Source organism: Anaerovibrio lipolyticus DSM 3074, from assembly GCF_900141865.1.
Lineage (GTDB): Bacteria > Bacillota > Negativicutes > Selenomonadales > Selenomonadaceae > Anaerovibrio > Anaerovibrio lipolyticus.
The window spans coordinates 1-57,671 of the sequence record NZ_FQYW01000016.1 but is presented as its reverse complement, the minus strand read 5'-3'; the positions used below and the strand labels follow the sequence as shown (position 1 = coordinate 57,671).

Genomic DNA, 57,671 nt, shown 5'->3' with positions numbered 1-57,671 from the left:
ACCTTCTCCCAAATACCAATATACTCAAGGGTATTTCTATTTCTAAGCCAATCTGTGATAAAGAAGTCTCCATCCTTTGCCTTAAGCATGCCCCTAAGCTACCTCCCACTACAGCAATGGCCAACAGTGTCTTTTCTGGCACTCTCCACCTATGCTGTATAGCACACAGCTTATCACAACCATAAACTACAATAGCAATAACATTAATGATGGCCAAATACGGTAAAAATATTTCATGTAAGTCCATACTATTCAATCCGCTCAAATCTATATTCCTGCTCAACATCTGGATACTTCTCCCGATCCACTTCACTCATAAACATATCCAGCGGTCTGGCATAAAACCCATTATTGCCATACATGGCCTGATACACTACCAGTTGTTCTTCAGTCTCGGTGTGCTGAGCAATGGCAACTATACGGTACAGCTTATTCTTAAAATGTCGCCAAATTTCGTCCTGACGTGGTAATTCTCTATCCATAATCCACCACTCTATTTTCTTACTATAAAGGTGCCACAATCTCTACAAACTGGAATTTGCGAAAGAACCTTTTGTGAACGTCATATACACCCGTCAGCGTGTTAACTATCCGAGTTTTTGAATGTCTAACCTTCTTCAATCATTCGCTTCTCATGTTCGGCATACCATTTTTTCGCATATCGTTCAGTCTTGTCCTCGCCCGGAACGAAGACTTTAGTGTACCCGTCTTTATCTCCCACAATGGATGAAGCAAATGCCGTTTCTGGACAGCCTGTGATGTTCCCTTCGTCATACTTCAAAATTATGTTCTCCGCGATTGAGTAGCAAAATACACTGGCATCGGAGTTATACAGACCATCCATTGAAAACGGATAGTCCTTAAATCGTATTTGGTTATACTTTGGATTCATGCCATGAACGAGAGCCTTTTCTGCATCAAGGCTTATCTGGTTAGATGTTACATCGAAATCCCCGGTGAGTGCTTTCATCCAGTCATTCTCTGAACTGAATCCCGTGAGCATCGTACACATATAGGAATCGATGGTAAACGGCATCAATATAAGTTCTTCACTTTTATCAAAACTGGGTGATATTACTTTCTCTTCTATAAGCATATCCTGTAAGGCATGATGTGCCTTAAACCGCTGTGTCAGCTTCTCCCCGACACACTCTCCTACATAAAGAACATCGTAGGTAATCGCTGAGGTAAAATCGTTCTGCATGTTAATTTGGAACATGTCATTACTACAATAATAAATCAGTTCATCAAAAGTAAATCCAATATTGGAAACAGCTTCACCCTTATCATTAAAAGCGAACAGCCATACTTTCTGCGCTTTCTCCAATCCTTCCGGTTCCGTTTTTATTCCTGCAAAGCCGTTCAAAGAATATTTTGAATTTGTCAATGCGGGGATGAAGATGCGGAAGGATGCTTTACCCACCTCAACGTCAAGGATTAAGCAAGATTTATCTGATATTTCCCTTCGCGGAACGAAAACTGGCACTTCTCGTTTACCTATAATATAGAGGGAAGCCTTGTCGAGGCTTTCTTTCTCTTTCCAGAGTTCAGAATCGAGTACAGGTGCTTTCTTTATACGGTTGAAATCTTTGATAGAGACAGGTGCGTGAGTTAAGTGTAAATTTGTTTCTAATATGTTGTTCATATTTTGTTCCCCCTCAAATCCCGATTTGCCACAGCATCAATGTGCATCATTTTTATTATATGTCAGTTCCACATCATATCCAAGCTGATCCATTATGCACTACTCTACATTCTAACATCATCTCAACATTCTAGCACTCCCGCATACCCAACTTATAAAAAAGGCTAGGTGCCATAAACATATCTATCCCACCCCAGTAATCATGCCTATTCCAAAGTAGGAATGTTTATCGTTTCAGAACAACATCGTCCCCACATTCCCAACTATGCCAATAGCAGTACCACATACTCTACCCTAATGCAAAAAATCAGCAGAGCAACATACCCAACTATCGTTTTGAGTATGCTGCTCTGCTGAAAATCACTAAAATGCCGTCTTTCTGGCACAGCATAATTCTTTATTTTTATATGTCACAAATATGCCATGAAGCCTTATACGACAAGGGTTTACGTCACTTTTGTTTTTTGTTAATTAGTGCTATGCTCTCAACGTGGCTGCTGGCCACAAACATATCCACTGGCTGGACTTTTTCAGCCTTATAACCAAGCTTGTCCAATATTTCCAGATCCCTTGCCAAGGTGGCTGGGTTGCAGGATACATAGACAATACGATTTGGCTGCATATTGGCGAAGGTCTTTAAAACCACTTCAGTACAGCCGGCTCTTGGCGGATCCACCACAATTACATCTGGGCGAATCCCCTGATTATAGAGTCTTGGCATTACCTTGGTGCAATCGCCCACAATAAACTCTGCGTTCTTTACATTATTTTCCCGGGCGTTTTTCTCTGCATCCTTAATGGCCGGACTTACAATTTCTACTCCATAAACCTTACGGGCCTTCTGGGCTAGATAAAGGCTGATAGTACCCGTACCGCAATAAGCATCAATTACTGTTTCTTTCCCAGTCAGCTGAGCAAACTCCAGTGCCTTGTCATAAAGTACCTCCGCCTGCTTGGTATTAACCTGGAAAAAGGAACGGGCAGAAACATTAAAGCTGAACTTCCCCAGCTTAGCCTTAATAGTTGGACGTCCCCACAACAGCTTAGTCTCCCGGCCCAATATAACATTATTTCTATAGGTCTGGATATTCTGCTGAAGGCTAACCATCTGAGGCAGACGGCTGCGAAGCATCTTGATAATCTCCTTTTCACGACTCAGCTGCTTGGTAGCAGTAACCAGCACCACCATAAGCTGTCCATTTTCCCCAGTACGGGCCACCACATGGCGCATTACACCAGTATGACGGTCCTCATCGTATACAGGAATATTCAGCTTATCTATTACCTCGCGTACTGCACTGATGGCCTCGTTATTGATTTTATCCTGAATCATACAGTCAGAGGAATCAATAATCTTATGAGTTCCCTGGGCAAAGCATCCAATAATAGTCTTGCCCTTTTCACGACCTACAGGAAATGCCACCTTATTGCGGTAATACCATGGCTCCTTGGCTCCAATGGTAGGCAACACAGGGAGATTCTTGAGATGGCCTATACGTTCCATGGCATCCTTCACCTGCTGATGCTTGGCCTTTAGCTGTCCTTCATAGGAAAGATGCTGCAGCTGGCAGCCACCGCACTCCTTGTAAATACCACAGGAAGGCACCACACGATCAGGACTTGGCTTTAACACCTTCACCAGCTTGCCTGTGGCATAGCTTTTCTTCACCTCAGTAATCTTTACAGTAAGCTCCTCCTCAGGAAGACCACCCACAACAAAAACAGTGAAGCCTTCAATACGGCCCACGCCTTCACCGCTGCTACCCAAGCTATTGATTTTTATATTGTATTGCTTTCCCTTTTCTACAGGAACCTTAGCCATTTATTTTCCTCCAAAACATAAAGAGGGCGTCACCCTCGAAATAATTGCATGGTATATTATACCACAAACATCCAAAGCTGACGCCACACCTTAATAATTACTTTTTAAGCTGACCTTACTTTTTGAACTGTACCTCAAAGAGAAGATCTGTTGGCTTATCAAGAAGCATTTTAGCTCCATTTTTCAAAAGCTCCTCATCCTTGCGGAATCCCCAACGGGCCCCTACAGGCAGGAAGCCGGCATTTACTGCTGTCTGCATATCCACGCCACTATCTCCTACATAAACAACTTTTTCAGGCTCCACACCAATTTCCTTGCAGATTTCCCGACAAGTGGATGGGTCTGGTTTTCTGGGATGACCAGGACGATCCCCCATAACTATTTTGAAAGTACCTGGCTCAAACAAAATACTAATAATTGTCTTTGCCGCATCCATTGGCTTGTTGGTGCAAACAGCCATAGGAACATTCTTTTCAATGAGCTTCAGCAGCAGCTCACGAACGCCTGTATAGGCACGGGTTTTATTCAGCACCTTACCGTTATAAATCTCTTTAAATTTTGCCAATGCCTTTTCATAAAAGGCTCTGTCCTCGGATTTGTCAATTGGCAATGCTCTTTCCACCAGCTTGCCAATGCCATTTCCTACAAAATATTTATAGGCCTCAACATCATGTTTTGGCAAATCGTATGCCGCAAGCATTTCATTACAGCTGTCTGCCAAATCATCTATTGAATTTATCAATGTTCCATCTAAATCGAATATTACTGCTTCGTAGCGCATAACTTTCTCCGCCTCTTTCTTCCATAAATAAATCTCGTACGGTTTGTAATATTCTATAAAAAAAAATAATATCCTGCAAATTTTTAAATTTTTTTGAAGACAGCTTAACTTAAGCTGTCCGCTTCCATCAATACCTTAAGAACAGCCTGCTCATTAGCTAATAATTCTTCATTTTTTCCGTTGTGGTGACGAAGCACAATGTCAGCTTCGTGAATCATCCCCATCTTCATCAGCTCACCGCAGCCTATTTCAGGATGATTATAATAACGGTACATTATTTCCTTAAAGTAGCTGTCACTGGAGCACTGGCTGTTATTTACAGACCATTCATGGAAAAATTTATCCAGCAAAACCCCGTAGGTCTTTCTGATACTGTTCATCCTTGGGCCACGGCCAATATCATGCAACAAGCAACAGCGCTTTAAAAAGTCCATGTCAATAGAATCGGCCAGCCCCTGCTTTTCAGCAATATCCACTGCAGTTTTCATAACATGAAGAGTATGACGCTGATCGGCTACCGTCATGTGATAAAAGGCCTGCTGAGCCTCAGGGGACAGCAGGTCATTTATTGTATTCTGTTCTTCCTTATTGGGGCCCTTTGCAAGAACCCCCTTAAAAAACTGAACTATTCTTTTTATCATTATCTCACGAATATCAATTGCTGATATCCCTTTCCTGCACGATATTCCTCGGCATCCTGTTCGGTGGACGGTCCCATGGCCATTTCACATGCTTCCCCGGCCATACGCAGCTTCTGAACTGCCTTTATAGCCTCCGGCTCCTTGCCCGGTGCAAACGCCACATACACATCACGCTGGGTCTGTGGTGCCTTCAATCCGTGACGCTCCAAGGCCAGCATTACCCGCTCTATGCCAAAGGCAAAGCCAGTGGCTGACATATCTGTGCCAAAATCCGTCAGCATATTGTCATAACGGCCGCCACCACACAATGGATAGCCAAGCCCCGGTGTATACGCTTCAAACACCATACCTGTATAATAGGTGAAATCACGGATTACACCCAAATCAAAGGTAATATACTCAGATACACCATAGGCTTCCAAAAGATTGCAAATCTCAGAAAGATTATCCAGTGCCTTCCGGGACTGCTCGTTGTTCACCATGGAATAAGCCTTCTTCAAAATTTCACGGTTACCGTGAAGAAGAGGAATCTCCTTAACCATTTTTCTGGCATCATCAGAAATATCTGCCTTATCAGCTATATTATTAAGACCTACAAGATCACGATTTTCAATGGCCGCACGGATATTGCCCATTTCCTTGGCACTTAAACCGCACTGCTTCATAAGTCCATTAATAAAATCCACCTGTCCAAGGCAGATAATAAAGTCATTGAGGCCCGTCTTTTTTAGGGCAGAAATGGCCAAAGCAATTATCTCTGCATCTGCAGTTGCCTTATCACTGCCCAACAGCTCAACCCCTGCCTGATGGAATTCACACTGGCGACCAGTCTGGGCCTGCTCGTAACGAAATACTGAGCTAATATATGACAGCTTTAATGGCAGCTTATCTTCCTTCATACGGGAAGCAGCTACTCTGGCAATAGGAGTAGTCATCTCGTAGCGCAGAGCCATGGTACGGTTATTCTTATCAAAGAGCTTAAACATATGAGGCTCCAAATTACTGCCATTGCCCATAGTAAGAGTGTCCAAAAATTCAACGGTTGGCGTCACTATTTCATCATAACCCCAAAGGTTGAATTCTTCAGCTATTGCTGCTTCAATGGCACGCTTACCGGCAGCCTCACGAGGTAAAAAGTCCCTTGTACCATAAGGGATTTCCAAAACCATTTCTCTATTTTCCATAGTCACTTCTCCTACGCCCAACTTGCTTTAATACTATTTCTTGTCCTTTAAGCGATCCAATACCAGTGAATAGCCATCTGCACCATAATTAAGGCAACGCTTTACCCTGCTGATGGTAGCTGTGCTGGCCCCGGTACGACTTACAATGTCATCATAGGTGTGATGATCCTGCAGCATACGAGCCACCTCCAGGCGCTGACTCATAGCCTTTATTTCACTGATAGTACAAATATCCTCAAAGAACTGATAGCACTCCTCCACAGTTTCCAATTTCAAAACTGCCCCGCAAAGCTGATCGTTCAAATCATCCCTTAACTTAGGATTTACCATAAAAACACCACCTGTTAATATACTATATGTTTATGACACTTTCGTACTTTTATTCTTTCACACTTTACTTCGTGAAAATATAGATATATTATACAGCAACTATCCAAATTTTGCCATAGAAATATAGAAAAAAACCGTAAACGTCAAAGTATAGTATTCCTCAACAGCAAATAAAAAGCAGCCCGTAGGCTGCGTCATAGTATAATGTCATTACTCTTCAATTGGCAGGTTCACATTCCATGGGAGATATTTTTCTAAAACATAATCGTCCTCTAAGGATTCTTCCTGGGAAATGTTTGTAAAGATGTATTCCGGATATTCTTTTGTATCGACTGTGTCGGCTATACCGGACTAATGTGATTTCCTCGTTATGCCAGATACATACTTTCGATAATGGCCCTGGCCAATTCAGTATCACTCATACCCTTCATTTTCTTAGGCGCAGATACATATGCCGGCATGCGTTTTTTTATAAATTGTGTGTCGATATTGCCTGTACGAAAATAATTATCACGAAGGATTTTGTTATGAAGTGGCAAAGTAGTTTTTACTCCCTCAATGTGGAATTCATGCAGAGCACGCTCCATAATTTTTATGGCATCGCCACGATTGCGTCCGTGAACAATAATTTTTGCAATCAACGAATCATAATAAGGCTCGATGTCCAGACCCGCTGTTACACCGGAGTCAAAGCGTACCCGTGGACCGCTCGGCTCATGGAGAAAGGTAATATGTCCAGGGGATGGCATAAAGTTTTTATCCGGATCCTCGGCGTTGATGCGGCATTCGATGGCGTGTCCCGTGAAAGTTACATCATCCTGTGTAAAATCCAAGGATTCACCAGCGGCGATACAAATTTGTGTGCGTACCAGGTCAATACCGGTTACTACTTCCGTAATACCATGCTCAACTTGGATACGGGGATTTATTTCCATGAAATAAAATTCATTGTCAGCTAAATCCAGTAAAAACTCTACCGTACCGATATTGGAGTAATGAACACTTTTTGCGGCCTTAACAGCCAATGCTCCAACGCGGTTGCGCATATCCTGGGTCAGTGCAATAGATGGTGATTCCTCCAGCAGCTTTTGATTGCGACGTTGCAGGGAGCATTCACGCTCCCCAAGATGCAGAACCTCCCCGTAGTTATCTGCCACCACCTGTACCTCAATATGGCGTGATCTTTCAATGAAATGCTCGAAATAATATTTTTCTTTCGTAATATCCACCAGTAGCTTCAAGATATTTTTCAGGTCTTCTTCATCACGGGCGACACACATTCCTTTGCCTCCACCACCTGAAACTGGCTTCAGAATAACCGGATAACCGACCTCCTTGGCACTCCTAATGGCTTCCTCGTTGCTGTTCAGCGGATTGCTGCCCTTGGCCATTGGAATACCCGACGGCATTATGGAGGCTCTTGCGATATCCTTATCCCCCACCAGACGAATGGTTTCCGGCATTGGCCCAATCCATGTAATACCGGCATCTGTTACCTGTTCTGCGAAATCTGCATCCTCCGACAAAAAGCCGTAACCGGGGTGAAGAGCATCAGCTTTTGTCTGAATTGCAGCGTTAAGGATTGCTTCTTTATTAAGATAGCTTTCCTGAGCATCCGCTGGTCCGATATTTACGGCTTTATCCGCCAATCTGACATGCAGGGCATCGGCATCAGCATCAGAGTATACAGCTATAGTTTCGATATCCAGCTCCTGACAGGCACGGATAATACGGACAGCTATTTCGCCACGATTGGCAATAAGAACACGCTTAAACATATGATTACCTCCTAACCTCTAAAAAAATAGAATATGCCCTCAATTCATCATACCAATAATTATACATCGGTTAATATACAAGTCAATAAAAAACATACCCGTTTTTATAAACAAAATAAAGTATACAAAATACTGTATAAAATACAGATACAGTATAGCGTTTTATTTCAATTATTAATGATTTTTATTTTTCAATGGTAAAACAGAGGATAAACGTAATGGTAAATTTATCATACGATTATTCTGAAAGCTATCCACTAAAAATGCAGGTTATCCGCATTGCCTGTTGATAACCTGCATTTGAGTTGATAGTATATTTAGGTATCTGTTATGTTCATAAAATGCTCTTTGTACTGAAGCTCCAGAATAGGCAGCACATAATCAAGATCCACCCTGTTTTCCATGGTTTCAAGGGCTGCCCGGCGGGCCTCCAGTAAAATATCTATATCCTGCAATACATCAGCAATCTTTAAATCCGGCAATCCGTGCTGCATTGAGCCGAAGAACTGTCCCGGCCCTCGGAGCTTTAAATCCTCCTCAGCCAATACGAAGCCATCAGAGGTGGTTTCCATAATCCGCATACGTTCCTTGGAAACCTCAGTTTTTCCATCTGTCACCAGCACGCAATAGGAGCTGTATTCACCACGGCCAATACGCCCACGAAGCTGATGAAGCTGGGCCAGACCAAATTGCTGGGCATTTTCAATGACCATCATACTGGCATTGGGCACATTCACACCTACCTCGATAACCGTTGTTGCCACCAATAGCTTAAGATGTCCCTCGTAGAACTCCTGCATAATAGCTTCCTTGTCCTTTTGCTTCAGCTTACCATGAACAAGTCCGCAGGGAATATCCCGAAAAATACCATGAGTCAGCTCATCATAAACTGCCTCAGCAGACAGGAGATTGCTTTCCTCACTGTCCTCAATAAGAGGGCATACAACATATCCCTGACGCCCCTTAGAAATTTCATCCCGCATAAATTTATAAATAAGCTCCCGCCTGTCCGGAGTGCGCACGAAGGTTCTCACTGGCTTTCTGCCAGGTGGAAGCTCCCGAATAAGTGACACATCCAAATCACCATATACCGTCAAAGTCATGGTACGTGGAATTGGGGTGGCCGTCATAACCAGCACATCCGGCATGAGTGTGCCCTTTTTCTCCAGCTCAGCCCGCTGATTGATACCAAAACGATGCTGCTCGTCCGTTACCACCAGACCCAGCTTCTTAAAGGACACCTGCTCCTGAATAAGGGCATGGGTACCGATAACAATATCTATTTGCTGAGCTGCCAGCTCCTCATAAATCTGCTCCCGCTGTTTTTTCGTGAGCTTTCCAGACAAAAGAGCCACCTTTACTCCAAGTGGCTCCAGCTGTTTTACGAAACCTTCATAATGCTGTCTGGCTAAAATTTCCGTAGGAGCCATAAGAGCTCCCTGATATCCATTTTCTACTGTCTTTACAAGGGCCAGCATGGCGATAACCGTCTTGCCGGAGCCCACATCACCCTGCACCAAACGACGCATAGGCACAGAGCTCTCCATGTCATTACAAATATCATTCCAGGCCCTTCGCTGATCCCCAGTAAGTTCAAAAGGCAGCGATCCCATAAGCTTATCCACCATTACGCTGTTGAGCCCATGCCTTATGCCCTGCTTTTTCTCCTGAGTCCGTTTTTTCAGCATCATAAGACCGCACTGTATAAGGTACAGCTCCTCAAATGCCAGACGATTCCTGGCCTGCTTAACCTTGGCAAAGCTGTCCGGGAAATGAATTCCCCAAAAGGCTTCTCCACGGGGCAAAAGCCTATAACGATTGGCAATATTTTCAGGAATAACCTCTGGAATTGTATCCACACTATTTAAAAGCTCTCTGATGGATTTTCTGAAGAATTTTTGATTAAGGGCCTCTGTAGAAGGATAAATAGGAAGTATTCCCAGCCCCTTGGTCTCATCCTCATCAGGGTCCATAATCTCAAAGGAAGAAAGCTGACTCATGGAGTACTGGCCCTGACCTCCAAAAGCGAATTCCACCTTTCCGGTAGCAAAAACCTTTTTACCTGGCTTTAGCTTCGCCTTCAAAAACCGCTGATTAAACCACGTAATCTGCACAAATCCAGTGCCATCACTAACCATGGCTGTCAGAATAAGCATATTTCGACGCCCGGCTCTTTTTTCCTGTAGAGAAGTTATAACGCCAGAAATAGTAGACTTTTCCCCTGGCTTCAGCTCCCCAATAGGGGTAATGCTGCTTTGATCCTCATAGCCACGGGGATAGTGGGTCAGCATATCAAAAATTTTGCTTATACCTAATTTTTTAAGGAGCTGAGCCTTCTTTGGTCCGATTCCCTTCAAATATTGAATATCCTGATCCAGCTCCATAAAAGTCCTCCACAACTACTGCACTTGCTTTTATTCTCCGCCACCACTATTCAGGAATACACCTATGGTTACGAAAATAACTACCATTATTGCAACAAGCCCCACAAACATTGCTCCCAGCTTCACCCAGTTAGTGGAATCTTTGAGGAACTCCTCGCTTTCATTTTTTAGCTCATCGATAACAGATACATCCTTTGGTGGCTTCTTTACTTCCTTCTCAGGAGCTCCTGCCTCCTTTGTCTCTTCCTCAGCAGGCTTTTCCTCCCCCTCAGGTGCCTCTTCCTTAATTATCTCAACTACCCTAAAAATCTCACCGGCGCCGGCCTCTACATCCCCTACATTGGCCTTGATTTCCGTGTCCTCTTCTTCATCATTTACAACGATAACAGGAGTAATAGTATTAAGTCCCTTTTCCTCAAAGGCCCCCAAATCGTATTCTGCCACAAGATCACCGGCCTGGACACGCTGGCCCTGCTTTACATGTAAAATGGTAGTCTTATCCGCCACCTCATGGGCCTCTAAGCCAACATGTACCAAAATATTAAGGCCAGTATTTGTCTGAAAGCCAATAGCATGCTTAGTGGCAGCCACTACGGAAACTATACCGCTAATAGGGCTGTACAGCATACCATCCTTTGGAATAATGGCCACACCATCACCCATCATTTTCTTGGAAAAGGTATCATCAGGCACCTCAATTAAATCAACGATTTTTCCTGTCATCGGTGCAAAAATAGAACTCTCTCTTGTATTCTGAGCCATAATAACTCAACCCCTTCTATCTGATTTTGCCCACATGTGCCGCATAGACCATGAATTCTTCTTCCCCATCAAGGCCTAATTCACGGTTCAGCTCTTCATCATTAAAATGACCTATAGCACAGCATCCTATCTCCTGGGTATAACATGCCAAATAAAGATTTTGGCACACATGACCAGCATCCAGATAAAGATACTGCAATGACCTTCCCCCAAAGGCATAGTCCATTCTGTCAAGAACTGCCACCCACATAAAGGTAACGGCACTTGCATCATACATATTTATTTTATTGAAGCCCTTTTGCAATCTTTCCTTGACACCATCTCCAATATCTACTGGCAGAAGTGCATGCTCAAAGGCCAAAAATCTGTACAAACCCTTTTCAAGTCCCTCAACCTTATCCATATAGAGATAAGTTTCAAAGGCGTTTCTGGCACCAGCCGAAGGCACAGTACGCTTGGTGGCACCAGCAGGAAGCACCATCTTAACCCCTTGGGTACACCACAGAAGGAATGACAACTCCTTCATAGTAAGAGGCCGCTCACTGTATTCACGAACAGTGGAACGAAGCTCCATCAGCTCCAAAAAGCTGACTTCCTTATCCTCCAGATAATCCGGCTCCGGCAAGGCTATCAGCTGAGCATCCTCAGGATATGGCTTCTGGGGTGTAGGCACCTCTTCATGGTTAATCTTTCTTGTATTAAGATTATTTTTAACCAAGGATGCCTCACGCAAAGCCTTAAATATATCCTTGTACATAAAAACGCCTGCCCTTCAAAGTATTACTACTATAATTATAACTCAAAGGACAGGCGTTTTAAATATATTATTAGCTTAATCTACAGGACGAATGCCAGTTTTACCCGTAAATTTATGATAATCACCGCCATTATGACGATTTACCAGCTCACAGAAAACCTCCTCAGGGTTGATATTGTGATATGCCATCAGTACAAGACAGTGATACCAGAGGTCACCCATCTCATAGATGATTTCATTTTTATCATTGTTCTTGGAGGCAATAATTGTCTCTACAGCCTCTTCACCCACCTTCTTAAGAATCTTGTCCTGACCCTTTTCAAAGAGATAGTTGGTGTAAGAGCCTTCCTTTGGATTCAGCTGGCGGTCCTTAATAACATCATAAAGCTCGTTCATGATGTTGGCCAGATAATACTTCTCAGGTTGCTCGACCACAGCCAGAGCCTTTTCATTTTTCAACAGCCTGCGTCCGCTAAAGCAGGAATATGTACCAGTATGGCAGGCACCAGTGCCCTTCTGATGAACGATAACCAAAAGGGTATCCCCATCACAATCATAATAAAGGTCCTTTACCTCCTGCACATTACCAGAGGTGGCTCCCTTATTCCATAATGCCTTGCGGCTGCGGCTCCAGAACCAGGTGGTTCTCGTTTCAATGGTTTTTTGGAGAGAGTCAGCATTCATGTATGCCATCATCAGCACCTGGCCATTTTCTTCCTGAATAATGGCTGGTACCAGGCCCTTTTCATCAAATTTAATCATTGAAATGTCAATCATAGTGTATCCCTCCATTTGTAGTTACCTCTGACAGGGGCCAAATAGCCACTGCCATTTATACTTGATATTTAAGGAACAAGTGCAGATTGACTGAAGCATTGAGCGATGGGCGTTAAGAAACTATTTTTTGCATTCTTACACAGCGAGAAAATGTCGTTGTTTGAGCGAAGCGAGTTCGACTTTTCTTGCTGTTAATTAAAACGCAAAACAATAGTTTTAGCCCAGAGTCTCTCGCTGAAGTCAACTGTGCTTGTTCCTTATATTTTAAAATCTCATTTCTATACCTCTATCCCGCAGGTATTCTTTCACCTGTCTGATAGTGAACTGTCCATAATGGAACACTGAGGCAGCCAATACTGCATCAGCCTTTCCAAGAGTCAGCACATCATAGAAATGCTCCAGCTTTCCTGCTCCGCCAGAAGCAATAACAGGAACATCAACAGCCTCAGAAACAGCCCTGGTAAGAGGAATATCATAGCCATCCTTGGTGCCGTCTGCATCCATGCTGGTAAGCAGAATTTCACCAGCCCCCAATTCAGTGCCCTTCTTAACCCAATCTATCACATCTATTCCCGTAGGAGTGCGTCCGCCGTTCACGAATACCTCCCACTTATCTTCCCCCGTCTTTTTGGCATCCACCGCCAGTACCACGCACTGACGCCCGAAAATTTCTGCGCCTTGACGGATGATATCGGGATTTTTAACCGCTGCAGAATTTACCGAGGTTTTATCTGCCCCGGCCTTAAGCATCTTCCGCATATCCTCAGGAGTTCGTATACCTCCACCTATAGTAAAGGGAATAAACACCTGGGAGGCACAGTCCCGAGCCACCTGTACTATGGTGTCCCGCTGTTCATTGGAAGCGGTAATATCCAAAAAAACCAGTTCATCGCAGCGTTCCTCATCATAACGGCGGGCCAGCTCTACGGGATCACCGGCGTCTCTAAGTCCCACAAAATTGGTGCCCTTAACGACACGGCCACCCTTTACATCAAGGCAGGGAATTATTCTCTTAGTATACATACTTATCACTCCTCTGCCCCGGATGCAACCTTGATAGCCTCAGATAAATCAAGGGAACCAGTATAAATGGACTTGCCAACTATAACCCCTTCTATGCCATCCCTTTCATAAGGAAGAAGTGCCTTGATATCATCAATTGATTTAACGCCACCAGAGGCCACCACCTTTATGCCGCTTTCTCTGGCCAACTTGGCAGTAGCTTCAACATTTACCCCCTCAAGGGTACCGTCACGGGAAATATCAGTGTAAATAATGGTTTTCACACCAGCCTTGGCCATTTCCTTGGCAAGGACACCAACCTCCACATTTCCGGAGACCTCCCAGCCATCTACAGCCACAATACCGTCCTTTGCATCAATGCCAACCACTACCCGCTCACCATATTTTGCACAGGCAGTCTGAACAAGAGCAGGATTCTTGGCGGCCACAGAGCCCAAAATAACCCGCTGAACCCCGGCAGCCAAAACCTCATCTATGTTTTCCATGGTGCGGATGCCACCGCCTAATTCCACGGGAATATTGACCCTGGCAATTATTTTCTTTACCACATCAAGGTTCATAGATTTGCCCGCTCTGGCACCATCCAAATCCACCAAATGCAAATACTGACCCCCAAGAGATTCCCATTTTGCAGCCATTTCCTCTGGCTCACCAAAAACCGTCTCCTGGGAAAAATCACCTTTATAGAGGCGTACAGCCTTGCCTCCACGAATATCTATAGCAGGAAAAATAAGCATACAATCTTCCTTCCACTAGCCCCTTAAAATTAACTCTCAATAAAGTTTTTGATAATCAGCAGCCCCACATCACCGGATTTCTCAGGATGGAACTGAGTGGCCATCACATTGTCCTTGGCCACTGCCGCCGTTAGCTTCTCACCGTATTCTGTGGTAGCAGCCACGATAGAGCTGTCCTCTGGCACTGCATGATAGCTATGAACAAAGTAAAAATATGGCACCTCTGGCTCATCTTTGAATAAGCATAAATCCTTCTGGGCAAATTCCACGGAATTCCAGCCCATATGAGGCACCTTCAGGCCAGGAGCATTAATGCGTTTTACCATGCCCTTAAAAACACCCAAGCCCTTGGCATTTGGAGATTCCTCGCTGCCCTCAAAAAGCACCTGAAGTCCAACGCAGATACCCAAAAGGGGCACACCAGCAGAGATTCTTTCCATAATAGTTGGAATAAGTCCGGAAGCCTCCAAATTTTTCATACATGCCCCAAATTCCCCGACCCCTGGCAAAACCATTTTTTCAGCACTTTCAATTTCTGCCTTGTCACTGGTCACCTTCACATCATCAGTAAACTGGGCAAAAGCCTTTTCCACACTAAAAAGGTTCCCCACCCCATAGTCAATAACAGCAATCATAAATTGACTCCTTTCAGCTTAGAGCATTCCCTTGGTAGAAGGAATCTCATCCGCAGCCTCCGGATCTATTTTTACAGCTGTTCTAAGGGCGTGGCCCAAGGCCTTGAATATGGCCTCCACCTTATGATGGGAATTGGTGCCATACATCACCTTTACATGAAGGGTAATTCCCGCATTAAAGGCAAAGGCCCGCAAAAATTCCTCTGTAAGCTCAGTATCATAGCCACCAATCATTGGAGCCATAGGGCCGCCGGCATCGTACACCAGAAATGGTCTGCCACTTATATCAAGGGATACCATTACCAGTGTTTCATCCATAGGCAAGTAGAAGGTTCCATAGCGATTAATGCCCTTCTTGTCCCCCAAAGCCTGTTTTACTGCCTCTCCCAAGGCAATACCAATATCCTCAACGGAATGATGACCATCCACATTAATATCCCCATTGCAGCCTACCACCAAATCCATGCGGCCATGGGCGGCAAAAAGATTCAGCATGTGGTCAAAAAAGCCAATTCCGGTATCAATATCGGATACACCTCTGCCGTCAAGGCTGATGGTTAAATCAATAGAAGTTTCCTTTGTTTCGCGGATAACCTTTCCTGTACGCATATTAATTCTGCTCCTCCACAAAGGCCTTTACAGCCTTAAATACAGCATCATTTTCATCACGGTTGCCCATGGATATTCTCAGGGCATTTTCCAAAAGAGGTGCCTTGCCAAAGCTCCTGATACCTATACCACGGCTTTCCAGATATTCATTCAAAGCCACTGCCTTATCATACTTAAGGAAGATAAAGTTGGTGTTGGAAGGGAATACCTTGAAGCCCTTTAAGGAACCATACTGCCCCTCCATACGCTTGCGCTCCGCAATGGCCATCTGAATTCTTGGTATAAACTCATCCCGCATCTGGAATACAGTATCTGCAGTAACCAAGGTCAGCACATTCATGTGATAAGGCATCATGGACTTACCAATCATATCTGTCAGCGGTGCTGCCGCCAGCATATAGCCACAGCGACAAGCCGCCAGTCCATAAGCCTTGGAGAAGGTTCTGGCTATAATCATATTTGGGTATTTCTTCATAAGGCCAATGGCAGTCTGGCCATTGAACTCAATATAGGCCTCATCCACCAAAAATGCACAGCTGGTATGGCTGGCAATATATTCAATATCCTCCAGGGAAGTAAAGCTGCCAGTTGGATTGTTTGGATTACAAATCACACACAGAGCGGCTTTATTGTCATTAACTACATTGACAAATTCCTTCACATCAAGACTATAATCCTTTTCACTCAAGCTTACAGGAACAGCCTCCGCCTCAGCAGCCTTTGCATAAATGTGATACATGGAAAATGATGGCTGTGGAAATACAATTTTTCTGCCACGGCCCCCGAAGCAATAGAAGATTTTCTCAATAATTTCGCTGGAGCCGTTACCTATAAGAACATTTTCTACACCAAGACCAAAATTCCTGCCAATTGCCTCCATAAGCATTTCCAAATCCTCATTTGGATAACGGTTGAAGGCCACACGGGAAAGGCGGCTCATCACCCGCTCCTCCACCAAAGGTGGCAGGTTCATACCACTTTCATTGGCATTTACCTTAATATTCCAGTCCCGCTCCACCACATCGTATGAAGGCATCTCTGCCAGTTTATTTCTATATTTTAGCTTTGCCATTTTTATAGCCTCCGTTTTATTTCTCAATTTTTCTTATGCGGATTGCATTTGCATGGGCCTGTAACCCCTCTGCCTCTGCCAGGCGAATAATATCATCACTGACACGGTTCAGCTCAGGCTGAGTATAGGAAATGAGGCTGGTACGCTTCATAAAGGTTTCCACATTCAATACAGAATAGTATCTGGCAGTACCACCTGTTGGCAATACGTGATTTGGTCCTGCAAAATAGTCCCCCAATGGCTCTGGCGAATAGGCCCCAAGGAATACGGCTCCTGCATGGCGCACATAAGGAAGAAGCTGGAATGGCTCCTTTGTAAGGATTTCCATGTGCTCCGGCGCGGATACATTGGCCAGCTCAATGGCCTGCATAATGTCCTCAGCCACAATAATAAGTCCGTTTTTATCAAGGGATGCTCTGGCAATCTCCTGACGGGGTAGCTGCTGCAGCTGCTTTTCAGCCTCAGTCGCCACCCTTTCAGCAAGTGTCTTACTGTCCGTAATCACGATGCTGGAGGCCAACATATCATGCTCTGCCTGGCTAAGCATATCAGCCGCAGTATAAGCTGGATCAGCAGTTTCATCTGCCACAATGAGAATCTCACTTGGACCTGCCAACATATCTATATCACAGTGACCATATACGGCCTTTTTTGCCAAGGTAACAAATATATTTCCAGGACCGGTGATTTTATCAACTCTTGGAATGGTTTCCGTACCAAAGGCCATAGCTGCAATGGCTTGTGCTCCACCTATCTTAAAGATTTTGGATACGCCAGCTTCCTTGGCTGCAACCAGCACATAAGGATTAATCTTGCCATCCTTTGGTGGCACCATCATAATGATTTCTCCCACACCAGCTACAGCAGCAGGAACAGCATTCATTATTACAGAGGAAGGATATGCGGCAGTGCCTCCAGGTACATAAATCCCAACCCTGTCCAAAGGAATTACAGACTGTCCCAAAAGGGAGCCCTGGCCACGGTAGGTCATCCAGGAGTTAGGCTTCTGCTCCTGATGATACTGGCGGACATTGGCTGCTGCCCGCTTCAAAGACTCCACAATTTCCGGATCAGCGGCTTTGTAAGCGGCCTCATATTCTTCCTCAGTAACCACAAATTCCTCTGCAGTAAATTCGGTACGGTCAATGAGCTTGGTGTATTTTATAACAGCCTTATCTCCTTCAGCCCTTACTTCGTTTACAATCATGTCAACGATTTCTGCAGCAGTCATATCACGGCCAAATAGCTTCTTATTTGCCTCACGAATTTTAGGATTAAGCTCCACCTGATCAAAGGCAGGCTTCTTAAGCATCCTTTCCACATTAATAAGTCCGGTGTCCTTTACATTTACTATCTGCATTACTATCCCCCCGAATTATTTGGCCATTTCCAATATCTTACGCAAATCCTCAGTCAGCTGATGAATGCGATCAAATTTCAATTTAAAGCTAACTCTATTACAAATGAGGCGGGCAGTGGCATCCATTATAAATGCAATTTCCTCCAGATTGTTTTCCCGGAGGGTGGTGCCTGTCTCAACTATATCCACAATACTCTCAGAAAGTCCTACTATAGGCCCCAGCTCGATGGAACCGTTCAATTTGATGAACTCCATCTGCATTCCCTTGCTGTTGAAAAACTTTTCCGCAATATGTGGGAACTTGGTGGCCACTCTGGTATGAGCATAATCTGATAGCTTAGCACGTTTATTATTCTTATCTACAGCCATCATTAAATGGCATTTGCCAAAGCCCAAATCCAAAAGCTCATAAACATCTTTGCCGGATTCCAGCAGTACATCCTTTCCAATAACCCCAATATCAGCAGCACCGTATTCCACATAGGTGGGAACATCAGCTGTTTTGCTGATAATAAACCGAATCTTTTTTTCTTCGTTGGTAATAATCAGCTTTCTGGATTTTTCGCTTAAATCCTCGGCGGTATATCCTATCTTGGCAAGAAGGTCCGCAGATAATCCGAAGAGCTTTCCCTTGGGAAGGGCTATAGTCAGGTATTCCATATTATTTGAAGTCATAAGCGTTCCTCCATTTGCCTAAAATGTTTTTATTCTTTATCTCATTAAAGTATTAACATGTTAATTATACTAACACATTACCTATTTACCGTCAATATATATTATAACGCTATTTATTATTATACAGCTATTTTTATCAAAGAAATAGAAAAAACCGCCTTCATTTTAGCGATTGGCGGTTCTTCAAATATTTCACTTAAGGTTTTATACTACGCGAATTCTCTTACTATCTCTCAACTACTTTATCTGATACTGTAAATTTCCTGTTGTATTTGTCATTTGCATTGGAATCAAGGTACTCTTTGGCTAAGTCCTCTTTATATTTTTCATACATTTTTCCATCATCATCCCTGGCTATAGGGGCTGAGCTAAGACCAAAACATTCCGGAATCATCAAGGTTTTATCTTTTTCAATAAAGACATATGTAAATTGATCCGGTCCATTAACTTTCAAGGTATTATCCTTTGCTGTTGCAGTATAAGTCTTTTTAACAGAATGTACCCAATGAGCAACTACATCCTCGTTTTTATCTCCAATAGAAGCTCTTATCTCCAAGGTATCCATATTTATTAAATACGATGATTCACCATTTTTTTCAATTTTCACCCTTACAACACTATTCCAACTTTCCTGTTCCCTAAAAAAATGTGCTGAATTTTCAACTATCCCCGACCATGTTCCTTCAAATTTATCTTTATTAACACCACATCCAAAGGTTAAAAAGCTTGCAAATAAAACTAATAAGAGAATTGATATAATATTTCGTTTATTCACTTTAGAATCCCTCCATAGGACAGACCTTTATTCGTAGTCAATACTGATTTTAAAGCTTCAGGTGTAAAAAATCTTCAGCGGCTTTTTTCTTTTCATTAGCGTATACGCCTAAAGTATTAGCTTCATTAGCTAAATTGTCAGCTTCCACTATCTCTTCATAGGTTAATTCTCTGTCTATTGTATATAATTGAATAAATTCCTTGTTTTTCAAAACTGAATCTTTTGTGGCTTGCTCCCAATCCAACATGATTTCTTTTTCTTCTGGCGTGCAATTAGTAAGTGGTAAATTGTTGTCTTCAAGTGTGGTTATCGCTTCATTCATCTTGGCGAGAATTTTATTTGCCTTTTTTACCCTGTCTTTTACAGTACCTTTAACTATGATTTCACCGTCAGTGTTAAACATATTAACAGCATCATTGTAGGAAGCAATAGCTTTATTAATATGCTTGCTATAATCTATCAATTCAGAATCTCTGTTTTTCTTGGCATTGGCTTCTGACCGGGCTGCTTCCTTAACTTCATGATATTTTGATGGCTGCTGACCTTGTGCTAAAAGTTCTTGCAGCTGTTTGTATAGTTGCAAATTATGATTTTTTAAAGCAATATCAACGGCGGAACGCCCATCTTTATCCCTTATATTTATATTAGCACCATAGCTATATAATAAGTCTATCATTTCATAATCTGAGTTTTTAGCGGCTTCAATAAAGATTGGTACTCCATTTTTGGGAATATTATCAGGATTAATGCCATTTTCCAACAGATATTTTGCACATAATAAACGCTGGTAACTGTTCCAATTATATGTATATACTTCATCAAGAGCATTATATCCATATGTTGTTCCCGTTCCATTTATATCAGCACCCCAGTTATGTAAATATTCCAGTAAACTGAGATCACCATAATGACCAGCACTTACTATGTGACATACATAATTGCCAGCAAAGTTATAGAAGCCATTAACATTTGCTCCTCTTTCCAGAAGAAACTGCATCATATTTCGATTATTAAATTTTAGTGCCAGTGCAAATGGGGTATATTGCAATTCTCCATCCAAAAAACCATAACTTGCCTTATATACACCATTAATGTCAACACCTGCATCCAACATTGCTTGGGCAGTCTCGATATCATTCTTTTCAATTGCCAACAAAAAAGCCTTCTCATTATTATTAGGATTAGGCACAGCATGTTTCTGATTGGACAATCCACCGTTTCCGCCGTTGCTGCCATTACTACTATTGTTGCTCCCACTATTATTTATAGCTTTCCCAATTACACTGCCAAGGACACTTCCCCAGTCAAAACCAGCCTCAACGCTTGGGGTTGCAGAAAACAGCAATGCAGATGCAGTTACAGCAACACATAAGCTACGAATACCCTTTTTCACATTTCTTCATCCTTTCAAAAATATTTTCTTGCCCATGCTTTTTATTATCTTTTAGCTCAATGATATCATTATGATACTATTTAGATATTAAATAGTCAATTCGAACTACATTATAATTTTATTAAGAAACTATCGACATCATTATCCTTATATTATGATACTAATAAGGATGGTGATTACACTATGGCTTCTAGTAGAATAGCACTACAAGTTAGATTGGATGAATCAACTCATGCAAAGCTGAAGCAGATTTCTGAATTGGAGCTTCGTTCATTAAATTCTCAGATAGAATATTTTGTTATCAAAGGCATTCAAAAATACGAAAATGACAATGGGCCAATTATAGAGGGTAAAGAAGAATAATATAAAGGAACCGGTGCCGAGGATAACATATAAAGCGTATGACTAATCATAAAAATTTAGGTTTTGTTAAGAAAATAAAGCATAATAAAATAGACTGTAATAGAATTGTCTAATTTTATCACAGTCTATTTATTTTTTGTCTAAAATACGAATTTTGTAAAGTAGATTGGGAGTATGGGGTATGCTATAATTTCAGCAGAGGTGCTACCATAAACGGTAGGCGGTCAATCCTAGCCCCTGAAAGGGGGAATTGTCTATGACACTTTATGACTTCATGTCTTTGGTGTTTCTTGTTACGATTTGTATCATGGCAATTAAAGCATAGCACTAGAAAAACCGCCTCCAGCTGACGACTTTAGGCGGTTCTTCAAAAAACTATCCTACTGTTCGGGGCTGACCGTCTATCGGTAGCACCTTTCTTGACTTCATTATATCATATGTACATATTAAGTCAATGTCACATATTTATGTCTTTTAACTATACGATAATTTTTTTTAAAAGATAAGCCCCCTGCCTTGGCAGGGGGCTAGAATTTAAGCTAAACTATTAATTGTTTTCTTCACTCGCATTAACAACAACAGCAACAGCACCATCACCAGTGATGTTAACACAGGTACGGAACATATCCAGTACACGGTCAATACCAGCTACAAGAGCAAGACCCTCGAGAGGAAGACCTACAGACTGGAGAACCATTGCCAGCATGATAAGACCAGCACCTGGAACACCGGCAGTACCAATGGATGCCAAGGTACCAGTTAAAACAACCATCATCATCTGTTCAAAGCCAAGTGGAACACCATATACGTTGGCAACGAACAGAGTACAAACACCCATGTAGAGAGCAGTACCATCCATGTTCAGGGTAGCACCCAAAGGAAGAACGAAGGACGCAATCTCGCGTTTTACTCCCAGCTTCTCCTGACAGTTCTTCATGTTTACAGGCAAAGCTGCAGCGGAAGAACAAGTGGTGAATGCGATCATCATCTGCTCGGACATGCCTCTGAAGAAATCAATTGGGCTATGATTACCGAATACTCTTGCCATGGTGGAATATACACCAACAGCATGAATAATACAACCTACAGCTACACAGACGATAACGGTAAGCAATGGAAGCAGTACCTTAGGACCATTTGCAGCAACTACAGGAAGCAGTAAGCAGAATACACCGATAGGAGCAAGATCCATTACAATGGCGATAACCTTGTAGCAAACCTCAGCACCTGCATCGAAGAACTTGATGAGAAGCTCCGCCCTCTCACCGCCTACCTTAACGATACCTACACCAATGAAGAGAGCAAATACGATAGTTGGCAAAATTGCAGCCTTAGCCATGGAATCGATAGGATTAGAAGGTATCATGTCAAGGAGTACCTGCATAATGTAAGGAGCTTCCTTAACCTTTGGCTGTGCACCGGCAACGAAGTCAGCACCCACACCAGGACCAATAATACCAGCTATCACGAAACCAATAGTGATAGCAATGGCGGTGGTAAAAAGATAAATACCTACCGTCTTTAAACCGATACGACCCAGCTTTTTAGTATCACCTAAGCTGGTAATACCCACAACCAGAGAGAAGAATACAACTGGTACAATCATCATCTTGATTAGATTGATGAACATAGTACCAATTGGTGCTATCCACCATTTTATGAATGGCAGACCTGCTTCACCGGCAATCAAACCGACAACTACGGAGAGAACCAGTGAAATGAAGATTTTTACTGATAAGTTCATAAAAATACCCCTCCTTCTTAGATTATGTTAACCTATTTGTAGTATAACATAACAATATTATCTGTTTCAACTGAATAATGCTTTTTTTATATAGAAGCATAAGTTTTAATTATACTTTGTATACTTTATTATATATAAATTGAATTCATTTACAGTTCTATTGTATAATGACTACATTAGGAAAGGAGTTTTGTCTATGGATTGGGAAATTATGGGATTTTTAGCTCTTTTCGGCTTCTTGGGAGCATTTATTGATGCCGCAGTGGGCGGAGGCGGCCTCATTACCATTCCAGCCCTTATGTGGACAGGGCTTCCTCCAGTTACAGTTCTTGGTACAAACAAGGTTGCCGCTTCCATGGGATCAGTTTGCAGCTTTCTCACTTTTGTTCGCGCTGGAAAAATGGATACCTCTCTCATGAAAAAGCTGTGTCCACTTTCCCTTATTGGCTCATTTGCCGGTGTATTATTAGTTCAACATATATCATCAGAATTCCTGCGTCCTTTGATAATTATTATGTTGGTTTTGGTATTTTTTTATACCGTATTAAAAAAGGATTGGGGGAAGGACTCCAAACCACAGAAAATAACAGGCAAGAAAATGATTTTATGCCTGGTTATGGCTTTCACATTGGGCTTTTATGATGGCTTCTTCGGACCGGGCACTGGCTCCTTTATATTATTTTCCTTTATTATGATAGGCTTTGATTTTATATTTGCCACCGGTAACGCCAAGGCCATGAACTTTGCCAGCAATATTGCGGCAGCGATTCTATTTACTTACTTTGGCAGTGTAGACTTCACCTATGCCGTTCCCATGGGTGTCTTCATGATTATAGGTGCCATTGCTGGCTCCAAGGTAGCCATATCCAAAGGTGTAAGCTACATACGGCCACTTTTCATCGTTGTCACCGCCGTACTAATAGGAAAGCAGATTCTAACAATGCTGGAATAAGTATAGATGCATATATAAATAAATAGACTGCGATAAAATTACACAACTTTATCGCAGTCTATTTTTATTTTACCTTATTTTCTTCAATGAGCTTTAGTTTTTCAGCCCTGCTCAATTGTTTTATGTGCCATTCCCGGCTCATAGCTGTTTCCTTATCTTTGCATTCCTCAAGATAAACCAGCTTTACAGGAAGACGGGCCCTGGTATACTTGCTGGCCTTGCCACTGTTATGGGTAGAAAGGCGCTTTTCCATATCTGTAGTATACCCTGTATAAAGAGTGCCATCAGCACACTCCAATATGTAAGTAAATGCTCTCATTTAACTTACCTGTACATCCAAATAATTACTCAGCAGCCTTAATCTTAATGCTGTTGATAACCACCTCATGCACTGGACGATCCTGAACGCCAGTCTTGGTGTGACCGATTTCACGAACTACATCCATTCCCTTAACAACCTTGCCAAAAACTGCATGGTGGCCGTCAAGCCAAGGAGTAGCCGCAAGAGTGATAAAGAACTGGGAACCGCCGGTATTTGGGCCTGCATTGGCCATGGACAGAATTCCCTCACTGTCATGATGGAGATCCTTGTGGAACTCATCCTTAATGGTATAACCAGGGCCACCCATGCCAGTACCAGTTGGGTCACCGCCCTGAATCATGAAGCCATCAATAATACGATGGAAGATAACTCCATCATAAAAGCCCTCTTCGCTGAGTTTAATAAAATTGCCAGTAGTATTAGGAGCCTTGTCCTCAAAAAGTTCAATCTCAAAGGTTCCCTTGTTGGTATCAAATACCGCAATACGATTTGCCATTTTTCCATTCTCTCCTTTTTCCTTGTCTGAAGCCATACAGCCAGTGGTCATAACCAGCAGAAGCATCATGGCCAGAGCTAAAATCTTTTTCATAATCTATGTACCTCCTTGTCCTTAACGGCTTTTCAGAGCTTCGAAGCCGTAATCAAGCAGCATAGCGCCTTCCGTAAATCTGGTATCAGTATCCTTTGAATGAAGGATTACCACCAGCACCTCTTCCCCATCACGCTGGGCCACCGCCATCAGGCAGCCACCAGCAGCATCAGTATAACCGGTCTTGCCACCAATACACCCCTGATAATCAGTAAGAAGCTCATTGGTATTTTCACAATGAAGGGTTTCCCCCTGAGGATTTATACTGAAAAAAGTTTTTTCTGGAATAGCTATTATTTTTCTGAACTTTGGATTTTCCATGGCGTAATGAGAAATAACAGCCAAATCCTTTGCTGTTGAATAATGCAAATTGGAAGTGAGGCCATTTGCATTCTCAAAATGAGTTCTGTTTGCCCCCAATTCCTTGGCCTTGGCATTCATCCGTTGCCAAAACTGCCATGCACTGCCATTCCCCACAGCCTCAGCCAAGGCAGAGGCTGCCACATTATCAGAAATCATCATCATTTGGGTCAGCATATCATACTGGCGCATGGACTGACCGGTATAGCAATAAGAATATGGTTTCTGTCCGGCCCAAGGACTCACAGTAATAACACGGTCATCCCTGTCATCCTCCAAAACCAGTATAGCTGTCATTATCTTGGTAAGGCTTGCAGGATGCTCACTTTTCTCACCATTTTTTTCATAAAGGATTTCGCCTGTTTTATTGTCCATGACCACCACAGCATCTGCAGATACCTGTGGAGCCGGTGGCATGACCTTTTGTGGCTGTTCCGTTTTCTTATCCTTGCCTTGGATTGCCCTTGCATAATCACTATGTACCACTGTCTTGGCCACAGCCATGGATGCCACAACAGAAATTACTGACATGGCCAACAGCAAAGTAACTGCCAAAACAGTTGTCTTTGTATTTTTCTTGAAACTCAAAACCTATCACCTGTTTATCCTGTCAATTCGTTGGCAAACCACCATAGTTAAACTTCTTGGCAGGCTCTTGTTCCTTCTCCTCACCGGTAATAATAATCCCCGGATCATCCAGATCCAAATTGGTATAAGTCCAGCTCAAAAGATAACGATCTTCAGGCTCCATCTCTATAAGCAACTTTTCGTTTGGTACAGCAGGATTATAGTAAATATAATAAATATTACCGTCCAAATGCTTGTGCTCAGCTTTGCCAAAAGCCTTGGTAAGGCCAGCCCTGGTGGCACCATAGGTTACCCCATGAGGCCCCACATAATGCTTGCTTTTGCAGAACATTTCCACCACGTTTTTATTCTTGGCATCCACGTATATTTTCTGATCAGCAGAATAGGTATAGCGAATAACCTGGACACCACGAATATACATATCAGTATCAAAATCAGGCTCCCCCAGCTTTTCCACCATGGTATCGTAGCTGTCTCCCAGTCTCAAGCCTTTAAAGGCAAAGTCGTCGGACACAGCCGCAGAGACTACCGTAGAAACAAGCATTACCAGCAGAAACAGCACTGCACTTATTCTCAACTTAATATTATTCATGAAAATCACCTTACTTAGTCAAGGAAGTACCCTTGTCCACCACCATATCAATCCATTCCTCATGGAACCCTGCATCCATCAGCACTTCCTCAAGGGATGTAAGACGATGCTGGTTAAGGAACATGGATACGCGCTCCTTTTCAATGGACTTCTCCATGTAAAAATCCTGGCCCTCAGAAGACTCATCCGGGAAGGCTACAGTATATTCGTGATATTCCTCATCAGACATGGAATCCGGCAGGCTGCAGGAATGGGCCACCTTTGCCTTCCAGGCAGGTGTCTGCTTTTCTAAAAGCTGCTTCGCTTCATATATAATAGGCTGAATGGTATCCCTATACTCCTGCAGAGCATCCTCCACAGCCTTAGTATCCTGCATAATCACTGCACAAATAAGATCACGAAGGCTTTCTCTGGTAGAGAGATCAAACTGCATCAAATAGGACGACTCTGTAATACCGTCCAACCATTTTTGTAAGCTGTTGGTCATATACTTCTTCGCCTTGGCAGCCATAAGCTCATCCTGCATGTGAAGCTCGTGACACAAATTATAGATATGCTGGCCATCCTCCTGGGATTCCATAATATCCTTCTTGGCACATTCACTGCAGACACCTATTATATGATAGGTAAAGGGCTGCTCCATCAGCTCCCAATTAGCGGGAAAATCCAGGCCCAAAGCCTCATAAACCTTTTTCTGGGCAGCAATGCGGCTCTTGGAAAAATAAGTGATACCATCGTTGTCATTACGATATTTAACGGTGAATTCGCCCTTGCATTTTGGGCAGTGGTACATCTTGTCCACCAGCTTTACCCCAACATACATGGCGTCATTTGGCTTATAAAATCCATAAGGCATTGCATCTATAAATGCGTAATTATATACGCTCATGAGATTGTCGGTAATTCTTGTCATGTCGATTTCTGGCATTGTATTTCTTACACCTCGTTTAAAAATTCACTTGAATATTATACCCCAACTTATGATTTTTTGCCATAAGCAATATTTGATGACTATTTCTAATTTCCTATTTTTCTGCCTCTAAGGATATTTTAATGCGGACTATGATATAATAAACAAGGTAAATAAATTAAATTATAAGGGGTGATTTTTATGTTTAATTTTAAAAAGAAGCTTTCCAAACTCATCGCCAGTGCTATGCTGGTGACTATGCCTATCTTTGCCGGTGCTCCTTCCCAGGCTGACGCAAACTGGCTGGACGCGGCCATAAATGTAGGCATTGCAGGCTACCAGATGTCTGAGTATAACAAGCAGATTGACAAGATCAATAATACCGAGGAAGGTAGACAACAGCTGTATGCTCAGATGAAGGAAAAACAGGGTGTTGACAGTGACCCATATCTGAATCAGCGGCTTGATGGTATAATGTCCAACCTTTCCGCTGCTGTGGCCGTAACAGAACCTGCCATTAACGAAAAGCCTTTCCTTTATTTTATTAACCCAAGCAAGGATTTTAACGCTGCCTGCTCCTTGGGCCATGTAATGACCGTAAATGCCGGGATCTTTGATTTATTACGCACTGACGACGAGGTAGCTGTTGTATTGGGACATGAAATGTCCCATGGTATGCGTGATCACGTGGTTAAGGGCTTCAAAAAATCTGTACCGGTAACCCTTATTGCCACTGCTATCGCATCCAATACCAATGGAGTTGGCGTGGCTATAACAAATGTTATTGCCAACTACACCGAAAAGGTGCATATCACCAAGCCTATGGAATGGGAAGCAGATAACATTGCCTTCCAGTATCTGGCAAATTCTAACTACAATCTGGGAGCCTGCCCTGCTGTATGGCAGCGCGTAATAGAGAAATCCGGCAGTCAGCAGATGACCGGTGACATATTCTCTGTTTCCGACCATCCTTCCCACAGCGAACGCCTTAATAACTACATAAAGAAAATAAAGGAATACAGCGGAAACAAGGTCGACGTGAAGGGCAATGCAGTCTATGTAAATGACAAGGAATTTATCGTTCCTGCTGCTACGGAAGAAATGTCCGAACAGGTTCGGGCCTACTATGTAGCCGGTAATCTTGCCAGAGCCTTCCACGATAATGGCGGTGTTGATGCCACTGCATACGAAGGTACTGTTTATATGGGCAATCAGGGCATTATCACCTCCCTGAACACCGATGCCTCTGCCGAGGAAATCGCAAGCAAGCTTAACAGTATAAAGTAAATAAACACCAAAAAAGGACTGTGTCAAACGATACAGTCCTTTTAATATGCCTTGGAGGTGACACCCAGATTCGAACTGGGGAATAAAGGTTTTGCAGACCTTGGCCTTACCACTTGGCGATGTCACCATAAAAAAATGGAGCGGAAAACGAGACTCGAACTCGCGACCCCCACCTTGGCAAGGTGATGCTCTACCAACTGAGCTATTTCCGCAAAATGGCGACCCGAAGGGGACTTGAACCCCTGACCTCCGCCGTGACAGGGCGGCATTCTAACCAACTAAACTACCGGGTCGCGTTTAGTTATCGCTTGTGACGACAATAGATATTATAGGTGATTAAATCCCTGTTGTCAACTAGATTTTCGTTCATCTTCCTCTTTCAGATTTGGTTCATTAAGATTTCATAGTAAAAATCTTTTTTAGGCTCTCACTATATGGTGCTCTGGCAATTCCAAATTCCGTTACAATACCAGTGATAAGATCATTATCCGTCACATCAAAGGCAGGATTATAAACCTTTACCCCATCCGGTGCCATACGCTTCTCATACCACATTTCCGTGACTTCCTCAGCCTTACGCTGCTCTATCTTGATTTCATTTCCTGTTGGTGTAGCCATATCAATAGTGGCAGTTGGAGCACACACATAAAACGGAATGTTATATCGCTTGGCAACTGTCGCCACAATGGAAGTACCAATTTTATTGGCCACATCACCGTTAGCCGCCACTCTGTCACAGCCCACAAATATGGCATTAACCCAGCCATTGCGCATAACCATATTTGACATATTATCACAGATAAGAGTCACATCAATACCAGATTCCTTAAGCTCAAAGGCTGTAAGGCGGGCACCCTGCAGAAGAGGTCTCGTTTCATCAGCAAATACCCTAAAGCTGTAGCCCTTCTCCTGCCCCACGTAAATAGGAGCCGTGGCAGTACCATACTTTACAGCCGCCAGCTTCCCCGCGTTGCAGTGGGTCAGAATACCATCTCCGTCCTTAATAAGAGTCAAGCCATGCTCACCAATTGCACGGCACACCCGAATATCCTCCTCGCGGATTTCCACCGCCTCATCATGAAGGCAATTCACTATTTCCTCCGCGCTTCTGGTCTTGTTGGCCAATACCACCTGCTCCATGCGGTTCAGAGCCCAAGAAAGGTTTACGGCTGTTGGACGGGCAGAATCCAGATATTCCTTGGCCTTGGCGAACTTTTCATAAAAGTCATCAAACTCAGTTTCCTCCGCCCCGATTTTCTTAGCTTCCAGATATATGCCGATAGCCGCTGCCACTCCAATAGCGGGAGCACCCCGAACCTGTAGCAGATATATGGCATCCCATATTTCCTTTAAATCAGTTAATTCCAAAATTTCCGTACTATATGGCAGCTTAGTCTGGTCAATAATCACCAAAGCACTCTTGGCATCATCCAGCGCCACTGTATCATAATCCATAATCGTTTTATTACTCATAATAACCTCTTATTTATTTTCACCAGGCAGGAGCTTTATCTCCTTCGGATATGCCCATTTTTGCAATTCTTCCTTGTCAACATAATCCGGTTCCTTCCCAGGTCCCAAAATCGTCAAGGTATTATAGTAAATCTCCGCCAACTCCTCCACATAGGCAGCCTTGGTCAGAGCTTCCTTTATGTCTTTATCAACAGCTACAGCACCATGCTTTTCCATAAGGGCCACATCCGAAATCTGCAGAGGCTTTAGCACCGACTCCGCCAGTGCAGGAGTAGCAGGCCGTCCATAAGGGGCTACAGGAATATAGCCTTCCTTGCAGCCCAAGTGCATTAATTCCGTCACGATGGCAGGAATTGGTTTATTGAGAATGGCAAAGGTAAGGGCAAACTTGGAGTGAGTATGAACCACAGCATTTACATCAGGACGTGCCTCATAAATTTTGAGGTGCATAGTTACCTCACTGGTGGGACGGTGCAGTGTCTCAGCCTCCACCACCTCAGCATTCATATTCACCACCACAATATCATGATATGTCATTTCACTGCGGTCCATGCCTGTGGGAGTAATACAAATAAGTCCTGTATCCTCATCACGGATACTAAAATTGCCGGAGCGATGCTGACAAAGCCCCATATTTTCAGCTTTAACAGCACATTCCAGCACTTTTCTTTTGATTTCTTTTAACATATATAAGCCACCTTTCGCTCAAAACAGCGACATCTGATCGCTCTCATCCATACCTTCAAGACAGCCATGGACTCTGAGGGCCTCAACACTAGTTTTCGTTATGCCGGTTCGCTTCTTCAAATTTTCAATAGAAGAAAATGGACCGGTTTTTCTTTTCTCCACAATGGACTTGGCATCCACACCACCAAGTCCCGTAAGGGTTGTAAACGGTGGCAGAAGGGCATTTTCCTCTGTTACCATCTGGAAGCGGTCAGCCCCGGATTTGTAGAGATCAACCTTTTTCACCTTAAAGCCTCTGATATACATTTCCCAGGCCAGCTGAAGGACAACATAAAGCTCATCCTCCTTGGCATCCCTTTTATCCTTGGCCTCCAGCTCCTCCATTTTTTCCTTGACTGCTTTCTGCCCCCTGGCAATGATATCCGAATCAAAGGCAGCAGCACGAATAGAGAAATAAGCCGCATAATATGCCAACGGATAATGAACCTTACAAAAGGCAATTCGATAAGCCATCATAACGTAAGCCGTTGCATGAGCCCTTGGGAACATATACTTAATCTTCTGACAGGATTCAATATACCATTCTGGAATACCAGTCTTACGAAGGGTTTCCACCACATCTGGTTCTATGCCCTTCCCCTTACGTACCCGCTCCATGGTCTTAAAGGCCAAGAGTGGCTCCACCCCATTATGCATGAGATACATCATAATGTCATCACGGGCAGCAATGGCGTTCTGAAGGGCACATGTACCTGCTCTGATAAGGTCCTGGGCATTTCCCAGCCATACATCAGTACCATGGGAAAAGCCGGATATGCGCACCAAATCCGAAAAACAGCTTGGATTGGTGTCTGCAATCATCTGACGGGTAAAATTGGTCCTAAACTCCGGAATCCCAAAGGTACCGGAATTAGCCCCCAGCTCTTCCTCTGTAACGCCCAAAGCATTGGTACAGTTGAATAAACTCAAGGTTGCCGGATCATCAAATGGAATAGTCTTAGGATCGCGATGGGTAAGATCCTCCAGCATCTTAATTACCGTAGGATCATCGTGGCCCAGAATATCCAGCTTAACCAAACGGCTGGAGATGGAATGATAATCGAAATGAGTTGTAATTGTAGCTGATGTGGTGTCATCAGCAGGGTGTTGAAGTGGCGTAAAGAAATGCACATCCATATCACGGGGCACTACCATAATACCAGCCGGGTGCTGGCCTGTGGTACGCTTAACTCCATTACAGCCAATGGCCACCTTGTTAATGTAGGCCTCCCGCTTGGTCTGTCCCTTTTCCTCAAAGTATTTTCTCACAAAGCCATAGGCGGTTTTCTCCGCCACAGTACCAATGGAACCGGCACGGAATACGTTATCCTTGCCAAAAAGCTCCTCAGTGTACTTATGAGCCACTGGCTGGTATTCACCAGAGAAATTAAGGTCAATATCAGGAACCTTATCACCATCAAAGCCCAGGAATACGGCAAATGGAATCTCGTGGCCATCCTTTATCATATTAGTACCGCAGATAGGACAGCTCTTATCCGGCAAATCATAGCCACAGCCATAGGAACCATCTGTAATAAACTCACTATGCTTACAGTGTGGACACCGCCAATGGGGTGGCAGTGGATTTACCTCGGTAATATCCGTCATAGTTGCCACAAAGGATGAGCCAACAGAGCCACGGGAACCTACCAAATAACCATCTAAATTGGATTTACGCACCAAACGCTGAGCGATAAGATACAAAACCGAGAAGCCATGGGCAATAATTGGTTTTAGCTCCTGGTCAATTCTATCCTGGACGATTTTCGGCAACACTTCTCCATACAGGCTCTTGGCCTTGTTATAGGTCATGGAGGTTATTTCCTCATCCGCCCCCGGAATCATTGGTGAATACAATTCATCTGGAATAGGCTTAAACTTTTCACACATTTCCGCGATTTTTCGTGGATTGGTAACTACTGCCTCGTATGCTGCTTCTTCCCCAAGATATTGGAATTCTGCCAGCATTTCCTCCGTAGTTCTAAGGAACAAAGGTGGCTGAAAATCCGCATCCTTAAAGCCCTTTCCCTTCATGAGAATAGCACGGTAAATCTGGTCCTCAGGATTAAGGAAATGCACATCACAGGTAGCAATTAACGGCTTATTAAGCTGCTTTGCCAGCTCAGCGACCTTCAAATTTATATTAATGAGATCATTGTCATCTTTTATATTTGGAAAATCTTCACTTCTCACAAGGAATTCATTGTTGCCAATAGGCTGGATTTCCAAATAATCGTAGAAATCAGCAATCTTAAGTAATTCCTCATGGCTTTGTCCTGCTACAATAGCCCTTATCAGCTCCCCCGCCTCACAGGCAGAACCAATAATCAGCCCCTCACGGTATTCCTGGATAAGCTGCCGTGGCAATCTCGGTGTACGGTGGAAAAAACGCAGATGAGACATGGTTATCAGCTTATAGAGATTGCGAAGACCATTAGGATTTTTCGCCAGCAAAATAATGTGATTTGCCCGCTTTTGCTCGTAATCCTCTCCTACCAGATAGCCTTCCACGCCATAGACGACCTTTATATTCAGTGGCTTACGTCCAAATACCGTTTCCATGGCCTCAGGAAAGGCCTGAACAACGCCGTGATCTGTGATGGCAATGGCCGGCCAACCCCATTTTTCGGCAGTAGTTATAAGCTTTTTGGCAGAAGACACCGCATCCATATTACTCATGGTGGTATGGCAATGAAGCTCCACACGTTTTTCCTCTGCATTATCCTTGCGGCTTTCCACATCCACCAACAGCACGCTGTCAGCAAACATTACATAGTCATTATCGTATTTATCGTAGCGGACGGAGCCCTTTATCTTTATGACACCGCCACCCTTGGCAGCCTTTTTAAGACGGCCCAGAACCTTTTCATAGCCCTCAGTATCCTTAAAGAAGGCCTTACAGGAGATACCCTCAGTATTATCCGCCACAGCAAAAAGAAGAATATTGGTGGTCTGGAAGCTACGGCCATCTACACCTGCAATGGTACCCTGTGCCACCACATTCTTCATTTCACCTTCTATCTCAGAAATAGGGGTAATTTCACCTATTATAGCCTCACCATAAACCAGCGGGCTATCGTCATCGCCAATTGGAATAGCAGCCCGTCTAGGACGGGAAGGCTTGCTAGATGGGCTCTTTTCTCCGCCACCAGCAGGAGCTCCACCGTAATTGCCACCATAGCCGCCACCACCCTGGGCTGGCTTTGGAGCCGGAGCCTTGGCAGCCTCTAGTGCCGCCTGGTATTCCTTGGTCTCCTGAACGGCCTCCTCCACATCTGGAACTTCTATTTCCTCATATACAGGCAAGCACTCCAGCTTAATAGGATAGCCGATTACCTTGATACCGGCTTCTTTTAAATCCTGTAAAATATTATGTTCTTCGAGAAGGTATTTACTAAAATCGCCATTTACCTGCAGTAAAATCTTGGATTCTTTATATATGCGGTTGGAGTGCAAAAGGATGTGGCGTACCCCCTGATTTTCCTTGGCAACATAATCCACCAGCTTTTCCCAGTTCTGCTCCACAATTTTATCCAGCTTCATGGCTGTCTGATAGATAAGCACCTTGGCCACCTGATTCTTTTCCTCCACAAAGGAAGCCACCCGTTCAAGGAGTGATTCCGCAATTTGTGGCATAGTCCAGGCCAGTATTTCCCATGTATTGGTGTCCAAAGAAATTTCCACATGACGAATAAAGCCGCCCTTAAGCAGCACCTCCTCATCATGATTCATTTCCATCCCCCTGGCCAAGTCAAACAATATACGACTGGTCTTGGGGACAATACAGTATTTATCCATAAGAAGCAAAACCCCCGAATACAAATCATCTTTCCTAAATAGTATAGCAGAAAAATGATGATAAAATGCACAAAAAAAGAATTCGCCGCAAGATTTCTCTTGCGACGAACTTCTCCTGAAAGGGGAACTATTGAAAAAAGGTATTAATCAAAGCATACCTTATGAGGATTCAAAATGTTGTTTGGATCGAATGCCTTCTTGATTCCCTGCATCAGCTTCATGGACTCCTTAGGGAGGCTTTCCTTCAGATAAGGCTTCTTGGCAAGACCGATACCATGCTCACCGGAAACCTGACCCTTCAGCTCACGAGCCTTGATGTACATGCGCTCCATTGCCTTGCCCAGCATCTCTGCCCACTTCTTGTCATCCATATCATCACGAAGGATATATACATGGAGGTTACCATCACCAGCATGACCGAAGCTCTTAATGCGGATGCCCATTTCCTTGCGAAGATCATGAACGAACTCAACGAACTCATTTACGCAGCTTCTAGGAACAACTACGTCTACCTCATCCATCATGGTGGTAGAGCCCTTAATTGCCTCAAGGAATGCTCCTCTTGCCTTCCAGATTGCCTCTGCACGCTCGTCAGTATCAGCAATCAAGAGGTCAAGTGCGCCCTGCTCCAAGCAAATCTGAGCTACGCTGTCATAATACTTACTGATTTCCTCTACAGATGCACCATCGAACTTCAGTAAGAGGTAAGCATCAGCCTGGTTATCAGGGAACTTCTTGCCGAGGTACTCCTCAGAGTCCATAATAACCTCGCGCTCCATGAACTCTACAGCAGTAGGGATAACGTTGGAGCTAACAATAAGAGGTACAGTGCCAATAGCCTGTGCCAGAGTTGGGAATGGAATCAACAAAGAAACATTCTTCTGTGGCAGTGGCAACAGTCTAAGGATTGCCTTAGTAACCAAGCAGAGAGTACCCTCAGAACCTACAATCAAATCCTTAAGGTCATAGCCGGAGCTGTTCTTTACAACCTTGCCGCCTACTTCCATGATAGTACCGTCAGCCAGAACTACCTCCAAGCCACGTACATAGTCTCTGGTTACACCATATTTAACAGCACGCATACCACCGGCATTGGTGCTGATGTTACCACCAATGGTTGCAGTCTTCTCACCTGGATCAGGTGGATAGAAAAGGCCCTTCTCCTCTACATACTGACCAATTTCCATCAGCAGAACGCCTGGCTCAACAGTGAGGGTCAGATTCTTTTCGTCCAGCTCCAAGAAGTGATTCATAAGGGTAGTATCAATCATGATACCCTTCTCCACTGCAACGGAGGAACCTACCAGACCAGTACCAGCACCTCTAGGGGTTACAGCAATATGCTTGTCATTAGCATATCTCATAACCTTGGATGCTTCCTCTGCAGAGGTAATCTTTACTACCATCTCAGGATAGGAAGCGTCAGCACTTAACTCGTCATGACTATATTCTTCATTAATTTCATCAGCCCAAAGAATGCGCTCACGAGGCACATACTGGCTGATAGCCTCTAAATCGGAAGCATCTAAAACCTTGTATTCGCTCATGCCTTTACACCCTTTCCCTGTTTAACCTGCTCAATGAGCTTTGGAATAACTTCATAAATATCGCCGATAACAGCGTAGTTTGCTACCTTAAAGATGCTAGCATTAGGATCAGTATTGATAGCAAAGATGTTGTCGGAGTTGTTCATACCAGCTACAAACTGAATTGCACCGGATACACCACAGGTGATAATGAGTCTAGGACGAACGGTACGGCCAGAAAGACCAATCTGATGCTTGGCATCAAGCCAGCCAGCCTCTGCCAATGGTCTGGTGCAGGCAATATCGCCGCCCAGAGCATCTGCCAGCTCGCGAACCAAAGCAATGTCTTCCTTCTTCTTCAGACCACGGCCTGCAACAACAAGGATATCTGCATTTTCAATGCTCTTTTCCTTCTGCTTCTGGGTAATACCCAAAACCTGAGTACGGGTCTTAAGCTTTTCAGATGGAACTGAAATCTTGACGATTTCGCCCTTAGCCTCAGCACTGCGCTCAGGAGCATCCATAATCTTATAACGAACAGTAGCCAGCTGAGGTCTGGAGTTTGGAGTCAGAATCTCTGCCATGATGTTACCACCAAATGCAGGACGAATCTGTACCAAATCAGTATTCTCATGGATATCCAGAATTGTGCAGTCTGCTGTAAGACCAGTGTTAAATCTGGAAGCAACTCTTGGAGCCAGCTGACGGCCTACAGGGGTTGCACCAACCAAAATAGCGGAAGGCTTAATCTCGTTTACAAAGGCCTCAAATGCTGCAGTATAGGACTCCATCTGGAAATCCTTCAGCTCTGGGGCATCCACAACGAATACCTTATCTACGCCATAATGAAGCAGCTCCTCTGCCTTCTTTTCAATATCACTACCAATGAAAATAGCATATACAGGATGATTAATCTTCTTTGCAAGCTCACCAGCTTTACCAAGAAGCTCATAGGTTACCGGATGAATTTCACCATTTACATGGTCAACATATACGGTAATACCATTCCATAAAGACTTATCCACAGTCTTTACTTCTTCCTCTACATACTCCATTGCACCAGGCTGGCCCTTCTTTACACAGAGCTTACAGAGCTTACAGCCTGCATTAACTTCCAGCTTGCCATCCTTTTCTTCCAAGGCATTAAAAGGGCAAATGGAAATCATTGCATTAATATCAGTTACTTTGTCCTGATGAACTATCAGTTTTCCCATTGTTAATCCCCCTTATCCTAACAATTTTCTGCTCTTGATTGTACTGTAAATTTTCTCTGCCAATACATCAGCAGGATCATCCCAGGTAACCTGAACCTTGTCGGATGTAGGTGGGAATATACGCTGAACCTGAGTAGCGGAACCATTAAGACCATAGTTGTTCTTGTTCTGGTCTTCCATATCCTTTAAGGTGTACATAACGATTTCGCGAGCCTCAGTGTCCTTCTTCTTTAAATAAGATGGAAGGCGTGGCTGTACAATATCCTTCTGAACAGTGATAAGGCATGGGAAGGAAACCTTCAAATGCTCAATATCCTGTGCCATTTCCATATCTACAAGTATATTGTCACCCTCAACGCCTTTAATTTCTTTTACATTACATACGCATGGAATATCCAGCTGCTCGGATACCTCAGGACCAACCTGTGCAGTATCACCATCTGTAGTCTGGAGTCCGCAAAGTATTATATCAAACTTGCCAAATTTCTTGATACCCTGTGCAAGAGTATGTGCGGTAGCTAATACATCAGCTCCGCCGAATGCACGGTCAGATACGATTGCACCAGCATCTGCACCCATTGCATACGCTTCCTTGATAATTGCCTGAGCCTGTGGTGGTCCCATGGTTATTACGCTCACTCGGCCACCGTACTGCTCCTTCAATTTCAGTCCACATTCAAGCGCATACAGATCGTAAGGGTTCATCTTGCTATCTGCGCCGTTACGCTTCAATACTCCGGTAACAGGATCAACCTCTACCTTATTGGAGCCTGGAACCTGTTTGATACAAACCAGAATTTCCATGAATAAATCCTCCTCATACTTTCATTATATAGCTCAGGGTAAGTGGAAAACTTACCCTGAACTTTTCCCCTGATAACAATTATAATACTTTATAGCTTTTCAGCCAACAAATCTGCAATATGCTTTACCTTGATTCCAGTATTCTGGTTATCAAGACCACCGCCAATCTGCATCATACAGGATGGACAAGCAACTACGCAGGTTGTAGCCCCGGTGTTCTTGATATTCTGAACCTTCTCCTCCAGCATTGGGATGGAAACCTCAGAATACTTCATACCGAAGGAACCAGCCATACCGCAGCACTTATCGCAGTTCTTCATCTCCACAAGCTCTACGCCAGGAGTTGCATCGATAAGAGCTCTAGGCTCCTCGTAGATGCCAAGACCACGCTTCATGTGGCAAGAATCGTGGAAGGTTACCTTTTCGCCACCAGCAGCTGGCAACAGCTTACCCTGAGCCTTGTATTCTTCAGCTACAAAGCTGGAGAATTCGCGAACCTTCTTACAGAAGGCCTTTGCTCTAGGACCCCATACAGGATCATCTGCAAAGAGCTTCTCGTAGGTTTCGCTGAGAGTCTCAGCACAGGTTGGGCAAGAAGTAACAATAACATCTGGCTTTACGGATTCAAGAGCTTCAATGTTTCTCATTGCAGCCTTCTTACCAGTCTCACGGTCACCTACACCGAGGATTGACTTACCGCAGCAGCTCTGAGCCATAGGATATACAACTTCCATACCCAGACTCTGCAATACCTTTACAACATTTTCACCAGTATCGGCAAATACAAAGTCTGTATTACATCCGCTGAAGAACGCTACCTTCTTCTTTGCATTGGATGGATTCTTCTTTTCCAGAGCAGGCATCCGGTCACGAATTGACCTTTCAGCAATAGTTGGTAAGCTTCTGCCCTTGGTCATACCAGCAAAGAACAGTGGCAAATGACGGATGAACTTACCAGACTTAAATGGTGCCTGACCAACAGAACCAGCCTTCAACAGCAGTTTATGGAACAATCCTCTGTCGTTAAGGACATTATCGAAGAAGGACTTATCCATTGTTGGAGTACCATGCTTCTTAACGTATCTATTTCTCAGTTCATCAATGAGATCTGGAATTGGAATTTTACCAGGACAAACTGTAGTACAGGTCCGGCAACCAATACACAGATCAGAGAATTGACTGAAGTTTTCAATACCATTTAAAAGACCTGTAAGGATTGCACCAATACCACCGGAGTAAATGTGACCATATACGTGACCACCTACCAAGGTCCAGATTGGGCAAACATTAAGACAGGATGCGCAACGTACGCACTGGTAAACCTGCTTCATAACTGGGTCATGGGCAGCTTCCAGACGTCCATTATCCAAAAGGATTACGTACTGCTTTCTGTTTTCCTCTACCCACTTGCCGTCCTTCTTGTACATAACAGGAGTAGGACCATCTACCATTGTCATGTAACTGGTCATCTTCTGGCAGGTACCATTACGAGGCAGCAGACGCAGAATCTTGGCAGCATCCTCTGTCTTAGGAATAAGCTTTTCATAACCTATAAGTACAACATGAATTCTAGGAAGTGTAGTTACCAAACGGGCATTACCCTCATTAGTAACAAGACCGATAGCACCATTTTCGGCAATACCGAAGTTAGCACCAGTGATACCCATATCAGCCTGTAAGAACTCCTGACGCAGAGTCTGACGGGCTTTCTGAATCATGTAAGGAATATCTTCACCAGGAACCTCCTCATTAAGCTCCTTTTCAAACATTTCCGCACACTGATAACGATTTAAGTGAATAGCAGGCATAACCATGTGGGATGGCTTCTGACCTGCAATAGCGATCATCCACTCACCAAGGTCAGTCTCCTTTACGCGGATATCATTTTCAGTGAAGCATTCATTGAGGTGAATTTCCTCAGATGCCATGGATTTGGATTTAACGACTCTCTTGACACCATTTTCCTTACATATTTTAATAAGGAACTTTTTAACCTCGTCTCCATCCTTTGCTCTGAACACTTCACCACCACGAGCCTTGACGTTGGCTTCGAACTTGTCAGCCAACTCCTCAATATGCTCTACGGCATCAGCCTTCATGCAACGGAGATTTTCACGAAGCTCCTCAATATCCTGGCCTGCATAGGACTTCAGACGGGAACCCGGATACTGATCTGCAAAGCGGGACAGGGCATCCTGCATGATGTTATCTTGCAGCTTTGATTTAATTTCTTTCTTAAGATCACGTGCCATTACTTAGCCCCCCTTCGTTCTCTACAGCAATGATGATGAGCTTGTTAGGGCCATGAACACCAAGGCTCAATACGCGCTCAATATCAGCTGTACGGCTAGGGCCAGTAACAAATCCGCAATAACCCTTCTGGAAAACCTTACCGATAATCTGACAAGCTGAGGTAATGTTTTCTACCATATAATTGGCATTTACAAAAACAACATTCACAAATGGAAGCATACTGGTAACTCTTGCTTCGTATGAATAATTATCAACTACAAGACTTCCAGACTCGCCTACACCGAACTCAGCAGTTGAAATGCCGACATCTGCACTAGGAGCATGTTCAGCAATATCAAACTTTTCAGTGTAAACCTTTGTACCATCCTCACTCAGTCTGGAGTAGATCCCTTTCAATGCAGGGTTTTCATCTCCACCTACAGCAATAATTTCCTTTGGGGCATACTCCTTTAATACTTCCTTGAGTTTTGCCTCACCTGCTGCATAATCAGCTACCTTATATACCTGAGCAGCTGCAGCTGTGGCATTAGCCTCAAAGTCGGTCCAGTACTTAGCATCTACCAGTCCACTAATAAATGCCTTTTCTGGCCAATTCTCACACACCTTTTCCATTAGATACTCTCCTTTCAGAGAAATTCATCCAACAAAATCATCAAACCATTTCTATTCAAGTTTTATTATAATATCGTGTAAATCGTCTGTCAATAGGAATAAATAATCTATAATCAATATTAAACTTGATAAAAAACACTATCTATTGAAAAAATTATTCAGACAATTTTATATATTATGCTTGATTATTGGGTTCAAATAAAATATAATTATCATAACAATTAAATACGATATTATTTTTTAATAAGCGTATGTGGAAATCATCTTACAAATTGAAGTTCATTCATTTTTAGTGAACAAGCAGACCATTTCTATTCGGCTTAAGTAACATATAATGAAATCTTTCATTATATTATATGAATGAAATGCAAGGAGATGATATATGTGTTAGCACTTGTTGCCGCAATACCAATTATTATTACCATTATTCTTACGGTAGGCGTAAACATGCCAGCTAAGAAGGTTCTGCCAATCGCTTGGCTTTCCATCTGTTTAATCGGTCTTTTCTATTGGCAAATGGATATGCTCCATGTTACCGCGTATACAATTACCGGTTTCCTGGGATCTATCGATACACTGTTGATAATCTTTGGTGCTATTTTACTTATGAACATGCTGAACGAGGCTGGAGCAATGCACAGAATTGAAGCAATGTTCAATGGCATTTCCGAAGATGCCCGTATCCAGTTAGTAATTGTAGGTTATGGTCTTTCCGCATTTATCGAAGGTGCTGCAGGCTTTGGTACTCCACCGGCAATCTGCGCTCCGCTGCTGATTGGTCTTGGTTTCCCTCCAATGGCAGCAGCTACAGCCTGCCTGATTTTGGATTCACCACCGGTATCCTTCGGTGCCGCTGGTACACCAACCAACTCCGCGGCTGAGATTTTGAAGGACACACTTCCTACCATCGGTGTTACTGATTTGGAAGCTTGGAAGCTGGATCTTTCATGGGCATCTGCTGTTGGCCTTGCCGCTGGTACCTTTTTTGTAATTATGGTAGTTTTAGCATTGGTTACCAGACAGTACAGTGAAGATAAATCTTTCTTCAAGCATTCCCTGCCAATGGTTCCATTTGTATTATTTACAACTGTAGTATTCGATGTTTTTTATCTTATCGTTGCAAAATTCATTGGTTCCGAGCTGGTATCAATTTGCGCAGGTGCGGTAACTATATTTGCCACCATCGGTGCTGCCAAGGCTGGCTTCCTGGTACCAAAGGATATCTGGCGTTTCCCTGGTACTGAAAGAAAAACTGAGACTAAAACAGACACCAAAGAAGATAAACCTTCCATGTCCCTCTTAAAGGCTTGGACTCCTTATCTGCTTATTGCACTTTGGCTTGTACTTACCAGAATTCCAGAGATTGGTTTGAAAGGAATTATTACTAGTTTTGTATTCTCTATGAATAATATTATGGATGTTGAGGGTGCTGGCTTTGCCATGAAGTACTTCAACAATCCTGGTTTATTCCCATTCGTTTTAGTTGTATTGATTTCCATTCCATTCTACGGACTTAAAGGAGATCAGGTGAAAGACATAGTAAAGAAATCCTATAATCAGCTTTACGGTGCCACCATCGCCCTGCTCTTCGGTTTTGCAATGGTTTATATTTATCGTTATTCCAATGCTAACCCATTGGGCTGGGATTCCATGCTGGTTGCCATGGCCAAGGGCATGGCTGATCTGGCAGGAGCAAATTATGTATTCGTTGCTCCGTTCATTGGTACCATCGGTGCATTCATGTTTGGTTCCAACACAGTATCCAACATTATGTTTACCCCTCTCCAGTTCGAGACTGCAACTATCCTAAATATACCTCATGTATTTATCGTAGCTCTCCAGAACCAGGGCGGTGCCATTGGTAACATCGTATGTATCAACAATATCGTTGCGGTGTGCGCTACAACAGGCATTATAGGTGCTGAAGGTAAGCTGATAAAAGCCGCATCGTTGCCATGGGTAATATGGTACATAGTGCTGATGGCTGCAATGCTTGGTGCAGTTGCATTTGGAATTATTTAACCCCAGTTAGTAAAAGCAATCTTTAGTTAGTGGGTGGTCTGCCACCCCGACAGACCACTTATTAAATATTCCCTTTATCTAACAACCCAAATAAAAACTCGCTGTCTCCCCGACAGCGAGTTTTTATTTGCGAACGTATAATTTAATTACTTCATAAGCATTACACATAAATATAGGGAAGTCCACATTCGGAGCGCTCTCGCTCACTATTTCACATAACGGATACTAAGTTCATCCTTCGCTTTCAGCTTGGATTCACTAAGTACCGATATGAAATACCTCCGATTATGTGACTTCCCTATTTATTATTCAACTAAGCTTTATGCTTCAGTGGTAGCTGGCTTGTTGCTGTTGCCAGATTTCTTGCTTTCCGCAATATTACGCATGGTTACCCACAATGGGCTTGCGATGAAGATTGAGGAATAGCAGCCACTAAAGAAGCCGCACAGCAGTGCAAAGGCGAAATCCTTGGTGGTATCGCCACCGAACCAGTACAGTGCAAAGGTTGTAAACAAACAGGTAAATACAGTGTACAGAGAACGGGTCAGCGTCTGATAGATACTGCGATTTGCCAGCTCATAAAGGTCACCGCCACGACGGAAGTGAAGCTTCAAGTTCTCTCTGATACGGTCGAAAATTACGATGGTATCATTAATGGAATAACCTACGATAGTCAGGATTGCTGCCACAAAGGAGCTGTCCACCTGCTTCTGGGTGAAGGAGAAAATACTCAATACGATGAGAATATCATGTACCAGGGCCAATACCGCAGATACACCGAAACGCCACTCAAAACGGTAAGAAACATACATGATGATTAGTACCCAGGAAATCAGTGTTGCCATAACAGCATCCATAATGAGCTCGCCACCAATGGTAGCACCTACCTTCTCCTCACGGAGAACAGTGTAGTCACCCACATCTTCCTTTAAGGTTGCCATAACAGCCTTACGATCATTTTCCTCCAAATCAATGGTACGGATCATAACATCCTTGGAGGCCTCCACATTAGTAACATCACCAGAAAGCTGAATTGTAGCATTGTCCAAGTTGTACTTTCTCAGTGAGTCACGAATTTCCGGAAGGGTAACTTCCTTTTCAAAACGCATGTCAATAATGGTACCACCGGTAAAATCAATACCAAAGTTAAAACCATTTGTAAACATACTGAAAATACCTGGAATAATTATAAGCAGGGAAATGGCGAACCAAATCTTGGAACGGCGCATGATATCAAAAGGAATCTTCACCTGCTGTTCAACAGTTTTCTTAGCCAAGCTTGGTCACCTCCTCTTTTTCCTTCCCCACATTGCTTATGCCATAACCATATATAGCAGGATTCTTAAAGAGCTGAGCTGCAATCAGATTCTTACACATAAACTGGGTAAGGGTAATGGCTGTAAACATAGACAAAACAACACCTAACCCAAGGGTAATTGCAAAGCCCTTAATACTGCCTGTACCAAAGCAGAACAGCACTGCAGAGGCAATGATGGTAGTAATATTGGAGTCGAAAATAGTGGTGAAAGCACGCTCAAAGCCAGCATCCATAGCAAGTCGCATGGTCTTACCCGTGCGGAATTCTTCCTTAAAATGCTCAAAAATAAGCACGTTGGCATCTACCGCCATACCAATGGAAAGAATAATACCCGCTACACCTGGAAGCGTGAGGGTTGCATCCAGCATCTTCAAGCTAAAGAGCAAAATAATAACATAAGCCATCAATGCAATATCTGCAATGAGACCTGGCAAACGATAGAACAAAATCATAAAGAGAACTACGGCACCGAGGCCAATTGCAAAGGCATAAACGGATTTATCCTTGGAGTCCTGACCAAGGGAAGGACCTACAGTACGGGTTTCAATGATGTTAACCTTTACTGGCAGAGAACCACTTCTCAGGAGAATTGCCAGATTGTGGGCTTCCTCCAAGGTCTTGTTACCAGTAATAACAGCCTTGCCCCCCATAATAGGCTCGTTTACACGTGGGTTTGTAAGTACCTCGCCGTCCAAAAGAATAGCAATGTTGCGGCCCACATTTTTAGTGGTCAAATCAGCGAATTTCTCGCCGCCTTCTGGGCTGAATTCCAGCTCAACCAAGTTCTGACCCTGCTGGTCAGTCTGCTCACGGGCATCCTTCAGATCAGTACCAGTAAGAACTGTCTCACCCTTGTCATTCTTGAATTCCAGCATTGCGGTCTTACCAATAACCTGAATTGCCTTATCAGGATCCTTGATACCAGGCAGCTCAATGATAATACGGCGCTCACCCTGGCGCTGTACTATAGGCTCCGCCAGACCTAACTCATTAACTCGCTTCTCCATGATTCGTACTACACGATCCATGGCATCACCATTTACAGGTGCTTCCGGGGTGTCTTCAGCTTCCAGAACCACATGAGTACCACCCTGCAGGTCAAGGCCCTGTCTGATGGACTTTGCCAAAGGACCAACGAAGGTGAAGAAAACACCAACGATGATAACAATAGCAGCCAGAAGCTTTAATAAACTATCCTTTCTCAACTACTTTATCCTTCTTTCGAATTATTTATTTGGAACATTTTATAATTCCATTATGTGTAAGAAGATAATCCACGGGAATATCATGGTCCATAACCTTAATTTCATCCATAAGCTGACACTCATAGGCCACTGCCACCAATGCAGCATTTCGAACCTTCTTAAGGAATATGTCATAAAATCCGCCGCCCAGACCAAGACGATGGCCCTCTTTGTCAAAGGCCGCACCGGGAACCACCACGAAATCAATTTCCACAGGGTTCACTTCGTGATAATTATCCACGCTTACAGAAGGAATATCCCAATAACCAGGCTTCAGCTCATCTAAGCTGTTCAGTCTGGCAGCTGTCATAATGCGGGTCTTTGGCTCAGCAATATATGGAATGCAGAGCTTTTTCCTATCTGCCAGCACCTGGTTCAATATTTCCCTGGTCTGAACTTCATCTTCCACTGAAACATAACAAAAAACGCAGGAGGCTTGCTTATACAGCTCAAAATCCCTAAGCTGCTTAAATATCCCATGGCTTTCAGCCACCCGCTTTTCCGGGCGCATGGCCCGTCTTTTAATAAGAGCTGTTTTTCTAAGCTCTTTTTTCAAAAGAGTAAGGTCATTCTCCATTATTCCTTATCCTTTGCATCATCTAAATCTGTCTTTTCAGCAGTGTCATTATTGGCAGGAGTTCCGGACATAAGCTCCTTACGCTCCTCCTCACTGCCCACAATAGCTGTAGCAATCATGGACTTGGCTACTTCAATAACCACGCCCTCAGCAACCTCCAGCATAATGGTGGTCTCCTTGACCATATCCACTTTGCCATAGATGCCGCCCCGGGTCACTACCCTAGTACCGCGCTTCAGCTTGGACACCATATCCTGCTGCTTTTCCTGCTGTTTCTTCTGAGGACGATAAAGCAGCACATAAAACAGGATAACCATCAAAATGACTGGTGCTGCTCCACCAAGTCCGAAGAAATCTTCCCCCATCATATTACCCCCTTAATCTGCTATTTTGCAGAATAATTAATTGCAGCTATGGGACTTTGCCCCATAGTTATAATTGTCGAGGAAATTACGGCGGAACTCGCCAAATCTTTCCTCAATAATTGACTGACGCATCTCATGCATAAATCTCTGTAAGAACCGCAGATTATGCAATGAAAGAAGTCTTAAGCCGAATATCTCATTGGCACGAACCAAATGACGGATGTATGCACGACTGAAATTACGGCAGGCATAACAGTCACAGCCCTCCTCAAGAGGTCTGAAATCACTGGTAAATTCTGCATTCTTCATTACCAGTCTGCCATTCCAGGTCATGGCTGTACCATTTCTGGCCACTCGTGTTGGGAATACACAGTCAAACATATCAATGCCGTGCATTACGCCCTCCACCAGACAGTCAGGAGTACCAACACCCATGAGGTATCTTGGCTTGTCCTTTGGCAGCTGCTCCACCGTATGGTCAAGCATTTCATACATGAGCTCCTTAGGCTCTCCTACACTGAGGCCACCTACGGCATAACCAGGGAAATCCATCTCCACCAGCTCATTTACACTGCGGGTACGAAGGTCCTTGTACATACCACCCTGAACAATACCAAATAACCCTTGATGTGGGCTGGTCATAACCTCCTTACAACGCTGTGCCCAGCGGGTTGTTCTGGCTGTAGAAGCCTTGGCATAATCATAATCAGCCGGGTAAGGAATGCACTCATCAAACGCCATAACTATATCAGAGCCTAAATCCATCTGAACCTTCATGGAAACCTCAGGAGACAGGAACTTCTTGGAACCGTCAATATGTGAACGGAAGGTAACCCCCTCCTCAGTAATCTTGCGAAGATCTCCAAGACTGAACACCTGGAAGCCACCGCTATCCGTAAGAATAGCACCATCCCAGTTCATAAACTTATGAAGCCCGCCGGCCTCACGAACCAAGTCGGAACCCGGACGTAAAAACAGATGATATGTATTACTGAGAATAATCCCAGCACCCATATCGTGCAGCTCCTCAGGAGAAACGCCCTTTACAGAGGCCTGTGTTCCTACAGGCATGAAAATAGGAGTTGGAAAGCTGCCATGAGGTGTATGAATAATACCTGCCCTGGCACCAGTGGCCGGGTCCTGCTTTATTAATTCATAGGTTATAGCTGGCAAATAATCGCCTCGCTTTCATTAGTATTTTCACAGTGTTTAGGTAAATAATTCATTAAACACTCTAACTAGAATATCATAACATAAAAAGCCTGTTCTTTCAACAATAGTCAAAAGAGCAGGCCCTATCTCATCTACACTCTCCCCTATGCTTCCTTTGAAATTTCTGCCAATTCCTCAGCTGTATATCTCCCAGATGCTTTAATAGCTTCTAATGTCGTCAAGCCATCTTTAATTAAGGCCTTAACTTCCAAGATTCTTCCTTCCTGTAATCCCTCATTGCGGCCTTCTTCCCGTTCTTCATCCAATTTCATTTGTAATTTCATATATCGCTCACGCTCTCCCTTATTTTGCCGCTCACTAAGGATAGCATCATCAATTTCTTTTACAAAACCACCCTTAGGTCTTATACCATTCATATAATTTAAGAACTCCATCAATCGCATTGGAACATCATTATCAACGCCTTTACTTGAAAGAAGTATCTTGGCCGTTCCATCTGGAAGCTGAATTGTTTTATCTTCATCACACCAGCTATGAAAAGTATATAAGTGCTTTTTACCATCCAATAACAAAAATGGACAGAAAAAAATTATATAAGTCTTGGAAAGGTTCTTATACTTTTCGCCAATCATCAGGGAATCCATATCCATTGAAGATTGATAATAGCGCATGCGCTTTGCCAGTTCATCTATGCCATAATCTTTTACCTGCATTTCTACAGTATAAACGGTTTGCTTATCATCTTTGATATAAACGTCAAATCGTACTCCATGGCTATCATACAATGGATCAATAGCCTTTTCCGTTTCCAAATATTCCAGCCTCTTAATATCAACATTTAATACAGTCTCCACCAATGTCTTACAAAGCCGTGGATATTTGCGCATCACGAGCTTGAACATATAATCGTCCGTTACCTCTAGCTCCTCAAATGCTTTCCGCTTCGTATTCCCCATGTCAAATCCTCCTCAATTATACCAAAATTAAACAAAAGAAAAAACTGCAACATCTCTGCTGCAGTTTACGCTTTAAAAATTCGATATTTTTTCATTTTTTCCTGCTTTATAGAAAACTATATTGCAGTTTTTTAATATACATCGTTATCTATAGTACCGATAATATTATGGCTTGAAGTCAAAATATGTGCTCAATAATTCGTGTCTTACATGACGGCTATCATAGAAATCTTTATTTGTCATTCCCAATTTATATGGATTATAAGAGCCAGTTATTTTTAGATTATATTTTGCTGACATATCGATAGCAAAGTCTTCCAATTCATTTAGTACATAATATTCATCATTGTTAATTCTATCCCACAATGTTGGTGCAACTGGGCACAAATATAAATCCACACGTACATTCTTGTCCAATAAATATTTTACCAACTTTTCGAATGATTCTTTTGGGTAATTTCCTAGATGCTTTCCTTTTGAAAATTGTGATTCAATAGCATACTCATTGGAATGTTGTATTACGTAGTTTTCATCTTTTTCCTGCGTGTTTATACCATATACCCAACTGCCATCAGGCATATAATATGCCCATTCGTATATATTTTGATTCGCAACTGTCCACTTCTCTCCTTTGTAATTATCAGCAACAATCCAACCACCGCTTACAGCGGACTCCAAGCCTCTGTCTCTTATCAAATGTAACGATGTTTGAAAAAGCTGTGGAGATAACAACTGCTTGTACGCATAAATACCATTTTTTTCTTTAGGTTGTGCCGTCTTGATATTTCCATCAATCACATCTAGCATATATTCCGCATAGGGCATTAACTCCATATTTCTCGTAAATGTTTTATTAAGATTTTCATCAAAGAAATAAGAATCAATGCAAAAAATCACTCGATTATAGTTTACACCATTTATTTCCAATAATCCAAATTGGGCAAAAATATCATAAAAATCAGCCCCCGACTCGCCGAGATTGTAAAAGCTGTCTGTTCCAGTATCGCCTTGACGAATTCCCATAACAAGACTAGGACCAACTGCAATGCATTCAACATGTTTTGGCATTTTTTTAATCATGTTTTCTTTGACTTTTCTCTCGTTGATATTATTTTTGGTTATCATTGTCTTGTTGCCATTTACCATAGATTGAGCAACTGCCTCATAATCAATACGAAAGAGCCCAGCGGGATCCACTAAATAATTCACTATCATCATAAATATGGGAATCGGAAGAAATACCAATAGCTTAATCCACTTATTCAACTATTATACCCACCTTTCAAAATTGGAAATAAATGAATTCGGACTTTCCAATCATCCCCATACCAAGAATTAAAATTATTTCAGCATAAAGGACAGCTGTGCGCATAAACCAAGATTTCTTATTTAGTAATTCATACAAGGAGCTCCCTTTATCTTCCAGATAATCCGCAAAAACAAGAACACCTATCCCGAGAACCATAACCAGTAAACCAGCCTTACCCATCTTTGTTGCGGCTATAATAGCTGATAAATGGATTTCATCCACATTGGCAAACACATCATATAGACATGTAAGGCCCACAGAAACGCTTTCTGAACAAACAAATACCCAACAAATACATATTAATAAAAGCGATTTTAATCGATTTACATTATCCCAAAAAAGACTACATTCAGAAAATGGGAGCTCATTTCCCATTTTACTGAACCAATTCCCACCGAGATCACTAATCATTAACAATGTGCAAGGTACAATGGCAGAAGCCACAAAATAATGCGCCGTACATCCATGCCATACGCCTATCAGGAACCACAAAACCAGCATTGAAATGTAAAAAGGTATTTTCTTTCCAACTTTTTTACCATAGTGCTGTTTACAATATTTCCCTAGCATTACCATCACGTTGGATATCTGAACCGGGTACATTACATAATCCTTAAACCACAAGCCGAGGGTAATATGCCAGCGTTGCCAAAATTCTTGTACTGTTTTTGAGAAAAATGGTGCTCGGAAATTTTCAGGCAATCTAACACCAAATAACGCCGAAGTCCCCAACACAATGTCCATACAACCGGAAAAATCAGTATACAGCTGTACGGCATAACATAAGGTTGCAAGAAATATATCTGCGCCACCGTAATCCTGTGGATTTTTATACACAACTGTCACAATCATGGCAAAGCGTTCCGAAATAACCAGTTTCTTAAAATACCCCCACAGCATGCGCCTTAATCCATACTCTATATTGTCATATTCCAATACTGTCTTCGCTAGTATCTGCTGACGCATAGCTTCAAATCTCGTAACTGGCCCCGATACAACCTGTGGGAAATAGAAGATAAACAGCGCCACTGTTGCTATATTTCGTTCCGCCGGATACATTTGCCAACGCACATCAAGCACATAGCCAATAGCTGATAGAGTAAAGTATGATAACCCCATAATTGGCACAAAATTAAGCCACGAAAGCTGTACATCCATAGATAACAAGGAAGCCAATAGCTCTCCCATATTAAAAGCATATTTCAAAACAAATAATGTTGCAACCAAACCCATAATAGTAATTGCAGACACCATATTACGTTTCCAACCAAAAGTTTTTTCCTGTAATATCGCTCCACCATAAGTTAGCATCAAAATATACGTCATCAGTACCAACATTAAATCAATGCCAATAGGGGACGCCTTTAAATAAAATACGCAACTCGCTGATAATAAAATATATTTTTGAATTTTGGGTAAAGTATAATACAAGATTACAGTAACCAACAAAAAGATAAAGAAACTACCACTTGTTAAGCTCATAGCTGCCCCTTATTTACCTAACTCCAAAATAATGTCCACCATCTCACCCACATTTTTCATGGATACAACCTTTCCCATGGGAATCTTAAAGGAAAACTCATCTTGTACAGCTACAACCAAGTTGATATGTTCAAAAGAATCCCAATCCTCTATGTCATCAGCCGTTATTTCATCATTAAGAGTTATTGATTCATCGTCAAATACATCCCGAAATACATTGTTTAATCTCTCGTAAACTTCTTCTCTTGTCATTTATATTTCCTCCATTTTCGTTATTTCATTACCATGACCTTCATCATGGTATTTGACACTGTTTTGTTATTTTGATTTCTTATAACAGCCTTTATTCTAAGCAGGCGAAGGCTTTCATCTTTATCCACAACCTTCCCTTCAACAGTTAGAGTATCTCCTGCAAAAACTGGCTGCTGAAAGGACAATTTTTCCAAACTATGAATAAGACTATATTTTCCCGGTAAGTACATTCCAGCCAGAGCAGAATATAAAGACGCCGTCAACATGCCGAAAGCCACATGGCTGGAATATTTCCCACCACTAATTTCATAGGCAAAGCTATCATCCAAGTGTAACGGGTTTTCATCTCCTGAAATCTGACGAAACATATTTTCCATCTCTAAGGTTATTTCTCGAGAAAATGATTCCTGCAAACCAATTTCTATATCCGCAAAAGTATATTCTCTCATAGCTCCTCCTTTATACGTTGGTAGAGGCTAAATCCATCGAGACCATTAGCTTTCCGTACAGCAGCATGTGTACCATAACCTGCTGCAAAAACATCTTTTAGTCCCAACCTACATAAAGAAGTACCTAATCCATAAGTTGAAAAAATCTCTGCTAGTGCACTACCTAATCCACCCAAAATATTATGTTCTTCTATTACAAAGCATTTCTGTGATTTACGAGCCATTGCAAGTATATTATCTGAATCCAAAGGCTTAATACATGGTACATTAATTAGATTTACCCCATATCCTTCTTTACTTAGATAATCAACTGCAACATAGGCCTCTTCCAAAATACTGCCAGTTACAAAGATTGATATATCGCCATTTTCCTGCAACACATCATTATGCCCTGGTATAAAAGTATAATTTTCATCAAAGAATTCTTTTTCATTGTTCATGCCAATACGAATATAAACTGGTCCCTTATGCTCATATGCTGCCTGAACACAAGCTGTCACTTGTTTAGGTGTGGCTGGAGAAAAAATCATCAAATTGGGAATAGAGCGTAAAACCGCAATATCTTCTGTAGTATGGTGTGTCGGCCCCAAAGAACTCCACGAAAGACCACTTCCCATACCCACAATTTTTACATTATGATTTTGAAAGCAAATATCATCACGTATAAATTCCAAAGAACGATATGCTAAAAATGCTCCTGCCGTGTATACAAAAGGCGTAAATCCGACACTTGCCATACCAGCTGCTGCAGCTACCATATTTTCTTCGCTGATACCAAAGTTATATATTTGCTTTGGAAAATTATAGCGGAACATTTCATCATAGCCTGTACCGCTATCAGCTAAAAGGTGCATAACTGTTGCATCATGCTCTGCAATTTCCATAAGTTTACCTATATAAGCACTCTGCATACTATTACGCCTCCCACTCTTCCTCTGATATATCTAGTGCCTGAGCAAAAGCCATCTTTTCTTTTTTGCTCTTAGGCAATTTGAAATGCCAATTCGGATTTTGCTCCATTATAGGAACACCCTTACCTTTTATTGTATGAGCAATGATTAGTCGTGGCTTGCCCTGCTCATTATTTTCCAGTAAACAATCTCGTAATGATACTATATTATGTCCATCAACTTCCTCCACGTGCCAGCCAAAGGATTCCCATTTATCTCGCCAACGTGGTTCACCAATAGTCTTCTCAATAAAGTCCATCTTCTGAATCTCATTACAGTCCATAATAGCCACAAGATTATCCAGCTTCATTGCTACAGCCGACATTGCAGCTTCCCACACAGTACCTTCCTGAATTTCACCATCTCCCAGTAATACATAAACTCGAGCTTTACTTTTCTTCAACTTTAAAGCCATAGCCTGCCCCGCTGCAAAAGATAAGCCATGTCCTAGTGAACCTGTGGCCGTTTCAATCCACTGACTATCTCTACGGCATGGCTCACCACCTATAACTCCTCCCGGTTGAAGATATGAATTATATTCCGCATCTGACATTAATCCAATATGGTTTAGGATTGCATAAAGTGCCAAACCAGCATGCCCTTTACTAAGGATGAATCTATCTCTATCCCGCCATTTAGAATTTTCTTTATCAATTCTAAGTACACCATCTACATAAAGGGTATACAATATTTCAAGGCAGGAGAAACAGCTTGCTAAATGAGCCATCCCCCCTTTGAAACCTGTCAAAAAAATTTTCTTGCGAAGTCCTTGCAGAATAACCTTTGTATCTTTTATATCAGCCAAATTCTGTCACCTCATCCGGATCAATACCAATTCCACCACAATATGGCAAACTGTCAATCATGCTTACTTCCTGTGGTGATAGCGTAAAATCATATATTCCCTTATTTTCCCGTAATCTCTCAGTACTTGTTGTTTTTGGAATAAGAATTAATCCCTTTTCCACTCCATAACGTAGGCAAATTTGCGCCACCGTCTTTCCTTTTGTTTGTGACAATGCTATTAATGTTTCATTTGTTAATATTTCACCATTCCCTAATGGACTGCTGGCTTCGATACATATATTATGCCCACGACAAAACGAAACCAAATCTAATTGTGGCATACCAGGATGAAGCTCCAACTGATTTACCATAGGAACAATTTCTGATGTCTTAAACAAGGCTTCCAAGTGATGAATTTTAAAGTTACATACACCAATCGCACGAACTAATCCATCTTCATATAGTTTTTCCATCCCCCGCCATGTTTCCGCGTTAATAGATTCCCAAGCTTCATGGAGTTTAGGTGATGCTGGCCAATGAATGAGATAAAGGTCAAGGTAATCCGTCTTAAGCTTTTTCAAGGACCTACGACAGGCCTCTTGCACTGCATCAAAACCACGATTGGTATTCCAAACCTTATCTGATAAAAACAACTTTTCCCGAGGAATTCCAAGTTTTTCCAGCACTTTACCAATGGCCATCTCATTACTATATGCTGCAGCTGTATCAATAAGACTATATCCCAATCCATAACCAGCCTTAATAATTTCCAACAGACTCCCCCGGTCATTAATCTGCCATGTTCCCATGCCCAACTGGGGAATACCTACACCATTAGATAATTTCAACTCAACCATCGGTTTCCCTCACTTCAATTACCTTATTACGCTTGATATAAGGTTCCGTGCACAATTTCCACACAGTATTTCCCTGTTCATCTTCACTAACTTTTTCAAAGCCTTGCTGTCGATAAAATTCTTTTACCATGCCATTTTTCACCGTTGGATAATAATAGCCCATAATTACCTTAATGCCCTTTTCCAAACATTTAGACACTAATTCATCCATCATGGCTACTTCCATATCTCTTTTCAGCACTCGACAGCTCATCAGCCATAAATCAATATGGAATAACGAGGTATCCTCTTTGTCATTGTGACCGAACACCACCGACACCACACCATTATCACCAAATTTATCCTCTAGCTTACCATATAAGGTGATATATTCCTTATTTGCAGCATAGTGTTCCATATCGGACTGGGTACATCTTTTTGTAGTCAAGTTAAATTGATTGCTCTTATTGGTCAGCTGAGCAATTCGGGACATGTACACTGGTGCAAAAGGTGCAATCTCTGCCTTCATTTCCAAACTCTGTAAATACTCTGTGTAATCAGCAAAACTTGCCTGAGCCTTTTTGCGTGCCACATTTTCCCGGTACATGATTGTTCGCTTAGCATCCTCTGCAGATAGTCCTGTAGGTTCAAAATAACCTGACCTGTCTATAATACGAATATATTGAGCTGGGTCAGTCATGGCCGGAACCTTTACATCCAGCACCTGTTGGCTTACCCGATCACGTTCTACAGGATTATCATCCACGAATACCAAACTGTCAGTACCAATATTAAGCTCCTGTGCAATTTCCAAAATATTGACATCCTTATTCTCCCAGTTTGCCTTGATGACCAGGAAATCATCTGGCCTCAGAACAGTGTCTGGGCGAGACAAGCCGGCGATTGCATTTTCTTCATCGTTCTTGGAATTGATTGCCAGCAACACCCCCATATCTTTATGTTCCTTGATATAAGTCTGAAATTCACTGTACAGCTGCCCCATAGATGTTTCCTGACCTATTTCAATACCATTGGCACCATCATCACCCACTACACCACCCCATAATGTGTTGTCTAAATCTAATACAAGAGCTTTCTGTTTTTTACCGTAAAGTGACTTCATTATATTGGCGAGATTATATGCCAACTCTGGAATAGCTTCTACCGCACAAGCATATTTATACATGTGCCACGCAAACCCATCGGCCCAGCGCTCCAAACCATATGAAGCTGCCATATATTCAATATCATTGATATAAAAATTTTCATGTCCAGCAGCATACTGTACAAAACGCTCATTCAAATGATTTATGAAATTACGTCGTCCATGAATATCAGTAAAATCCAAGTTTCCCAAAAGCCGATAAAATGGTGGTTCAAAATTATTTTGAATTATTGGACATTTATACTTTTCACCGATTTTGTCCCATATCTGTACATAATGTTGAAAAGTCTCCTCTAGAAGGTCAGTTATCATCTCGTTACTATCTGTAACTTTCGGAAAGCTCTTTATATTTCGTGTGCTAGTATGTATATAAATTACGTCAGGCTGAAAGTCTATCAGCTCTTGATTATCAAACATAACATCCTGCCAATACTGGTCATATTCAGATTCATAAAAATCCGGAACAATCCCTGCGTCCAGCAAAAAAAGCTCCAGCATATCTTTGACATCATGAGTAGTAGAGCCACCTAAAATAGCTATTTTTTTGTAAAGTCCAGTTTCCGTGTCTATTTTTTCTAATAGTTGACGCTTTAACTGCTTTCGCTTCTTCAATATATACTTCGAATCAAGTGGATAACCAAACATAACGGACATGAAAATCCCCCCCTAGTCATTATATCTATTTTTTAGTATTTTTCAACACGGTAATTCCTATTTTATCACTTTATGGAGTAATAATGCCATTCTCTGCTAAACTTAAGCAAAGGAGATTTGCTGATGTTTACTAAAAGACTGCGTGCATTACGGGAAGATTCCGACATAAAGCAAAAAGATATAGCAGAGTTCCTGCAAATAAAGCCAAACACCTATAATCGTTACGAATGTGGTGTAAATGAGCCTGATATTTCAACACTCATAAAGCTTGCTGACTACTTCGAGGTTTCGCTAGATTTTCTACTAGGTCACACGTCTAAAAACACAGGCAATATCCCTGATCTTTCCCATTTTTTGATGACAGGTGATTATCAAATATTTGGTCGTACCCCTTCTAGTGAGGAGCGACAGAAACTTGTCTCATTTTTAGAATTATTTTTCCGTTGAACCTTTTTAGCTCCTTGCTTTAAATTCAGCCATAACAACGCAGCTCTTCACAGTTTGATTCATCTGTGTAGAGCTGTTTTTTGTTCATATAGATACGAATAGTCTATAATTTAAAATCAGTTACCTCTCCATATAGTCAAGTGTTTTCTTCAGTAAAATCAATACTTCTTTGAGTCCTCATAATGAATGAAGCTAAGGTTATGGAGTGATCTTCACCTCATACAGGGCAGATATATAGTGTTAATGGGTATACCAAATAAAACGTCATCACTAAACTATTTTAAATGGCCTCGATGTAATACCCATCCCTATATGGCAGCTCACCTCTCATGTCCAACAGGATCATCCCAACAAGGGGAGTCCTCACTTCCTTCGTTCTGCCTATCCATAACCAGGGTGCCAGCTTAGCTATTCATCAGGGTCATGCCCTCCG

Annotated in this window: 55 protein-coding genes, 3 tRNA genes and 1 pseudogene (1 of these 59 running past the window's edge); 5 read left to right on the top strand and 54 right to left on the bottom strand. The window is 42.6% G+C overall.

Going from position 1 to position 57,671, the window contains the following annotated elements; translation table 11 throughout:
* The 23 genes and pseudogenes from B6K08_RS14100 to B6K08_RS09650 form a co-directional block, all read right to left on the bottom strand.
* On the bottom strand, positions 1–89 hold the 5' portion of the coding sequence (locus tag B6K08_RS14100) for a KilA-N domain-containing protein (RefSeq protein WP_052211694.1). It extends 544 nt beyond the left edge of the window; 89 of the gene's 633 nt are visible here — the first part of the coding sequence; the start codon lies at positions 87–89; its stop codon lies beyond the left edge, outside the window.
* A 44-nt stretch (positions 90–133) separates the two neighbouring features.
* Positions 134–247: pseudogene (locus B6K08_RS14095) on the bottom strand (DUF1294 domain-containing protein); the annotation flags it as partial.
* Between the two features lies 1 nt (position 248).
* Entirely contained in the window at positions 249–482 is a 234-nt protein-coding gene (locus B6K08_RS09750; protein ID WP_039205803.1) for a DUF1653 domain-containing protein, read from the bottom strand.
* A 125-nt stretch (positions 483–607) separates the two neighbouring features.
* A complete protein-coding gene (locus tag B6K08_RS09745) occupies positions 608–1,645 on the bottom strand; it encodes a hypothetical protein (RefSeq protein WP_039205805.1) in 1,038 nt (345 codons plus the stop codon).
* 451 nt (positions 1,646–2,096) lie between these two features.
* Positions 2,097–3,467: a 23S rRNA (uracil(1939)-C(5))-methyltransferase RlmD gene (gene rlmD / locus B6K08_RS09740; RefSeq protein WP_039205806.1), complete on the bottom strand. Its 1,371-nt coding sequence runs from the start codon at positions 3,465–3,467 to the stop codon at positions 2,097–2,099.
* 115 nt (positions 3,468–3,582) lie between these two features.
* The gene (locus B6K08_RS09735) at positions 3,583–4,248 is read right to left on the bottom strand and encodes an HAD family hydrolase (RefSeq protein WP_039205807.1); all 666 of its coding nucleotides are present in this window, start codon (positions 4,246–4,248) and stop codon (positions 3,583–3,585) included.
* A 104-nt stretch (positions 4,249–4,352) separates the two neighbouring features.
* Entirely contained in the window at positions 4,353–4,889 is a 537-nt protein-coding gene (locus tag B6K08_RS09730) for an HD domain-containing protein (protein ID WP_039205809.1), read from the bottom strand.
* Entirely contained in the window at positions 4,889–6,073 is a 1,185-nt protein-coding gene (gene hisZ, locus B6K08_RS09725; protein WP_039205810.1) for an ATP phosphoribosyltransferase regulatory subunit, read from the bottom strand. The genes B6K08_RS09730 and hisZ overlap by 1 nt, the downstream gene beginning before the upstream one ends.
* Positions 6,074–6,106: 33 nt before the next feature.
* Positions 6,107–6,403 carry a YerC/YecD family TrpR-related protein gene (locus B6K08_RS09720; RefSeq protein ID WP_039205811.1) on the bottom strand — a complete coding sequence of 99 codons (297 nt, stop codon included), beginning with the start codon at positions 6,401–6,403 and terminating at the stop codon, positions 6,107–6,109.
* A 368-nt stretch (positions 6,404–6,771) separates the two neighbouring features.
* Positions 6,772–8,181: an acetyl-CoA carboxylase biotin carboxylase subunit gene (locus tag B6K08_RS09715; RefSeq protein ID WP_039205813.1), complete on the bottom strand. Its 1,410-nt coding sequence runs from the start codon at positions 8,179–8,181 to the stop codon at positions 6,772–6,774.
* A gap of 317 nt (positions 8,182–8,498) precedes the next feature.
* On the bottom strand, positions 8,499–10,565 hold the full coding sequence (recG, locus tag B6K08_RS09710) for an ATP-dependent DNA helicase RecG (protein WP_080326044.1): 2,067 nt from the start codon (positions 10,563–10,565) through the stop codon (positions 8,499–8,501).
* 30 nt (positions 10,566–10,595) lie between these two features.
* A complete protein-coding gene (locus tag B6K08_RS09705) occupies positions 10,596–11,327 on the bottom strand; it encodes a PTS sugar transporter subunit IIA (protein ID WP_080326043.1) in 732 nt (243 codons plus the stop codon).
* 16 nt (positions 11,328–11,343) lie between these two features.
* A complete protein-coding gene (locus tag B6K08_RS09700) occupies positions 11,344–12,084 on the bottom strand; it encodes a SagB/ThcOx family dehydrogenase (RefSeq protein ID WP_143254898.1) in 741 nt (246 codons plus the stop codon).
* A gap of 75 nt (positions 12,085–12,159) precedes the next feature.
* A complete protein-coding gene (gene hisIE / locus B6K08_RS09695; RefSeq protein ID WP_027396036.1) occupies positions 12,160–12,861 on the bottom strand; it encodes a bifunctional phosphoribosyl-AMP cyclohydrolase/phosphoribosyl-ATP diphosphatase HisIE in 702 nt (233 codons plus the stop codon).
* Between the two features lie 264 nt (positions 12,862–13,125).
* Positions 13,126–13,884 (bottom strand): imidazole glycerol phosphate synthase subunit HisF, encoded by a 759-nt coding sequence (gene hisF / locus B6K08_RS09690; protein ID WP_080326042.1) that lies wholly within the window; start codon positions 13,882–13,884, stop codon positions 13,126–13,128.
* 5 nt (positions 13,885–13,889) lie between these two features.
* Entirely contained in the window at positions 13,890–14,621 is a 732-nt protein-coding gene (gene hisA / locus B6K08_RS09685; protein WP_080326041.1) for a 1-(5-phosphoribosyl)-5-[(5-phosphoribosylamino)methylideneamino]imidazole-4-carboxamide isomerase, read from the bottom strand.
* A gap of 29 nt (positions 14,622–14,650) precedes the next feature.
* Positions 14,651–15,256 (bottom strand): imidazole glycerol phosphate synthase subunit HisH, encoded by a 606-nt coding sequence (gene hisH / locus B6K08_RS09680; RefSeq protein ID WP_039205820.1) that lies wholly within the window; start codon positions 15,254–15,256, stop codon positions 14,651–14,653.
* Between the two features lie 18 nt (positions 15,257–15,274).
* Positions 15,275–15,865, bottom strand: a complete 591-nt coding sequence (gene hisB / locus B6K08_RS09675; RefSeq protein WP_080326040.1) for an imidazoleglycerol-phosphate dehydratase HisB — start codon at positions 15,863–15,865, stop codon at positions 15,275–15,277.
* A gap of 1 nt (position 15,866) precedes the next feature.
* Entirely contained in the window at positions 15,867–16,937 is a 1,071-nt protein-coding gene (gene hisC, locus B6K08_RS09670) for a histidinol-phosphate transaminase (protein WP_080326039.1), read from the bottom strand.
* A 16-nt stretch (positions 16,938–16,953) separates the two neighbouring features.
* Positions 16,954–18,297 carry a histidinol dehydrogenase gene (gene hisD / locus B6K08_RS09665; protein ID WP_080326038.1) on the bottom strand — a complete coding sequence of 448 codons (1,344 nt, stop codon included), beginning with the start codon at positions 18,295–18,297 and terminating at the stop codon, positions 16,954–16,956.
* Positions 18,298–18,312: 15 nt separating this feature from the next.
* Positions 18,313–18,972: an ATP phosphoribosyltransferase gene (gene hisG, locus B6K08_RS09660; protein WP_027396043.1), complete on the bottom strand. Its 660-nt coding sequence runs from the start codon at positions 18,970–18,972 to the stop codon at positions 18,313–18,315.
* 226 nt (positions 18,973–19,198) lie between these two features.
* On the bottom strand, positions 19,199–19,747 hold the full coding sequence (locus tag B6K08_RS09655) for a hypothetical protein (RefSeq protein WP_039205826.1): 549 nt from the start codon (positions 19,745–19,747) through the stop codon (positions 19,199–19,201).
* Between the two features lie 49 nt (positions 19,748–19,796).
* Positions 19,797–21,140: an ankyrin repeat domain-containing protein gene (locus B6K08_RS09650; RefSeq protein ID WP_052211700.1), complete on the bottom strand. Its 1,344-nt coding sequence runs from the start codon at positions 21,138–21,140 to the stop codon at positions 19,797–19,799.
* Positions 21,141–21,323: 183 nt separating this feature from the next.
* On the opposite strand from B6K08_RS09650, the gene B6K08_RS09645 reads away from it, so the two are divergent.
* Complete coding sequence (locus B6K08_RS09645; RefSeq protein WP_039205827.1) at positions 21,324–21,503, top strand: hypothetical protein; 180 nt, start codon at positions 21,324–21,326, stop codon at positions 21,501–21,503.
* A gap of 547 nt (positions 21,504–22,050) precedes the next feature.
* Here B6K08_RS09645 and B6K08_RS09640 read toward each other — a convergent pair.
* Positions 22,051–23,247, bottom strand: coding sequence for a dicarboxylate/amino acid:cation symporter (locus tag B6K08_RS09640; RefSeq protein ID WP_080326037.1), 1,197 nt, complete (start codon positions 23,245–23,247; stop codon positions 22,051–22,053).
* Positions 23,248–23,443: 196 nt separating this feature from the next.
* Here B6K08_RS09640 and B6K08_RS09635 point away from each other — a divergent pair, with 196 nt between their 5' ends.
* Entirely contained in the window at positions 23,444–24,199 is a 756-nt protein-coding gene (locus B6K08_RS09635; RefSeq protein WP_080326036.1) for a TSUP family transporter, read from the top strand.
* A 64-nt stretch (positions 24,200–24,263) separates the two neighbouring features.
* Here B6K08_RS09635 and B6K08_RS09630 read toward each other — a convergent pair whose 3' ends face one another.
* The 5 genes from B6K08_RS09630 to B6K08_RS09610 all read right to left on the bottom strand — a co-directional run bounded on the left by B6K08_RS09630 (position 24,264) and on the right by B6K08_RS09610 (position 27,578).
* On the bottom strand, positions 24,264–24,518 hold the full coding sequence (locus B6K08_RS09630) for a GIY-YIG nuclease family protein (RefSeq protein ID WP_080326035.1): 255 nt from the start codon (positions 24,516–24,518) through the stop codon (positions 24,264–24,266).
* Between the two features lie 25 nt (positions 24,519–24,543).
* The gene (locus tag B6K08_RS09625; protein ID WP_327078476.1) at positions 24,544–25,068 is read right to left on the bottom strand and encodes a peptidylprolyl isomerase; all 525 of its coding nucleotides are present in this window, start codon (positions 25,066–25,068) and stop codon (positions 24,544–24,546) included.
* A gap of 63 nt (positions 25,069–25,131) precedes the next feature.
* Entirely contained in the window at positions 25,132–26,058 is a 927-nt protein-coding gene (locus tag B6K08_RS09620) for a D-alanyl-D-alanine carboxypeptidase family protein (protein WP_080326033.1), read from the bottom strand.
* A 22-nt stretch (positions 26,059–26,080) separates the two neighbouring features.
* Entirely contained in the window at positions 26,081–26,650 is a 570-nt protein-coding gene (locus B6K08_RS09615; protein ID WP_052211685.1) for a hypothetical protein, read from the bottom strand.
* A 10-nt stretch (positions 26,651–26,660) separates the two neighbouring features.
* Positions 26,661–27,578 carry a hypothetical protein gene (locus B6K08_RS09610; protein ID WP_080326032.1) on the bottom strand — a complete coding sequence of 306 codons (918 nt, stop codon included), beginning with the start codon at positions 27,576–27,578 and terminating at the stop codon, positions 26,661–26,663.
* 183 nt (positions 27,579–27,761) lie between these two features.
* Between B6K08_RS09610 and B6K08_RS09605 the strand changes: the two genes are divergently transcribed.
* Positions 27,762–28,847 carry a M48 family metallopeptidase gene (locus tag B6K08_RS09605; RefSeq protein ID WP_080326031.1) on the top strand — a complete coding sequence of 362 codons (1,086 nt, stop codon included), beginning with the start codon at positions 27,762–27,764 and terminating at the stop codon, positions 28,845–28,847.
* Between the two features lie 52 nt (positions 28,848–28,899).
* On the opposite strand, the gene B6K08_RS09600 is transcribed toward B6K08_RS09605, so the two are convergent.
* The 11 genes from B6K08_RS09600 to B6K08_RS09550 form a co-directional block, all read right to left on the bottom strand.
* Positions 28,900–28,974, bottom strand: a tRNA-Cys gene (locus tag B6K08_RS09600).
* 9 nt (positions 28,975–28,983) lie between these two features.
* Positions 28,984–29,059, bottom strand: a tRNA-Gly gene (locus B6K08_RS09595).
* Positions 29,060–29,063: 4 nt separating this feature from the next.
* A tRNA-Asp gene (locus B6K08_RS09590) sits at positions 29,064–29,140 on the bottom strand.
* Positions 29,141–29,240: 100 nt separating this feature from the next.
* Positions 29,241–30,320 (bottom strand): S-methyl-5-thioribose-1-phosphate isomerase, encoded by a 1,080-nt coding sequence (gene mtnA / locus B6K08_RS09585; protein WP_080326030.1) that lies wholly within the window; start codon positions 30,318–30,320, stop codon positions 29,241–29,243.
* A gap of 9 nt (positions 30,321–30,329) precedes the next feature.
* Positions 30,330–31,007 (bottom strand): class II aldolase/adducin family protein, encoded by a 678-nt coding sequence (locus B6K08_RS09580; protein WP_080326029.1) that lies wholly within the window; start codon positions 31,005–31,007, stop codon positions 30,330–30,332.
* 18 nt (positions 31,008–31,025) lie between these two features.
* Positions 31,026–34,778, bottom strand: a complete 3,753-nt coding sequence (locus B6K08_RS09575) for a PolC-type DNA polymerase III (RefSeq protein ID WP_407639842.1) — start codon at positions 34,776–34,778, stop codon at positions 31,026–31,028.
* A 209-nt stretch (positions 34,779–34,987) separates the two neighbouring features.
* Positions 34,988–36,391 (bottom strand): FAD-binding oxidoreductase, encoded by a 1,404-nt coding sequence (locus tag B6K08_RS09570; RefSeq protein ID WP_039209304.1) that lies wholly within the window; start codon positions 36,389–36,391, stop codon positions 34,988–34,990.
* Positions 36,388–37,584, bottom strand: a complete 1,197-nt coding sequence (locus B6K08_RS09565) for an electron transfer flavoprotein subunit alpha/FixB family protein (protein ID WP_080326027.1) — start codon at positions 37,582–37,584, stop codon at positions 36,388–36,390. Before B6K08_RS09565 ends, B6K08_RS09570 begins: the two co-directional genes overlap by 4 nt.
* Positions 37,585–37,596: 12 nt before the next feature.
* Positions 37,597–38,388 (bottom strand): electron transfer flavoprotein subunit beta/FixA family protein, encoded by a 792-nt coding sequence (locus B6K08_RS09560; protein ID WP_039209310.1) that lies wholly within the window; start codon positions 38,386–38,388, stop codon positions 37,597–37,599.
* An 89-nt stretch (positions 38,389–38,477) separates the two neighbouring features.
* A complete protein-coding gene (ldhH, locus tag B6K08_RS09555; protein ID WP_080326026.1) occupies positions 38,478–40,640 on the bottom strand; it encodes an L-lactate dehydrogenase (quinone) large subunit LdhH in 2,163 nt (720 codons plus the stop codon).
* Positions 40,630–41,253, bottom strand: coding sequence for a LutC/YkgG family protein (locus B6K08_RS09550; RefSeq protein WP_080326025.1), 624 nt, complete (start codon positions 41,251–41,253; stop codon positions 40,630–40,632). The genes ldhH and B6K08_RS09550 overlap by 11 nt, the downstream gene beginning before the upstream one ends.
* A gap of 384 nt (positions 41,254–41,637) precedes the next feature.
* On the opposite strand from B6K08_RS09550, the gene B6K08_RS09545 reads away from it, so the two are divergent.
* Complete coding sequence (locus tag B6K08_RS09545; RefSeq protein WP_039209318.1) at positions 41,638–43,275, top strand: L-lactate permease; 1,638 nt, start codon at positions 41,638–41,640, stop codon at positions 43,273–43,275.
* 320 nt (positions 43,276–43,595) lie between these two features.
* On the opposite strand, the gene secF is transcribed toward B6K08_RS09545, so the two are convergent.
* The 14 genes from secF to B6K08_RS09475 all read right to left on the bottom strand — a co-directional run bounded on the left by secF (position 43,596) and on the right by B6K08_RS09475 (position 56,791).
* On the bottom strand, positions 43,596–44,519 hold the full coding sequence (secF, locus tag B6K08_RS09540; protein ID WP_039209348.1) for a protein translocase subunit SecF: 924 nt from the start codon (positions 44,517–44,519) through the stop codon (positions 43,596–43,598).
* Positions 44,520–44,544: 25 nt separating this feature from the next.
* Positions 44,545–45,798: a protein translocase subunit SecD gene (secD, locus tag B6K08_RS09535; RefSeq protein ID WP_039209320.1), complete on the bottom strand. Its 1,254-nt coding sequence runs from the start codon at positions 45,796–45,798 to the stop codon at positions 44,545–44,547.
* A 25-nt stretch (positions 45,799–45,823) separates the two neighbouring features.
* Positions 45,824–46,414, bottom strand: a complete 591-nt coding sequence (locus tag B6K08_RS09530; protein ID WP_039209322.1) for a 5-formyltetrahydrofolate cyclo-ligase — start codon at positions 46,412–46,414, stop codon at positions 45,824–45,826.
* Positions 46,414–46,782, bottom strand: a complete 369-nt coding sequence (gene yajC, locus B6K08_RS09525; protein WP_080326024.1) for a preprotein translocase subunit YajC — start codon at positions 46,780–46,782, stop codon at positions 46,414–46,416. The genes B6K08_RS09530 and yajC overlap by 1 nt, the downstream gene beginning before the upstream one ends.
* A 33-nt stretch (positions 46,783–46,815) precedes the next feature.
* On the bottom strand, positions 46,816–47,952 hold the full coding sequence (tgt, locus tag B6K08_RS09520; RefSeq protein WP_027396078.1) for a tRNA guanosine(34) transglycosylase Tgt: 1,137 nt from the start codon (positions 47,950–47,952) through the stop codon (positions 46,816–46,818).
* Between the two features lie 143 nt (positions 47,953–48,095).
* Positions 48,096–48,908, bottom strand: a complete 813-nt coding sequence (locus B6K08_RS09515; protein WP_039209326.1) for an Rpn family recombination-promoting nuclease/putative transposase — start codon at positions 48,906–48,908, stop codon at positions 48,096–48,098.
* A gap of 165 nt (positions 48,909–49,073) precedes the next feature.
* Complete coding sequence (locus B6K08_RS09510) at positions 49,074–50,174, bottom strand: hypothetical protein (protein ID WP_039209329.1); 1,101 nt, start codon at positions 50,172–50,174, stop codon at positions 49,074–49,076.
* 16 nt (positions 50,175–50,190) lie between these two features.
* On the bottom strand, positions 50,191–51,699 hold the full coding sequence (locus B6K08_RS09505) for an MBOAT family O-acyltransferase (protein WP_039209332.1): 1,509 nt from the start codon (positions 51,697–51,699) through the stop codon (positions 50,191–50,193).
* Between the two features lie 9 nt (positions 51,700–51,708).
* Positions 51,709–51,951, bottom strand: a complete 243-nt coding sequence (locus tag B6K08_RS09500; protein ID WP_039209336.1) for an acyl carrier protein — start codon at positions 51,949–51,951, stop codon at positions 51,709–51,711.
* A gap of 20 nt (positions 51,952–51,971) precedes the next feature.
* The gene (locus B6K08_RS09495) at positions 51,972–52,400 is read right to left on the bottom strand and encodes a MaoC/PaaZ C-terminal domain-containing protein (protein ID WP_039209339.1); all 429 of its coding nucleotides are present in this window, start codon (positions 52,398–52,400) and stop codon (positions 51,972–51,974) included.
* Complete coding sequence (locus B6K08_RS09490) at positions 52,397–53,311, bottom strand: transketolase family protein (protein WP_039209341.1); 915 nt, start codon at positions 53,309–53,311, stop codon at positions 52,397–52,399. Before B6K08_RS09490 ends, B6K08_RS09495 begins: the two co-directional genes overlap by 4 nt.
* Positions 53,312–53,315: 4 nt before the next feature.
* Positions 53,316–54,155: a transketolase gene (locus tag B6K08_RS09485; RefSeq protein ID WP_052212253.1), complete on the bottom strand. Its 840-nt coding sequence runs from the start codon at positions 54,153–54,155 to the stop codon at positions 53,316–53,318.
* Positions 54,148–54,993 carry an aldo/keto reductase gene (locus B6K08_RS09480; protein WP_039209343.1) on the bottom strand — a complete coding sequence of 282 codons (846 nt, stop codon included), beginning with the start codon at positions 54,991–54,993 and terminating at the stop codon, positions 54,148–54,150. The genes B6K08_RS09485 and B6K08_RS09480 overlap by 8 nt, the downstream gene beginning before the upstream one ends.
* Entirely contained in the window at positions 54,986–56,791 is a 1,806-nt protein-coding gene (locus tag B6K08_RS09475; protein WP_039209346.1) for an HAD-IIIC family phosphatase, read from the bottom strand. The genes B6K08_RS09480 and B6K08_RS09475 overlap by 8 nt, the downstream gene beginning before the upstream one ends.
* Before the next feature lie 123 nt (positions 56,792–56,914).
* Between B6K08_RS09475 and B6K08_RS09470 the strand changes: the two genes are divergently transcribed.
* Positions 56,915–57,238 (top strand): helix-turn-helix domain-containing protein, encoded by a 324-nt coding sequence (locus tag B6K08_RS09470; RefSeq protein ID WP_072033469.1) that lies wholly within the window; start codon positions 56,915–56,917, stop codon positions 57,236–57,238.
* The last annotated feature ends 433 nt before the right edge of the window (positions 57,239–57,671 follow it).

What these genes read in the sequence shown, in the direction of transcription:
- B6K08_RS09705 (WP_080326043.1), bottom strand. Translation starts at nt 11,327, where the DNA reads ATGGCTCAGAATACAAGAGAGAGTTCTATTTTTGCACCGATGACAGGA.
- B6K08_RS09645 (WP_039205827.1), top strand. Translation starts at nt 21,324, where the DNA reads ATGGCTTCTAGTAGAATAGCACTACAAGTTAGATTGGATGAATCAACT.
- B6K08_RS09640 (WP_080326037.1), bottom strand. Translation starts at nt 23,247, where the DNA reads ATGAACTTATCAGTAAAAATCTTCATTTCACTGGTTCTCTCCGTAGTT.
- hisH (WP_039205820.1), bottom strand. Translation starts at nt 15,256, where the DNA reads ATGATTGCTGTTATTGACTATGGGGTGGGGAACCTTTTTAGTGTGGAA.
- yajC (WP_080326024.1), bottom strand. Translation starts at nt 46,782, where the DNA reads ATGATGGGGGAAGATTTCTTCGGACTTGGTGGAGCAGCACCAGTCATT.
- B6K08_RS09580 (WP_080326029.1), bottom strand. Translation starts at nt 31,007, where the DNA reads ATGTTAAAAGAAATCAAAAGAAAAGTGCTGGAATGTGCTGTTAAAGCT.
- hisIE (WP_027396036.1), bottom strand. Translation starts at nt 12,861, where the DNA reads ATGATTGACATTTCAATGATTAAATTTGATGAAAAGGGCCTGGTACCA.
- B6K08_RS09635 (WP_080326036.1), top strand. Translation starts at nt 23,444, where the DNA reads ATGGATTGGGAAATTATGGGATTTTTAGCTCTTTTCGGCTTCTTGGGA.
- B6K08_RS09515 (WP_039209326.1), bottom strand. Translation starts at nt 48,908, where the DNA reads ATGGGGAATACGAAGCGGAAAGCATTTGAGGAGCTAGAGGTAACGGAC.
- B6K08_RS09505 (WP_039209332.1), bottom strand. Translation starts at nt 51,699, where the DNA reads ATGAGCTTAACAAGTGGTAGTTTCTTTATCTTTTTGTTGGTTACTGTA.
- B6K08_RS09715 (WP_039205813.1), bottom strand. Translation starts at nt 8,181, where the DNA reads ATGTTTAAGCGTGTTCTTATTGCCAATCGTGGCGAAATAGCTGTCCGT.
- B6K08_RS09495 (WP_039209339.1), bottom strand. Translation starts at nt 52,400, where the DNA reads ATGAGAGAATATACTTTTGCGGATATAGAAATTGGTTTGCAGGAATCA.
- B6K08_RS09605 (WP_080326031.1), top strand. Translation starts at nt 27,762, where the DNA reads ATGTTTAATTTTAAAAAGAAGCTTTCCAAACTCATCGCCAGTGCTATG.
- B6K08_RS09630 (WP_080326035.1), bottom strand. Translation starts at nt 24,518, where the DNA reads ATGAGAGCATTTACTTACATATTGGAGTGTGCTGATGGCACTCTTTAT.
- hisB (WP_080326040.1), bottom strand. Translation starts at nt 15,865, where the DNA reads ATGCGTACAGGAAAGGTTATCCGCGAAACAAAGGAAACTTCTATTGAT.
- B6K08_RS09720 (WP_039205811.1), bottom strand. Translation starts at nt 6,403, where the DNA reads ATGGTAAATCCTAAGTTAAGGGATGATTTGAACGATCAGCTTTGCGGG.
- B6K08_RS09550 (WP_080326025.1), bottom strand. Translation starts at nt 41,253, where the DNA reads ATGGAAAAGGTGTGTGAGAATTGGCCAGAAAAGGCATTTATTAGTGGA.
- B6K08_RS09735 (WP_039205807.1), bottom strand. Translation starts at nt 4,248, where the DNA reads ATGCGCTACGAAGCAGTAATATTCGATTTAGATGGAACATTGATAAAT.
- B6K08_RS09480 (WP_039209343.1), bottom strand. Translation starts at nt 54,993, where the DNA reads ATGGTTGAGTTGAAATTATCTAATGGTGTAGGTATTCCCCAGTTGGGC.
- mtnA (WP_080326030.1), bottom strand. Translation starts at nt 30,320, where the DNA reads ATGAGTAATAAAACGATTATGGATTATGATACAGTGGCGCTGGATGAT.
- B6K08_RS09745 (WP_039205805.1), bottom strand. Translation starts at nt 1,645, where the DNA reads ATGAACAACATATTAGAAACAAATTTACACTTAACTCACGCACCTGTC.
- B6K08_RS09625 (WP_327078476.1), bottom strand. Translation starts at nt 25,068, where the DNA reads ATGACCACTGGCTGTATGGCTTCAGACAAGGAAAAAGGAGAGAATGGA.
- B6K08_RS09560 (WP_039209310.1), bottom strand. Translation starts at nt 38,388, where the DNA reads ATGGAAATTCTGGTTTGTATCAAACAGGTTCCAGGCTCCAATAAGGTA.
- B6K08_RS09730 (WP_039205809.1), bottom strand. Translation starts at nt 4,889, where the DNA reads ATGATAAAAAGAATAGTTCAGTTTTTTAAGGGGGTTCTTGCAAAGGGC.
- B6K08_RS09470 (WP_072033469.1), top strand. Translation starts at nt 56,915, where the DNA reads ATGTTTACTAAAAGACTGCGTGCATTACGGGAAGATTCCGACATAAAG.
- B6K08_RS09530 (WP_039209322.1), bottom strand. Translation starts at nt 46,414, where the DNA reads ATGGAGAATGACCTTACTCTTTTGAAAAAAGAGCTTAGAAAAACAGCT.
- hisZ (WP_039205810.1), bottom strand. Translation starts at nt 6,073, where the DNA reads ATGGAAAATAGAGAAATGGTTTTGGAAATCCCTTATGGTACAAGGGAC.
- rlmD (WP_039205806.1), bottom strand. Translation starts at nt 3,467, where the DNA reads ATGGCTAAGGTTCCTGTAGAAAAGGGAAAGCAATACAATATAAAAATC.
- hisF (WP_080326042.1), bottom strand. Translation starts at nt 13,884, where the DNA reads ATGTATACTAAGAGAATAATTCCCTGCCTTGATGTAAAGGGTGGCCGT.
- B6K08_RS09565 (WP_080326027.1), bottom strand. Translation starts at nt 37,584, where the DNA reads ATGGGAAAACTGATAGTTCATCAGGACAAAGTAACTGATATTAATGCA.
- B6K08_RS09750 (WP_039205803.1), bottom strand. Translation starts at nt 482, where the DNA reads ATGGATAGAGAATTACCACGTCAGGACGAAATTTGGCGACATTTTAAG.
- hisD (WP_080326038.1), bottom strand. Translation starts at nt 18,297, where the DNA reads ATGCAGATAGTAAATGTAAAGGACACCGGACTTATTAATGTGGAAAGG.
- hisC (WP_080326039.1), bottom strand. Translation starts at nt 16,937, where the DNA reads ATGGCAAAGCTAAAATATAGAAATAAACTGGCAGAGATGCCTTCATAC.
- hisG (WP_027396043.1), bottom strand. Translation starts at nt 18,972, where the DNA reads ATGACTTCAAATAATATGGAATACCTGACTATAGCCCTTCCCAAGGGA.
- recG (WP_080326044.1), bottom strand. Translation starts at nt 10,565, where the DNA reads ATGGAGCTGGATCAGGATATTCAATATTTGAAGGGAATCGGACCAAAG.
- B6K08_RS09615 (WP_052211685.1), bottom strand. Translation starts at nt 26,650, where the DNA reads ATGAATAATATTAAGTTGAGAATAAGTGCAGTGCTGTTTCTGCTGGTA.
- B6K08_RS09490 (WP_039209341.1), bottom strand. Translation starts at nt 53,311, where the DNA reads ATGCAGAGTGCTTATATAGGTAAACTTATGGAAATTGCAGAGCATGAT.
- B6K08_RS09570 (WP_039209304.1), bottom strand. Translation starts at nt 36,391, where the DNA reads ATGAGCGAATACAAGGTTTTAGATGCTTCCGATTTAGAGGCTATCAGC.
- B6K08_RS09500 (WP_039209336.1), bottom strand. Translation starts at nt 51,951, where the DNA reads ATGACAAGAGAAGAAGTTTACGAGAGATTAAACAATGTATTTCGGGAT.
- B6K08_RS09700 (WP_143254898.1), bottom strand. Translation starts at nt 12,084, where the DNA reads ATGTACAAGGATATATTTAAGGCTTTGCGTGAGGCATCCTTGGTTAAA.
- ldhH (WP_080326026.1), bottom strand. Translation starts at nt 40,640, where the DNA reads ATGGCACGTGATCTTAAGAAAGAAATTAAATCAAAGCTGCAAGATAAC.
- hisA (WP_080326041.1), bottom strand. Translation starts at nt 14,621, where the DNA reads ATGCTTATTTTTCCTGCTATAGATATTCGTGGAGGCAAGGCTGTACGC.
- B6K08_RS09475 (WP_039209346.1), bottom strand. Translation starts at nt 56,791, where the DNA reads ATGTCCGTTATGTTTGGTTATCCACTTGATTCGAAGTATATATTGAAG.
- B6K08_RS09575 (WP_407639842.1), bottom strand. Translation starts at nt 34,778, where the DNA reads ATGAATCATGATGAGGAGGTGCTGCTTAAGGGCGGCTTTATTCGTCAT.
- B6K08_RS09610 (WP_080326032.1), bottom strand. Translation starts at nt 27,578, where the DNA reads ATGCCAGAAATCGACATGACAAGAATTACCGACAATCTCATGAGCGTA.